This is a genomic window from Bacillus sp. NP157 (genome assembly GCA_018889975.1).
In the GTDB taxonomy this organism is placed as follows: Bacteria; Pseudomonadota; Gammaproteobacteria; order Xanthomonadales; family Rhodanobacteraceae; genus Luteibacter.
In genome coordinates, this window is the sequence record CP076546.1 from 2,637,379 (window position 1) to 2,695,049 (window position 57,671).

Annotated in this window: 47 protein-coding genes (2 of these 47 only partly in view); 14 read left to right on the top strand and 33 right to left on the bottom strand. The window is 66.9% G+C overall.

The features are described from left to right. The 3 genes in view from KPL74_12150 to KPL74_12160 are tightly spaced (at most 56 nt apart) and all read right to left on the bottom strand, a layout consistent with a single transcriptional unit that may run on beyond the window. Positions 1 to 228: the 5' end (the start) of a sensor histidine kinase N-terminal domain-containing protein gene (locus KPL74_12150; protein QWT18495.1), read on the bottom strand. The gene continues 1,161 nt to the left of window position 1, outside the view; 228 of the gene's 1,389 nt are visible here — the first part of the coding sequence; its start codon is at positions 226 to 228; its stop codon lies beyond the left edge, outside the window. A gap of 56 nt (positions 229 to 284) precedes the next feature. After that, the gene (locus KPL74_12155) at positions 285 to 902 is read right to left on the bottom strand and encodes a hypothetical protein (GenBank protein ID QWT18496.1); all 618 of its coding nucleotides are present in this window, start codon (positions 900 to 902) and stop codon (positions 285 to 287) included. 14 nt (positions 903 to 916) lie between these two features. Next, the gene (locus KPL74_12160; GenBank protein ID QWT18497.1) at positions 917 to 1,420 is read right to left on the bottom strand and encodes a sigma-70 family RNA polymerase sigma factor; all 504 of its coding nucleotides are present in this window, start codon (positions 1,418 to 1,420) and stop codon (positions 917 to 919) included. An 81-nt stretch (positions 1,421 to 1,501) separates the two neighbouring features. On the opposite strand from KPL74_12160, the gene KPL74_12165 reads away from it, so the two are divergent. After that, positions 1,502 to 3,295, top strand: a complete 1,794-nt coding sequence (locus KPL74_12165; GenBank protein QWT18498.1) for a hypothetical protein — start codon at positions 1,502 to 1,504, stop codon at positions 3,293 to 3,295. A 52-nt stretch (positions 3,296 to 3,347) separates the two neighbouring features. Here KPL74_12165 and KPL74_12170 read toward each other — a convergent pair whose 3' ends face one another. Then, positions 3,348 to 4,970: a multicopper oxidase domain-containing protein gene (locus KPL74_12170; GenBank protein QWT18499.1), complete on the bottom strand. Its 1,623-nt coding sequence runs from the start codon at positions 4,968 to 4,970 to the stop codon at positions 3,348 to 3,350. Further along, on the bottom strand, positions 4,963 to 6,630 hold the full coding sequence (locus KPL74_12175; GenBank protein QWT18500.1) for an alkaline phosphatase family protein: 1,668 nt from the start codon (positions 6,628 to 6,630) through the stop codon (positions 4,963 to 4,965). The genes KPL74_12170 and KPL74_12175 overlap by 8 nt, the downstream gene beginning before the upstream one ends. 292 nt (positions 6,631 to 6,922) lie before the next feature. Between KPL74_12175 and KPL74_12180 the strand changes: the two genes are divergently transcribed. The 4 genes from KPL74_12180 to rapA all read left to right on the top strand — a co-directional run bounded on the left by KPL74_12180 (position 6,923) and on the right by rapA (position 15,283). Beyond that, positions 6,923 to 9,067: a M13 family metallopeptidase gene (locus tag KPL74_12180; GenBank protein ID QWT18501.1), complete on the top strand. Its 2,145-nt coding sequence runs from the start codon at positions 6,923 to 6,925 to the stop codon at positions 9,065 to 9,067. 297 nt (positions 9,068 to 9,364) lie between these two features. Next, a complete protein-coding gene (locus tag KPL74_12185; protein ID QWT18502.1) occupies positions 9,365 to 11,665 on the top strand; it encodes a catecholate siderophore receptor Fiu in 2,301 nt (766 codons plus the stop codon). A 21-nt stretch (positions 11,666 to 11,686) separates the two neighbouring features. Then, positions 11,687 to 12,364, top strand: coding sequence for a Fe2+-dependent dioxygenase (locus KPL74_12190; protein QWT18503.1), 678 nt, complete (start codon positions 11,687 to 11,689; stop codon positions 12,362 to 12,364). An 87-nt stretch (positions 12,365 to 12,451) separates the two neighbouring features. Further along, positions 12,452 to 15,283 (top strand): RNA polymerase-associated protein RapA, encoded by a 2,832-nt coding sequence (gene rapA / locus KPL74_12195; protein ID QWT18504.1) that lies wholly within the window; start codon positions 12,452 to 12,454, stop codon positions 15,281 to 15,283. A gap of 6 nt (positions 15,284 to 15,289) precedes the next feature. Here rapA and KPL74_12200 read toward each other — a convergent pair whose 3' ends face one another. The 5 genes from KPL74_12200 to KPL74_12220 all read right to left on the bottom strand — a co-directional run bounded on the left by KPL74_12200 (position 15,290) and on the right by KPL74_12220 (position 21,463). Then, positions 15,290 to 15,943: a rhomboid family intramembrane serine protease gene (locus tag KPL74_12200; GenBank protein ID QWT18505.1), complete on the bottom strand. Its 654-nt coding sequence runs from the start codon at positions 15,941 to 15,943 to the stop codon at positions 15,290 to 15,292. A gap of 26 nt (positions 15,944 to 15,969) precedes the next feature. Further along, positions 15,970 to 16,497 carry a lactoylglutathione lyase gene (gloA, locus tag KPL74_12205; protein ID QWT18506.1) on the bottom strand — a complete coding sequence of 176 codons (528 nt, stop codon included), beginning with the start codon at positions 16,495 to 16,497 and terminating at the stop codon, positions 15,970 to 15,972. A gap of 95 nt (positions 16,498 to 16,592) precedes the next feature. After that, positions 16,593 to 18,191, bottom strand: a complete 1,599-nt coding sequence (locus KPL74_12210; GenBank protein ID QWT18507.1) for a hypothetical protein — start codon at positions 18,189 to 18,191, stop codon at positions 16,593 to 16,595. Between the two features lie 517 nt (positions 18,192 to 18,708). Further along, positions 18,709 to 19,803, bottom strand: a complete 1,095-nt coding sequence (locus tag KPL74_12215) for an OmpA family protein (GenBank protein ID QWT18508.1) — start codon at positions 19,801 to 19,803, stop codon at positions 18,709 to 18,711. 208 nt (positions 19,804 to 20,011) lie between these two features. Further along, the gene (locus tag KPL74_12220; protein ID QWT18509.1) at positions 20,012 to 21,463 is read right to left on the bottom strand and encodes a bifunctional 2-methylcitrate dehydratase/aconitate hydratase; all 1,452 of its coding nucleotides are present in this window, start codon (positions 21,461 to 21,463) and stop codon (positions 20,012 to 20,014) included. A gap of 287 nt (positions 21,464 to 21,750) precedes the next feature. Between KPL74_12220 and KPL74_12225 the strand changes: the two genes are divergently transcribed. Then, on the top strand, positions 21,751 to 22,518 hold the full coding sequence (locus KPL74_12225; GenBank protein QWT18510.1) for a TerC family protein: 768 nt from the start codon (positions 21,751 to 21,753) through the stop codon (positions 22,516 to 22,518). Positions 22,519 to 22,589: 71 nt separating this feature from the next. On the opposite strand, the gene KPL74_12230 is transcribed toward KPL74_12225, so the two are convergent. The 6 genes from KPL74_12230 to KPL74_12255 all read right to left on the bottom strand — a co-directional run bounded on the left by KPL74_12230 (position 22,590) and on the right by KPL74_12255 (position 27,811). Further along, positions 22,590 to 23,444: a porin family protein gene (locus KPL74_12230; GenBank protein ID QWT18511.1), complete on the bottom strand. Its 855-nt coding sequence runs from the start codon at positions 23,442 to 23,444 to the stop codon at positions 22,590 to 22,592. A gap of 251 nt (positions 23,445 to 23,695) precedes the next feature. Then, complete coding sequence (locus tag KPL74_12235; protein QWT18512.1) at positions 23,696 to 25,072, bottom strand: hypothetical protein; 1,377 nt, start codon at positions 25,070 to 25,072, stop codon at positions 23,696 to 23,698. A gap of 24 nt (positions 25,073 to 25,096) precedes the next feature. Continuing rightward, positions 25,097 to 25,705 carry a hypothetical protein gene (locus tag KPL74_12240; GenBank protein ID QWT18513.1) on the bottom strand — a complete coding sequence of 203 codons (609 nt, stop codon included), beginning with the start codon at positions 25,703 to 25,705 and terminating at the stop codon, positions 25,097 to 25,099. Further along, positions 25,702 to 26,385, bottom strand: a complete 684-nt coding sequence (locus KPL74_12245) for a C39 family peptidase (protein ID QWT18514.1) — start codon at positions 26,383 to 26,385, stop codon at positions 25,702 to 25,704. The genes KPL74_12240 and KPL74_12245 overlap by 4 nt, the downstream gene beginning before the upstream one ends. Then, the gene (locus tag KPL74_12250; GenBank protein ID QWT18515.1) at positions 26,385 to 26,741 is read right to left on the bottom strand and encodes a hypothetical protein; all 357 of its coding nucleotides are present in this window, start codon (positions 26,739 to 26,741) and stop codon (positions 26,385 to 26,387) included. Before KPL74_12250 ends, KPL74_12245 begins: the two co-directional genes overlap by 1 nt. Before the next feature lie 98 nt (positions 26,742 to 26,839). Next, a complete protein-coding gene (locus KPL74_12255) occupies positions 26,840 to 27,811 on the bottom strand; it encodes a hypothetical protein (GenBank protein QWT18516.1) in 972 nt (323 codons plus the stop codon). Positions 27,812 to 28,136: 325 nt separating this feature from the next. Here KPL74_12255 and KPL74_12260 point away from each other — a divergent pair, with 325 nt between their 5' ends. Beyond that, complete coding sequence (locus KPL74_12260) at positions 28,137 to 30,155, top strand: NADPH-dependent 2,4-dienoyl-CoA reductase (GenBank protein ID QWT18517.1); 2,019 nt, start codon at positions 28,137 to 28,139, stop codon at positions 30,153 to 30,155. An 860-nt stretch (positions 30,156 to 31,015) separates the two neighbouring features. Here KPL74_12260 and prpC read toward each other — a convergent pair. The 4 genes from prpC to KPL74_12280 all read right to left on the bottom strand — a co-directional run bounded on the left by prpC (position 31,016) and on the right by KPL74_12280 (position 36,669). Continuing rightward, positions 31,016 to 32,176 carry a 2-methylcitrate synthase gene (prpC, locus tag KPL74_12265; GenBank protein QWT18518.1) on the bottom strand — a complete coding sequence of 387 codons (1,161 nt, stop codon included), beginning with the start codon at positions 32,174 to 32,176 and terminating at the stop codon, positions 31,016 to 31,018. A gap of 12 nt (positions 32,177 to 32,188) precedes the next feature. Further along, positions 32,189 to 33,076: a methylisocitrate lyase gene (gene prpB, locus KPL74_12270; GenBank protein QWT18519.1), complete on the bottom strand. Its 888-nt coding sequence runs from the start codon at positions 33,074 to 33,076 to the stop codon at positions 32,189 to 32,191. Between the two features lie 74 nt (positions 33,077 to 33,150). Continuing rightward, positions 33,151 to 35,052, bottom strand: coding sequence for a propionate--CoA ligase (gene prpE / locus KPL74_12275; GenBank protein QWT18520.1), 1,902 nt, complete (start codon positions 35,050 to 35,052; stop codon positions 33,151 to 33,153). Positions 35,053 to 35,061: 9 nt separating this feature from the next. Next, a complete protein-coding gene (locus KPL74_12280; GenBank protein ID QWT18521.1) occupies positions 35,062 to 36,669 on the bottom strand; it encodes an esterase family protein in 1,608 nt (535 codons plus the stop codon). Positions 36,670 to 36,834: 165 nt separating this feature from the next. Here KPL74_12280 and KPL74_12285 point away from each other — a divergent pair, with 165 nt between their 5' ends. The 3 genes from KPL74_12285 to KPL74_12295 all read left to right on the top strand — a co-directional run bounded on the left by KPL74_12285 (position 36,835) and on the right by KPL74_12295 (position 39,447). Continuing rightward, positions 36,835 to 37,614 carry a phosphatase PAP2 family protein gene (locus KPL74_12285; protein QWT18522.1) on the top strand — a complete coding sequence of 260 codons (780 nt, stop codon included), beginning with the start codon at positions 36,835 to 36,837 and terminating at the stop codon, positions 37,612 to 37,614. A 67-nt stretch (positions 37,615 to 37,681) separates the two neighbouring features. Next, positions 37,682 to 38,629: a hypothetical protein gene (locus tag KPL74_12290; GenBank protein ID QWT18523.1), complete on the top strand. Its 948-nt coding sequence runs from the start codon at positions 37,682 to 37,684 to the stop codon at positions 38,627 to 38,629. Then, entirely contained in the window at positions 38,626 to 39,447 is an 822-nt protein-coding gene (locus tag KPL74_12295) for a metallophosphoesterase (protein ID QWT18524.1), read from the top strand. Before KPL74_12290 ends, KPL74_12295 begins: the two co-directional genes overlap by 4 nt. Before the next feature lie 18 nt (positions 39,448 to 39,465). Here KPL74_12295 and KPL74_12300 read toward each other — a convergent pair whose 3' ends face one another. After that, positions 39,466 to 40,272 (bottom strand): SDR family oxidoreductase, encoded by an 807-nt coding sequence (locus tag KPL74_12300; GenBank protein QWT18525.1) that lies wholly within the window; start codon positions 40,270 to 40,272, stop codon positions 39,466 to 39,468. A gap of 52 nt (positions 40,273 to 40,324) precedes the next feature. Beyond that, on the bottom strand, positions 40,325 to 41,884 hold the full coding sequence (locus KPL74_12305; protein ID QWT18526.1) for an oligopeptide:H+ symporter: 1,560 nt from the start codon (positions 41,882 to 41,884) through the stop codon (positions 40,325 to 40,327). Between the two features lie 97 nt (positions 41,885 to 41,981). Between KPL74_12305 and KPL74_12310 the strand changes: the two genes are divergently transcribed. Then, complete coding sequence (locus KPL74_12310) at positions 41,982 to 43,013, top strand: oxidoreductase (protein ID QWT18527.1); 1,032 nt, start codon at positions 41,982 to 41,984, stop codon at positions 43,011 to 43,013. A gap of 15 nt (positions 43,014 to 43,028) precedes the next feature. On the opposite strand, the gene KPL74_12315 is transcribed toward KPL74_12310, so the two are convergent. From KPL74_12315 to KPL74_12330, 4 genes are read right to left on the bottom strand one after another with little or no spacing between them, the layout of a single operon-like run. Then, positions 43,029 to 43,889 (bottom strand): sulfurtransferase, encoded by an 861-nt coding sequence (locus KPL74_12315; protein QWT18528.1) that lies wholly within the window; start codon positions 43,887 to 43,889, stop codon positions 43,029 to 43,031. After that, the gene (locus KPL74_12320) at positions 43,883 to 44,488 is read right to left on the bottom strand and encodes a CoA pyrophosphatase (protein QWT18529.1); all 606 of its coding nucleotides are present in this window, start codon (positions 44,486 to 44,488) and stop codon (positions 43,883 to 43,885) included. The genes KPL74_12315 and KPL74_12320 overlap by 7 nt, the downstream gene beginning before the upstream one ends. Beyond that, positions 44,488 to 44,673 carry a DUF1289 domain-containing protein gene (locus tag KPL74_12325; protein ID QWT18530.1) on the bottom strand — a complete coding sequence of 62 codons (186 nt, stop codon included), beginning with the start codon at positions 44,671 to 44,673 and terminating at the stop codon, positions 44,488 to 44,490. Before KPL74_12325 ends, KPL74_12320 begins: the two co-directional genes overlap by 1 nt. Positions 44,674 to 44,700: 27 nt before the next feature. Further along, on the bottom strand, positions 44,701 to 45,417 hold the full coding sequence (locus KPL74_12330) for an FKBP-type peptidyl-prolyl cis-trans isomerase (GenBank protein ID QWT18531.1): 717 nt from the start codon (positions 45,415 to 45,417) through the stop codon (positions 44,701 to 44,703). Positions 45,418 to 45,563: 146 nt separating this feature from the next. On the opposite strand from KPL74_12330, the gene KPL74_12335 reads away from it, so the two are divergent. Beyond that, positions 45,564 to 46,346: an enoyl-CoA hydratase/isomerase family protein gene (locus KPL74_12335; GenBank protein ID QWT18532.1), complete on the top strand. Its 783-nt coding sequence runs from the start codon at positions 45,564 to 45,566 to the stop codon at positions 46,344 to 46,346. A gap of 125 nt (positions 46,347 to 46,471) precedes the next feature. On the opposite strand, the gene KPL74_12340 is transcribed toward KPL74_12335, so the two are convergent. The 5 genes from KPL74_12340 to KPL74_12360 all read right to left on the bottom strand — a co-directional run bounded on the left by KPL74_12340 (position 46,472) and on the right by KPL74_12360 (position 53,046). Continuing rightward, a complete protein-coding gene (locus tag KPL74_12340; protein ID QWT18533.1) occupies positions 46,472 to 47,356 on the bottom strand; it encodes a DUF1684 domain-containing protein in 885 nt (294 codons plus the stop codon). A 25-nt stretch (positions 47,357 to 47,381) separates the two neighbouring features. Beyond that, entirely contained in the window at positions 47,382 to 49,226 is a 1,845-nt protein-coding gene (gene mutL, locus KPL74_12345; GenBank protein QWT18534.1) for a DNA mismatch repair endonuclease MutL, read from the bottom strand. Between the two features lie 149 nt (positions 49,227 to 49,375). Then, complete coding sequence (locus tag KPL74_12350) at positions 49,376 to 50,968, bottom strand: N-acetylmuramoyl-L-alanine amidase (GenBank protein ID QWT18535.1); 1,593 nt, start codon at positions 50,966 to 50,968, stop codon at positions 49,376 to 49,378. 153 nt (positions 50,969 to 51,121) lie between these two features. Then, positions 51,122 to 51,574, bottom strand: coding sequence for a tRNA (adenosine(37)-N6)-threonylcarbamoyltransferase complex ATPase subunit type 1 TsaE (gene tsaE / locus KPL74_12355; protein QWT18536.1), 453 nt, complete (start codon positions 51,572 to 51,574; stop codon positions 51,122 to 51,124). After that, positions 51,571 to 53,046 carry an NAD(P)H-hydrate dehydratase gene (locus KPL74_12360; GenBank protein ID QWT18537.1) on the bottom strand — a complete coding sequence of 492 codons (1,476 nt, stop codon included), beginning with the start codon at positions 53,044 to 53,046 and terminating at the stop codon, positions 51,571 to 51,573. Before KPL74_12360 ends, tsaE begins: the two co-directional genes overlap by 4 nt. Before the next feature lie 36 nt (positions 53,047 to 53,082). On the opposite strand from KPL74_12360, the gene queG reads away from it, so the two are divergent. Next, complete coding sequence (gene queG / locus KPL74_12365; protein ID QWT18538.1) at positions 53,083 to 54,147, top strand: tRNA epoxyqueuosine(34) reductase QueG; 1,065 nt, start codon at positions 53,083 to 53,085, stop codon at positions 54,145 to 54,147. 10 nt (positions 54,148 to 54,157) lie between these two features. Here the strand turns inward: queG and KPL74_12370 are convergent, their stop codons facing one another. Both KPL74_12370 and KPL74_12375 read right to left on the bottom strand, forming a co-directional pair. Beyond that, on the bottom strand, positions 54,158 to 55,588 hold the full coding sequence (locus KPL74_12370) for a hypothetical protein (GenBank protein QWT18539.1): 1,431 nt from the start codon (positions 55,586 to 55,588) through the stop codon (positions 54,158 to 54,160). 10 nt (positions 55,589 to 55,598) lie between these two features. Then, entirely contained in the window at positions 55,599 to 56,210 is a 612-nt protein-coding gene (locus KPL74_12375; protein QWT18540.1) for a hypothetical protein, read from the bottom strand. A gap of 205 nt (positions 56,211 to 56,415) precedes the next feature. On the opposite strand from KPL74_12375, the gene KPL74_12380 reads away from it, so the two are divergent. Further along, positions 56,416 to 57,671, top strand: the 5' portion of a protein-coding gene (locus KPL74_12380; protein QWT18541.1) for an acetyl-CoA hydrolase/transferase family protein. 259 nt of this gene lie beyond the right edge of the window; 1,256 of the gene's 1,515 nt are visible here — the first part of the coding sequence; it begins with the start codon at positions 56,416 to 56,418; the stop codon falls past the right edge of the window.

Here is a 57,671-nt window from a genome sequence, read left to right on the forward strand (position 1 = left end):
GCTCGGCACGAGCAGGCGGGCGGTACGCTGTTGCCGCAGCTGGTCGACGCCGATCCGCCCCACCAGCACCTCCAGGGTTCGCGCGGCCTGGGCGAGGCGGCCGTCGGACAGTTCATCCACCTCTTCCAGCGTCCGTTTTGCGCTGAGCACGCCCAGCGGCAGCAGCACGGCAGCAAGGACGCCGATGATCAGCAGCAACAGGCGGAAACGAAGGCTAAGCGGCCTCAAGGGCATGGTCCGGGCGGGTATCGATGGATTATCGGCCCACCCAGCTTAGCCGGTCCTTAGACCGCGCCGCCGCCCCTGAAGCGGGCCACCTCGTCGAGCCGTTCGCGGGCTCGCCGCACCGCCGCGCCCTCCGGCGTCTTCACCAGCCGCGACACCAGCAGGAATGTGCCGAGGCAAACCACCGCCGTGAGCAGGTTCAGGCCGACAAACAGCGGATTCACCGCCACGATATCCACCCCGGCCATGCCGAACGCCCACACGATCATCGGCACCCACATGAAGCAACCGACGATGCCGAACCAGCGCCCTTCGCGGATGCGCCAGGCACGCAGCGCCGCCAGGCGTTCCTGCAGTGCCAGCACGGGGGCGTCCTCCGACGCACGCGCCGCGAGCACCAGGTTGCGCGCCGCGGCGACGGCCATCGCGATGCCGTAGGCATGCAGCAGCAGGCCGGCCACGAGCGGCCCGGGAGCGTCGCGATGGTCGAACCAGAACGAGCCCGCCGCCAGCGCGAAGGCGATGCCAGACAACACCTGCACCGCCTGGCCGATGACAAGCGGTCGCAGTTCCCTGCGCACGCCACCCGAGGCGACCTGTGCCGCCATGGCCAGCTCCAGCCCATCCAGGCGCCGGTCGAGGGTCACCCAACCTGCCTTCAGATCATCCAGTTCCATCGTGTCCTCCGTTGTCATGGCGTGGCCGGCGCAAGTTGCCGGCGCAGTCGTTGCTTGAGCCGCGCGATGCGCGTGCCCACGTTGGTTTCGCTGATCCCGAGCACCGTGGCGATCTCGGCATACGGAAGCTCGTCGAGGTAAAGCAGGGCCAGCGCCCGCTCCAGCGGCTCGAGCCGTTCGATCGCGCTGGCCAGCAGCGCCAGCCGCTCGTCGGGCTCGGCGATCGGCGTGCCGCCCTCCATCGCATCCAGCAGGTCCGCGCCAAGGCTGGCCGGCCGCTCACGTTCGCGCCGGGCGTGCGAGAGCCCGACGTTGAGCGCGACCCGGTACATCCATGTCGGAAACGGCCGGCTGGGATCGTAGCTACCGAACGAACGCCAGACCTGCAGCGCGATCTCCTGGGCCAGGTCCTGGCGATCTTCACGGTGGCGGGCGTACACCGCCGCCACCTTGAACACGATGCCGCGATGCGCCTGCAGCAGCGCTTCGCAACGTCGTCGTCGTTCTTCACTCGCCATGTGCCCTCCTCTTTCCCCCATGATTCGCCCGCGGCGCGGAAAAATCACACAATGGGTGGATCGACCTTGCCGGAGGGTTCCATGCCCGCCTCGTTCCGCACCCCGCTATTCCTCGCCATCCTCGCCGCCAGCCCGCTGGCCGTCCACGCGAAAGAAAGCTGGACCACGCCCGCGGAGGCGTCGGGTTTCCGCACGACGCCTTCCTACGCTGACACCCTCGCCTACCTCGAACGCGTGGCGGCGGCGTCGCATGGCATGGTCCAGGTCAGCCAGTTCGGCACCTCGCCGGAGGGGCGCCCGATGACCGTGGTCATCGCGGCGAAGGACGGTGACCTCACTCCGGAAAAGGCACGCGCCGCGGGCAAGCCGATCGTCCTGCTGCAAGCCGGCATCCACCCGGGCGAGATCGAAGGCAAGGACGCCGGGCTGATGTTGCTGCGCGACGCCGCGGTCACCGGCACGCTGGCGAACCTGCTTGACCACGTCGTGCTGGTCTATATCCCGGTGTACAGCGTCGATGGCCACGAGAACTCCGGCCCCTACTTCCGGATCAACCAGAATGGCCCGGAGCGCATGGGCTTCCGCGGGCAGTCGCAGTACCTCAACCTCAACCGCGACTACGTCAAGGCCGATGCACCGGAAACCCGTGCGTGGCTCGGCCTGTGGAACACCTGGCGGCCGGACCTGCTCATGGACATCCACACCACCGACGGTGCGGACTACCAGTACGACCTGACCTGGTACGCCGAGGACACCCACAAGCTGCCGCCGTCGATCGCGGCATGGCAGGCCGCGGCGTTCGCGGGTGATGCGATCCCCCGTTACGAAAAGATGGGACACCTCGCGTCGCCGTACCTCGAGTTCAAGGACGGCCGCGATCCGACCAGGGGCATCGAGAACTTCGGCTCCGGCCCGCGTTTCTCGACGGGCTACGCCGCGATACGCAATCGCGCGGGCCTGCTGATCGAGACGCACATGCTGAAGTCGTACGAGGTGCGCGTGCGCGCGACGTATGACGTCGTCCGTGCCGTGCTCGACCACGTCAACAAGGATCCGGCTGCGCTATTGAAGGCGTCGCATGACGCGGATGCGTGGGCCGCCTCGCTGGCCGCAGCGCCTGGCAACGCCGTGCCCGTCACCTTCAAGGCGGATCCGACGAGCACGCCGTTCACCCTGAAAGGCTTCGTTTTCACCCAGGTGAAGAGCGACATTTCCGGGGACACCTGGATCCAGTACGACCCGTCGAAGAAGAAAACCTACGCGATCCAGAGCTGGAACGGCCTGCTGCCGGACGTGAGCGCCCCACTGCCCGCCGCATGGGCGATCCCCGCGCAATGGACCGAGGTGATCAGCCGGCTCGACGCGCAGCACATCGCGTACACCCGGACGACCGCGCCAGCCAGCGTGAACGTCACCCACGACGTGCTCAGCGAGCCCAAATGGGCCGACAAGCCGTTCGAAGGCCATCACATGCTGCGCGACGTGACGATCGTGCCCGCGCAGGAGACGGTGACGCTTCCCGCCGGCACGGTGATCGTGCGAAGCGACAACGCCGATGCCGTGCTTACCGCCAACCTGCTCGACGCCCGGGCGCCCGACTCGGTACTTCGCTGGGGCTACCTCGACGCCATCTTCGAGCCGAAGGAATACGGCGAGCCACGCGTGCTTGAGGCACTGGCGCGGAAGATGATCGCATCGAACCCAGCGCTCAAGGCCGAGTTCGATGCGAAGGTGGCGAGCGATGCGGCGTTTGCCGCGAGCCCACGCGCACGGCTGTCGTTCTTCTTCGAACGCAGCCCGTGGTACGCCGCGCAGAAAGTCGGCGACTACCCCGTCCTGCGCCTCGACGCCCATTCCCTCGACAAACTCCTGTAGGAGCGCGCCTGCGCGCGATGGATCGTTTGCATCGTTTGCAGGGGGCGATTGGTCAAGCCACGACTTCAAACGGCCGCATCATCTCGTTGGCCTCGTGCTCGGCGAGATGGCAGTGCCACGCATAGCGGCCGGCGTAACCATCGAACGTAGCAACGATGCGCGTCACCATTCCCGGATACGCCTGCACCACGTCCTTCCATCCACGCTCATGCGCCGGCGGCTTCTGCGCCGGCCCGACGTAACGAATGGTTTTCTTCTCCATGTATTCGTCGACGTCGTAAGGCCGCCGGTCGAGGACCTGGAAGCGGACCAGGTGCAGGTGTACCGGATGGGTATCCTCGGTGAGGTTCACCAGGCTCCACATCTCCGTGCTGCCGAGCTTCACCGTCTCCGTCACCGGATCATGCCAGCGCTTGCCGTTGAGCAGCATCAGCATGGGCGTCGCGACGCAATCGCTGTATTCGTCCAGCGTCATCTCGCGGGCCTTCGCGGCGCTGGTTTCGCTGAAACGCGAAATCTCGCGCAAGGCATCCGGCACCCGGCTGTCGTCCTTCACCTCGCCCTGCCCCACGGCGAAGCGCATCAGCGGCAGCGCGTCGTTCATCAGCTCGGCCGCGCCACCGCGCAACGAAGCAAAGTCCACGACGATGTCTGCGCGCTCGCCCGGGGCCATGAAGATGGAACGCATCGTCGCCGGCGCCGCCAGCAGGCCCTGGTCGGAACCGATGACCTGGAACGGCCGCCCATCGCGAAAACGCAGGTGGAAGAAGCGCCCGTTCGCGGCATTCAGCACGCGCAGGCGATAACGCCGCGGCTGCACATCCGCACGCGGAAGGATCGCGCCGTTGACCAGGGTCAGGTTGCCGAACACTTCCGGCACCCAGGGCGCCTTCGCGTCACCGGAGTCGGGGTAATACAGGCGCCCGTCCTGGCGCAGCCAGCGATCGGCCAGCACCAGCGGCAGCTCGAATTCGCCAGCCGGCAGGCCGAGCGACAGCTCGTGCTCGTCGCGCAACAGGTAGAGGCCCATCAGCCCGGCGTACATGTTCAGCCGGTTAATGCCCATCGCATGGTCGTGGTACCACAGCGTGGCCGCGTCCTGCGCGTTCGGATAATGGTGTCGGCGTGACTGGCCCGGCACGTACCAGTCTTCCGGGTAGCCGTCGTCCTTGCGCGGCACCTTCGCGCCATGCAGGTGCGTGATCGCACGCACCAGCGGCTTGTCGGCCTCGGCGCCACAGATGTTGTGGTCGACCGGAAGCATGTGCTTCGCCGGCAGCGCATTCACCCACGAAACATCGATGGCCTGGCCGGTATGCGCTTCGATGGTCGGCCCCGGATAGCTGCCGTTGTAGGTCCACAACTCCGTCGGCGGAAGATCGCGATGCAGCTTCTGCGAGCTGGACGCCATGCGCACGCTGAGCAGCTTGCCCGGCTGCGGACGCAACACCAGCGGGATCGGCAACGGATCGACGAACGCCGCCAGCTTCGCCGGATCGACCAGCCCCGGCATGCGCGTGTTGTCGCCCATCGCGTGCATGCAAAGGTTGTTGCCGACCTTGTCGGCCGGCGCCGCCTGCATGTGCTGCATGTCATGCGCGAACAGCCGCGACGGGATCCATCCCGCCGCGGCCGCGCAACCCACCGTCTTCAGGAAACGACGGCGATCAACCATGGGCACGTTTCGGCTGGCCGGTCTGCTCGTCGAGGATCAGCGTGCGATCGAGCAGGCGCGGGAAGAAGAAGTCGAACATCCCGTCGAGGCGTCCGGCCGTGGCATCCGACGAACCGCCGCCGATGCGCTTGCCACCCAGCCAGTTGTCTTCGATGAAGCGAGTGACCGAGCTCTGGTCCGTCGTCGAATGATCGACGAAGTTATCGCGCGCCCACGGCGACACCACCAGGAGCGGCAGGCGCGGACCGAAGCCGCAACGGCCCATCGCCGGCGTCTTGCCGTCGATGCCCGGCAGCGTGGTGCGGCCCTTGCAGACACCGTCGCCATCCAGCGCATCCGTGGTGCCGGTGGACGCGTGCACGTGCGGCGGATCCTGGTGGTCGTACCAGCCATCGGAATCGTCATAGGCGATGATCACCGCCGTGTCGTTCCATTCACCGCTCTGCTGCAGGGCGTTGACCACCTTCACCACGAAGGCCTGCTCATCCAGCGGATCGGAATAGCCCGCGTGGCCGTCCTGGTAGGCCGGTGCCTTCAGGAAGCTCACCGCCGGCAGGTTGCCCGCATCCAGCGCATCGTAGAAATCCTCGATGTCGTACTGGTGGTTGGCCTGGTCGGTCTTGCCGATCGAGGCCACCGACGACGGGCGCGCGTGCGTTGGATTGGCGGTCGACGGGTAATACTGGAACGGCTGGTGATGCGGGCTGTAGTCGTTCGAGGTGGCGTTGGTCACCGCCGAGAGCGTCCGACGCGCGCAACCGGTGCTGCCATCGGGGTTGGTGCGGCTGATGTCGAAACCACCCTGGAACCAGCCCCAGGTCACGCCCTGGTCGTTGAGCAGGTCGCCGACGTTGCGGCCGCCCATGGTGGCCTGGCTCGCGGTCGGTGACGAACACACGTCGCCGATCGGATCCGGGTCACCGATCATCGTCAGGCCGCCATGGCCATCGTCGGTCTCGGCACCCGTGCCATTAAGCGTATCGATCACGCCCGCGGTCTGGCCGGAAACAAGGTTGATGGCGCCGGGGCTGGACGGGCCGAACACCGTGCCGTAGCTGTTGTCGCTCATCGCGAAGTGCTGCGCGTAGTTCCAGTAGGCGGTGACGGTGTTGCCGTCGTAATAGCCCATGACCTGGCCCTGTCCCTCTTCCGAGGCACTGCCGCCCGGCAGCGCTTCGCCGTGGCCGGTGTAGAGCGGGAACAGGTCCATCTTGCCGCCATGGAATGCGCGCTGCTCCGAGGTGTAGCCGTGGTCCTGGTCGGCCGTGGCCGCCTGCGCGCGGGTCAGCCGGAACGGATTGACCGCGGCCGCGCCGTTCGCGCTGTTCTTCGCGTTGGGATTGTTGGTGAGCAGCCTGTGGTCCAGGCCATTCACCTGCGGGGTGAACGGCCGACCGTAGAAGGTGGGCTCGCCGCGGCCGTTTGTCGCGAACGGATACGTACCGAAGTAGTGATCGAAGGAGACGTTCTCCTGGAAGATCACCACCAGGTGCTTGATCGGGGTGGCGGTGCGCGGCTCGTTGCCGTGGCCGCCGTGGCCCCAGCCGAAACCCAGTGCGCTGGTCGCCGCGTCCGCCGGGGCGGTCTGCTGGGCAACCACCAGGCTGGCGGCCGAAAGGGAAAGCACGCAGGCAATGCCCGCGGCCAGTAACTTGCGCATGACAGTAGCTCCTCGGTGGTGTGGATGCGCCGAATTGCGGGCCGCATCCCCTGTCATGCGGTCCTCGAAGCGTAGGAACCTGTTGTGACAGCGAAGGGACAAACGGGCGCAGGAAATTGCGAGATTGCGCTGTTCGTGCAGTGCATCACGCCGTTACGAGGTCCATGGATGGCACGGCCGCCCGACCCATGACTTTCGTCACAGTGCGCCCCGGCACGCCTCCGCAGGGACTATCCTCGGGCGGGGGCGGCGCCGGGGAGGGCCGTTTATGACCATCCACAGAGGGATACCAATGACCAAGCAGTACCTGAAGCCGCTCGCACTTGCGCTTAGCGTCGCGCTCGTCGGCACGGCGTGCAGCCAGCACGACGACGCGACCACCGCCGCGCCCGCCGGCAACCAGCCGGCCGCCACCAGCACCGCCGCACCCGCCGCTGCCAGCACCGCTGCCGCCGCCAAGCCGGCCGGCCCGTCGTTCGACGTCTCCGAGATCGACACCGGCATCAACGCGTGCGACGACTTCAACGGCTTCGTCAACAGCAAGTGGGTCGCCGCCAACCCGATTCCGGACGACCGCACCCGTTGGGGCGCGTTCGACCAGCTGGCCGAGAACAGCCTGAACACGCAGCACGACATCGTCGATGCCGCGAACAAGGGCGCCGACAGCGCGAAGGCCGGCTCGATCGAGCAGAAGATCGGCCTGATCTACCGTTCGGGCATGGCCGAAGACGCCATCGAGAAGGCGGGCTTTGATCCGCTCAAGCCGGAACTGGCCAAGATCGACGCTCTGAAGTCGCCGCAGGACATCGCCGACTTCCTCGACACCAGCTTCAACGACGGCAATGGCTACGTGTTCGGCTTCGGCTCGGGCGCGGATTTCCAGAACGCCAAGATGCAGATCGGTTACGCGCAGCAGGACGGCCTCGGCCTGCCGACCAAGGATTACTACACCGATCCGAAGCAGGCGGATAACCGCAAGGCGTACGTCGACTACATCGCCAAGACCCTGTCCCTCGCCGGCGTTTCCGACGCCGACGCGAAGAAGCAGGCCGACGACATCATGAAGTTCGAAACCCAGCTGGCCGCGGCTTCGCTGGCACCGGTCGAACTGCGTGCGCCGGAAAACCAGTACCACTTCGTCTCGGTGAAGGAAGCGGACAAGATCACCCCGCACTTCAACTGGGAGAAGTTCTTCACCGCCCAGGGCGTGACGATCGACAAGGGCTTCTCGCTCTCGCAGCCGAAGTTCTTCGCCCAGTTCGACAAGATGCTGGCCAGCACGCCGGTCGCCACGTGGCAGGCCTACCTGCGCTTCCACGCCATCGACAGCGCTTCGCCGTACCTGTCCAAGGCGTTCCAGGACAACAAGTTCGACTTCTACGGCAAGACCCTCGCCGGCCAGCCGCAGCAGAAGCCGCGCTGGAAGCGCGTGCTCGGCACGGTCAACTCGTCGATGGGCGAAGGCCTGGGCCAGCTGTACGTGGCCAAGGTGTTCAAGCCGGAAGCGAAGCAGCGCGCCAACGAGCTGGTCGACAACGTGCGCAACGCACTGAAGGCCCGCATCGAGAAGCTCGACTGGATGAGTGACGAGACCAAGCAGAAGGCCATCGCCAAGTGGAACACCTTCCTGCCGAAGATCGGCTACCCGGACAAGTGGCGCGACTGGTCGGGCCTGGAAGTGTCGGGCGACAACTACTTCGGTAACGTCGAGTCGGCCAGCAAGTTCAACTACCACTACGACCTGGCCAAGATCGGCAAGCCGACCGACCGCCTCGACTGGGGCATGACCCCGCAGACGGTCAACGCGTACTACAACCCGACCGACAACACGATCAACTTCCCGGCCGCGATCCTGCAGCCGCCGTTCTTCGATGCGAACGGCGACGACGCGATCAACTACGGCGGTATCGGTGCCGTGATCGGCCACGAAGCCAGCCACGGCTTCGATGACGAAGGCAGCCAGTTCGACGGCGAAGGCAACAACAAGAACTGGTGGACGGACGCTGACAAGAAGAAGTTCGAAGAGCGCACCGGCCGCCTGGTCAACCAGTTCAACGAATACGCGCCGATCAAGGACAAGCCGGACCTCCACGTCAACGGCAAGCTGACCCTGGGCGAGAACATCGCCGACCTGGGCGGCCTGAACGTGGCGTACGACGCCCTGCAGGAAGCACTGAAGAAGAACCCGCAGGAAGCGGCGGCGAAGATCGACGGCTACACCGAAGACCAGCGCTTCTTCCTCAACTGGGCCCGCGTGTGGCGCGGCAGCGTCCGCGAGAAGCAGGCGATGCTGTACCTCAACGTCGATCCGCACGCTCCGGCGTCGCTGCGCGCCATCGGTGCACCGTCGAACATGGAAGCGTTCGCCACGGCGTTCCAGTGCAAGCCGGGCGCGAAGATGATCCGCGAGGGCGATAAGCAGGTGAAGATCTGGTAACACCCGTTACCGATCGTTAGCTGCAAGCCGAAGGCGCCGCACGCAAGTGCGGCGCCTTTTTCATGCCTGGGCTCGCGGCAGTGCCAACCGCGCAACCCATCCATGGCATTCATTGCCGCAACAAGGTAATTGCAACTCGTTCTCATTCTCCTTACGATAGGCGTTCTGTAGGTGTCGCACCCTGCTTTTCAGGGGACAACCCAAGCTCTTGCATCCCGCGGGCCACCCGGCCTGTGCGAGCACGCTTGTGTCCGGCGGCAGCCCAACCCCACTACAAGCCCCCTGCAAGGAACGTCCATGGCCTACATCAAGAGCCGCAAGCACGCCGCGCCTGCCGCGCGCACCGTCGGTGCCGCCGTCCTCCTCACCCTCGCCCACTCCGCTGCCGCCGTCGATGCGCCGCCGCAGCAGGCCAAGGTGAACGACGCCCAGGCGCTGCCCGGCATGCAGGTCGAGGCCGACCGTTCCAGCGATTACCGCGTCGACAAGGTGTCCTCGCCCAAGTTCACCCAGAGCCTGCTCGACACCACGCAGAGCATCCAGGTCATCGGCAAGGAGCTGATCCAGCAGCAGGGCGCCACCACCCTCACCGAGGCACTGCGCAACAGCCCGGGCGTTGGCACCTTCTACGTCGGTGAAAACGGTGCCAGCAGCACCGGCGACGCCATCTACATGCGCGGTTTCGACACCTCCGGCAGCATTTTCGTCGACGGCGTCCGCGACCTCGGCACCGTCTCGCGCGACGTGTTCAACATCGAGCAGGTCGAAGTCACCAAGGGGCCGGACGGTACCGAGTACGGCCGCACCGCGCCGACGGGCGCAATCAACCTCGTCACCAAGCAGCCCGTGCTCGGCAACGGCATCAGCGGCAGCGTCCAGGGCGGCAGCGCCGGCCGCGAGCGCGCCACTGCCGACCTCAACCGCCAGATGGGCGATACCGGCGCGTTCCGCCTCAACGTGATGAAGCAGAACAGCGGCGTCGCCGGCCGCGACCAGGTCGAACAGAATCGCTGGGGCGTCGCCCCGTCGCTGGCCTTCGGCCTGGGTACGCCCACGCGCGTCTACCTCGACTACCTGCACGTGAAGCAGCGCAACACGCCCGACGGCGGCGTCCCCACCATCGGCCTGCCGGGCTACATGGCGCCGGATAGCCGCGCGTTCCTCGCCAACGCACCGAAGGTCGATTCCGACAACTTCTACGGCACGCGCCAGGACCACGACAACAACACGCAGGATCTCTTCACGGTCCTCGTCGAGCACGACTTCAACGACCAGGTCGCGCTGCACAACACCACCCGGTTGGGCCGTACGCAGCAGGACTACCTGCTCACCTCGTTCATGGGTGCCACCGCGAACCTGCTGACGCCCAACCCGACCGATCCGTCGACCTGGACCATCACGCGCAACCTGCCCACGTTCAAGCACCAGTCCAACCGCATCGCTACCAACCAGACCAACGTCACGGTGTCGATCGACTCGGGCGACGTGAAGCAGGACATCAGCGCAGGTATCGAACTGACCCAGGAGAAGGCGCGTGCCATCGGCATGGCCGCACTGGCCGGCAGCACGTGGCCGTCCGCGAACCTGTACAAGCCCTACTCCGACGTCGGCGGCCTTCTCTACGGTGAAAACGGCACGCGCAGCGACGGCAAGACGAACACCGCCGCGGCCTACATCTTCGACACGGTGAAGATCGGCGAAGCCTGGCAGATCAATGCCGGCGTCCGCTTCGACCACTACAAAACCGACTTCAACAGCCTCGTCGTCTGCGGCGCGCGTAACGGCCCGGTCTGCGGCGCGCTGCCGGCCGGCAGCGTCGTGCCGGGCGTGGACGCGACCAAGAGCGACAACCTGAAGAACTACAAGCTCGGCATCCTGTACAAGCCGGCCGCGAACGGCAGCATCTACGCCAACTTCGCCCAGTCGCAGGAGCCGCCGGGTGGCAACACGCTTACCTTCTCCACCGCGACCAACAGCGCCGACAACCCCAGCTTCGATCCGCAGAAGGCGAAGACGGTGGAAGTGGGCACGAAGTGGGACCTGCTCGGCGAGAAGCTGCTGCTGACCGGCGCGCTCTATCGCACCACGGTGACCAACGAACTGGTGCAGGATCCGACCGACCTGCTCTACTACCAGATCGGCAAGAAGCGCGTGCAGGGCGTCGAGATCAACGCCGTGGGCAAGATCACCGACGACTGGGCGATCAGCGCGGGCTTCACCACCATGAACGCCACCGTCGAGACCGGCACCAACGTGTCGCAGGATGGCAGCTCCGACCTGGCCTACAACCCGAAGAAGGCCTTCACCTCCTGGATGACCTACCACCTGCCCTTCGACCTCACCATCGGTGGCGGTGCGCGCTACAACGGCGAGATGAAGCGTGGCACGGACGGCGCCATCGGCACGCCGGATCATACGCAGGGCTACTGGGTGTTCGACGCCATGGCCAGCTATCCGGTCAATCGTCACTTCGACCTGCAGCTCAACGTCTACAACCTTGCCGACAAGAAATACGTGGCGGCGATCAACAAGAGCGGATATCGCTACACTCCGGGCATCACGCGCTCGGCGATGCTGAGCGCCAACGTCCGCTTCTGATCGCGCCCGAGGTTTTCCATCATGCTCCTGCACATTCCCGACGTGCTCACCTCAGGCGAGGTCGCAGGGATGCGAAGGCAGATGGAGGGTGCCGCGTGGACCGACGGCAAGGAAACCGTCGGTCCCCAAGGCGCCAGGGTCAAGCGGAACCTCCAGCTTCCGCAGGCGTCGCCCGTGCGCAAGGCACTCGGCGACGAAGTGGTGGCGGCGCTTGGTCGCCACCCGCTTTACCATGCCGCCGTGTTGCCGCTGCGTACGCTGTCGCCCCGCTTCAACCGTTACGAAGGCGGCGGCGAATACGGTTTCCACATCGACGGTGCGGTGATGTCCAGCGGTGGCGACGGGCACGTCCGCAGCGATATCTCCTGCACCCTGTTCCTCAGCGATCCCGACGAGTACGACGGCGGTGAGCTGATCGTCAGCGATCTGTACGGCGAACACGAAGTGAAGTTGCCTGCCGGCGATGCGATCGTCTACCCATCGTCGAGCCTGCACCGGGTGACGCCGGTGACGCGCGGCGCACGCATCGCGTCGTTCTTCTGGGTGCAAAGCCTCGTGCGTGACGATGGCGCGCGCCGGCTCCTGTTGGAAATGGATACGGCGATCCGCAAGCTCACCGGCGACGGCGCCGACCAGGGCGCGATCCTGCAACTCACGGGCGTTTACCACAACCTGCTGCGCCGCTGGGCGGAAACCTGATATCCGCGGGCCTTTAACGAAAAGGTAGGCACGGGGGCCTTGGGGCGGGATAATCGTCCGCCCTGATGTCGCGGTACCCCCCACAGCATGTTTGAACCCGGTCAACGCTGGATTTCCACCGCCGAACCTGAACTCGGTCTCGGCACCATCCTGCGCGTCGAAGGGCGTGGCGTGCAGGTCCTGTTCGCCAAGGCAGGGGTATTGCGTCCCTACGCCGTCGACAGCGCGCCACTGGTGCGCGCCGAATTCCGCGCGGGCCAACGCGTGGCGGGCAAGGGCATCGCCTTCCTGGTCGAGCGCGTCGAGTTGCGTGAAGGGCTGCTGGTCTATCGCGGCGAAGGCCGTGAACTGGAAGAAGGCCAGCTCGACGACGAGCAGGCGATGTCACAGGCGGATGACCGCCTGATCGGCGGGCGCACCGACACCAACGACAAGTTCGACCTGCGCGTGGAAGGCCTGCGCCGCCGTGCGGAAGCGCGCCGCGCCGCCAGCTGGGGCCTCGAATCGGCCCGGATCGGCCTGGTCCCGCACCAGCTTCGCGTCGCCGGCATCGCCGCCGCGCGCCGCCCGCCCCGCGTGTTGCTCGCTGACGAAGTCGGCCTGGGCAAGACCATCGAGGCTGGCATGATCCTGTCGCGCCAGCTGGCCGCCGGCCGCGCCACACGCGTGCTGGTGCTGCTGCCCGAAACCCTGGTGTACCAGTGGTTCGTGGAACTGCTGCGCCGCTTCAACCTGTCCTTCTCGATCTTCGATGAAGAGCGCTGCGAGGCCATCGAGCAGGCCAACGACGGGCGCAACCCGTTCGAAGACGAGCAGCTGGTGATCGCGGACTTCGCCTTCCTCGAAAGCGCGCCCAAGCGCGCCCAGCAGCTGGTCGAGGCCGGCTGGGACCTGATCGTCGTCGACGAGGCGCACCACCTGGAATGGACGCCGGACGGCGCCAGCCCGCGTTATCGCCTGGTCGAAGAGCTCGCCGTCGCCACGCCTGGCGTGATCCTGCTCACGGCGACGCCGGAACAGCTTGGCCGCGCGGGCCACTTCGCCCGCCTGCGCCTGCTCGACCCCCAGCGCTACAGCGACCTGGACGCGTATCTCGCTGAATCGGCAAATTTTGCGCCGTTGACCGAGCTGGCGAACACGCTGGCCGAGGGCAACGCACTGGAGGCCGGCCAGCGTGCGCTGATCGCGGAACGCTTCAAGGGCGACCGTGAAATGGCCGCCCTGCTCGATCGGCCGAACGGTTCGGCCGCGGTGCTCGCCGCCCTGATCGATCGCCACGGCACCGGCCGTGCGATGTTCCGCAACCGCCGCGCCGGCATCGGCGGCTTCCCGCGCCGCCTTCCCGACCTGATCCAGATCGACGCCGAAGCGCTCGGCCCCGGCCGTCGCGAGGCCCTGCTCGCCGAATTCCGTTCCGATATCCAGCAGCCGCCCGCCCCGCTCGAATTCGACTACGCCGACGACCCGCGGATCACCGCCCTGATCGGCCTGCTCGAGGCCCATCCGGCCGACAAGTTCCTGTTGCTGTGTCGCAGCCAGGCCAAGGTCATGGCGATCGAAGACGCGCTGCGCACGCGGAGCGGCGTCGGCGTCGCACGCTTCCACGAAGGCCTCGGCATCGTGCAGCGCGACCGCAACGCGGCGTTCTTCGCCCAGCCGGACGGTGCCCGCCTGCTGATCTGCTCCGAGATCGGTTCGGAGGGCCGAAACTTCCAGTTTGCGCATCGCCTGGTGATGTGGGACCTCCCGCTCGACCCGGACCTGCTCGAGCAGCGCATCGGTCGACTGGACCGCATCGGCCAGAAGCACGACATCGTCATCCACGTGCCGCTGGTCGCGCAGAGCGCACAGCACGTGCTGGCACGCTGGTACGACGACGGCCTCGACGCCTTTCGCAGCAGTCCCGCCGATGGCCGTGAACTGCTTCGCCGCTTCGGCCCGCTGCTGTCGACGCTGGCCGACGAGCATGCCCGCGAAGACGACGACCGCGACCAGGAACTGGACTCGCTCATCGCCGAGACCCGCGGTGCCCACGAAGAGCTTTCCGCGCTGATCCACGCCGGCCGCGACCAGCTGCTCGAACTCGCCGCGAGCCGTGACCCGCACGCCGACGACCTCGCAAGCAGCTTCGCGCGCGACGACGATGATCCCAGCCGCGACGGTTTCATCCAGCGCCTGTTCGAGATGTACGGCGTGCACGCCGAGGAACTGGCGAAGGACATCGTCCTGCTCGACCCGCAGTACCTGTCCACCGACGGCCTCAGCGGCTTCGCGGACGGCCCGTTGTCGGTCACGTTCTCGCGCGAGACCGCGCTGGCACGCGAAGACCTGCCCCTGCTTCGCCTCGACCATCCGATGGTGCTTGCGGCCGTCGACCTGCTGGTCTCCGGCGAGACCGGCAACGCCGCGTTCCTCGTCGACGATGGCCTGCCGGTGCGCACCGCGCTGCTGCAGGCGGTGTACGTGCTCGAAGTGGTGGCCGACCGCAACCTCGACGCCGGCCGTTTCCTGCCGACGACGCCGCTGCCGATCACCGTGGACACCAAGCTCAACGAACGTCCGGGCTTCCGTCCCAGCGACGTTGCGCTTCGTCGCGCGGCCGACCGCAACATCGACGTGGCCCGCTATCGCAAGTTCCTTTCGAAGCTGGTCCCGCCGATGCTCGACCACGCGAAGGACCTGGCCGAAGGCCGCGCCGAGGTGCTGAAAATCGAAGCGTCCGAGGCTGCGAAGACCGAGCTGGACGGCGAATTCAGCCGCCTGCTGGCATTGCGCGGCGTGAATCCGTCGATCACCGAAGCCGAGATCCAGGCCGTCGCTGCCGAACGCTCCGCCTTGCTGGCTGCCCTGCCGGATGCGCGGCTTCGCCTCGATGCGGTGCGCTTCGTGGTCAGCCCGGACTTCCTCGCCCTGCGATAAGACGGGCTACGGTGGCTGGCGTGCGGGCTTCATGCCCCACGCCAGCAGCAGCGCGATGCCTGCGACAAGGCCGCCCAGGTGGGCGAAGTGCGCAACCTGCGCCAGCCGGCCGGTCACGCCGAAGAAGAGTTCCCCCACGCCATAGAGCGTGACGAACAGCCACGCCGGCATGGCGATCGGCACCGGGAACACCGTCAGCCTTGCACGCGGGAAGAGCATCGCAATCGCGGCCAGCAGGCCAAATATCCCACCGGATGCACCGACGGTCGGATACATCTTCGTCGGCTCGAAGAAATACAGCACGGCCAGCTGGGCCAGCGCCGCCGCGACCACGCACGTGGCGTAGTAGGCGAGGAAGCGCCGCGCGCCCATCTGCCGCTCGATCACGCCGCCGAACATGTACAGGCCGTACATGTTCGTGGTGATGTGCAATACGTTGGCATGCAGGAACGCATAGGTCACCAGCTGCCACGGCTGGAAACCCAGCCCGACAACGTCACCGTTACCGAGCTGGACCGCGATGTCGTGGCCATAAGGCCACAACGCCAGCCACCGCGTGATCGCCAGCGTGCTGTCGTCGCCGAGCAGGGACTGCAGCCCGAACATCACGATGTTCGCGATGAGCAGGTTACGCGTGACGGGTGGCAGGCTGGGCGTCATGGCGACATCCGGAGATGCGTGCTCGATCAGGCCAGCGGGGTCGGCTGGAGGATTTCGATCCAGTATTCGTCCGGGTCGCGAATGAACGCAATATGGCGCATGCGACCATCGGTCAGCCGCTTCTGGAACGTGACGCCGAGCGTCTCGAAACGCGCGCAGGCCGCGTTCACGTCGGGCACGCTGACACAGAGGTGGCCGAAGCCGCGCGGCTCCGTGTTGCCATTGTGGTACGGCGTCTTTTCTTCATTTTCGGTGCCGTGGTTGTGGGTCAACTCGAGTACGCCCGGCTGGGCGAGCACCCACTGCTTGCGCGCCTGGTCATCGTCGGGGATCACCGAACGGTCGCCGACGAGCACGAGGTAAACAATGGTGAACGCAGCCTCTTCGTAGACGTGCTGGTACACCGGGGTAAAGCCGAGCACGCGCGTGTAGAAATCCAGCGACACGGCAAGGTCGCGCACGCGGATCATCGTGTGGTTGAAGACGTAGCGACGCGTGGCGACGTCCGGGGACGCCGTGACACCCGGCAGCGAGGTCAGGTCGGAAAGGGACATGGGGGGAGGCTCCTTGGTGCAAAAAGAAAGGGTGGCTGCGGCCTTCGCTCAATTCAAGCGCCGGCAAACGCCACTACATGAATTGCTGCATTCCCCTACACGCGTGCGCGGGCGGCGCCTTCACGGGACATGGCACCAAGCAGGAAGAGCGCCAGCGCAAGCGCGGCATAGGCACCGCCGAATTGCCAGACCAGCGCACGCGACGCGGCGTCGAGCAACCACGGCAGGTAGACCGCCCCGATCGGCTGCACCGAATGGATCACGCCGAATGCCGTGAGCACGCCGCCCAGCGCAACGATCCCGGCGGCCTTGCGCACCTGGCCATCGATCATCGCGACCACGAAACTGGCCCAGACCATCGAGGTGATGATGAAGCCATTGCCGAGGATCACGATGCCCGCCATCGCCGACACACCGTGCGACCCATCCGCATACAGCGTCGTGAAATGGGCCGGATCGACGATCGACGGATCGCCCAGCTTGATCGCAACCATGCGCGCGATCGCGGGGAAGAAACTGAAAACCACGGCCGCCGCGTAACGCAGCGGCACGGCCTCGAAGGCCTGCACCGTGATCCCGATCGAGACGAACACCAGGATCGGCGCCAGCACCGCCACCGGCAATAGCTCGACGAGGTTCGACAGGTACCCGAACACGCCACCCAGCCCGATCACCAGGCCGGTGACGAGGGTGTAGCCCGTCCGCGCACCCATCGCCTTGTAGGCCGGCTGGCCGATGTAAGGCGTGGTCTGGGCAACGCCACCGCAAACGCCCGCGACCAGCGTCGCCAGGGCCTCGACCAGCAGGATATCGCGGGTCCGATAGTCGTCCCCCGCCGCCCGTGCGCTCTCGGTCACGTTGATCCCGCCCACCACCATCAGCAGGCCGAACGGCAGGATCAGCGGAAGGTAGGGCACCGTGTCCGGCAAACCCTTCAGGAAGCCCAGCGACGGCCACGGAAAGCCGAGGCGCCACTGCCATGCCGCCGGCGCATGGTAGCCCGTGCCGAGCCAGCCAAGCGGCCCGAGGATGTAATACAGCGCAGCCGCCAGCACACCCGCCCCGAGCACCCCCGGCAGCCCGAACGGCAACCGCTGCTTCGCGACCAGCGTGTACAACACGATGCCCAGCCCGGCAAAGCCGACGACCGGGACCCTCAGGATCTCCACCAGCGGCAGGAACCCCATCAACACCAGCGCAATCCCCGCGATCGAGCCCAACAAGCCCGCGCGTGGTACCGAACGCTGCACCCAGCCACCAAAAAACGAAAGCACGAACTTCAACACGCCCATGACCACCAGCGAGGCCATGCCCAGCCGCCACGTAGCCTCACCCGCCGCCACCGGATCCATGCCCGACGCCTTGTAGCCAACGAACGCCGGACCCAGCACCAGCAAGGCCATCGAAATACTGGTCGGCGCATCCAGCCCCAACGGCATCGCCGTCACGTCCGCCCTGCCCGTCCTGGACGCCAGCCGCCGCGCCATCCAGGTGTAAGCCAGGTTCCCCAGCAACACCCCCAGCGCCGTCCCCGGAAACATCTGCCTGAAGACGATATCCGCCGGCACCCCAAAGATCCCCACCAACGCCGTGGCAAGGAAAGCCAGGATCGACAGATTGTCGACCACCAACCCAAGGACACCATTGAGATCACCGCCGCCAAAGCGGCGCACGGGTGGCGTGGCGTGTTTCATCGTTACCCCTTTTGGACGTCCGAACGTCCATAAGGCCGAGGGTACCGGGCGATGCGCGGATTTGCCATGTTTATGCCGGTTGCGGCTGCGCCGCCGTGTCTTGGGTCGCGCTCAGGCGCGCTCCTACACGAGTTGCCGATGCGTCGGGGATGCCGGTGCCACGGCTTTCCCACCCAACTCGCGACAAGAATGAAGAGAGCCCTCGGTGCCTACCCTCGAGGCGAGTTCCGCACAAGCGAGCGGCCGCAGGCCAAATAAGTACACGGGCCGCGGCTGCGGCCAACCTTGTCGAGCGCGGAGGACCTGTCTGAGCAGCGAGGGTAGGCACCGAGGGCTGTCCTGCGGCCACGTACGAGCGCCGCGCGGAGCCAATCGCGCGCAGGCGCGCTCCTACAGGGCGGCGGTTCGGCCGGAGGCCGCCAGGCATGCGCCCCGACGGGGCGAACCGGTTCCAATGCACAAAAAAAGAGCCCGGCTTTCGCCGGGCTCCTTCATCTTGCTACCGATCGTGCTCGGATTACTGCTGGACCTGCAGTTCCGTGCGACGGTTACGCGAACGACCTTCGGCCGTATCGTTGGTGTCGATCGGGTTGTTCTCGCCGTGGCCGATCGGGCCTTCCAGGCGATCGGCACCGATGCCGTGCGAGGTCAGGTAATCGAACACGATCTTGGCGCGACGCTCCGACAGACCCTGGTTGTAAGCGTCCTTACCGACGCTATCCGTGTAACCGGCAACCGTGACCTTGACCTGCGGGTAACGCTGCAGGGTGTCGACAGCCTGGTCGAGGACGCCCAGCGACTCGCTGGTCGGCTCCTGCAGGGTCGGGCCAATGTTCGTCTCACCCTTCTTCGGGCGATCGAACTTGAAGTTGACGCCGCGCAGGTCGATGACGACCTTCTGCGGGCAACCGTCCGGGCCGACGATGGTGCCAGCCGGGGTGGCCGGGCACTTGTCGTCGCAATCGTTCACGCCGTCGCCATCGCTGTCGAGGGTCGAGCAATCCGGAGCAGCCGGGGGCGGAGCAGCAGCCGGGGCCGGAGCCTGCGGCGGCTCGCCGAAGCGCGAAACGATCGAGAAGCCGAGGAACCAGTCGCCGTAGCCGTTCTCGCCGTCGTTGGTCTTGTCGTCCCAATCGTAGCGGTAGCCGGCTTCGAGGCGGACGTCCGAGCTGTCGGTGATGGTCTTGGAGACGCCGACGCCGAGTTCGGCAGCCGGTGCCCAGCCGTTGTCAGCCGGGTTGTGGTGGTACGAGCCCATCACGCCAGCCAGCAGGTACGGGCGCCAGCTGTCCCACGCACCAGCGTAGAAGCGAGCGGCAACGCCGTAGCTGTTGCTCGACCAGTGACCGTTGGCATCGTTGTCGCGCTTGGTGCGATCAGCGAAGATGTCGATCGAGGCGTTGTTCGAAATGAACTTACCCACTGCCAGGCCGTAGTAGACCTGACGGCTGTTGGTGTTGCGGTCGGTGTCGTTGTAGTAACCGCCAACCGTCGGGGCGATGTACCAGCGGCCGTCATAGCCGTTACCCGCGTCAGCGGATTCCTGAGCATGAACGGCACCCACGCCGCCCAGGGCCAAGCCGATCAGCAAAAACAAGCCCTTACGTTTCATCGGTGTCTCCTCATTATTGGTATTCGCGTCCGCGCTCCACCCCAAACGGAAATCGCGCGTATTACTTCTAAAACTGGTTGTCGAATCCGGGGACTTAAGGCCGTCCCTCGCTTTTGTTACCCCTTCAACGGGCGGCGGCAGTTTAGCAAAAATCCAACATTTGAGCCAAGGCTGCCGCCAGCCGTTCATACTTGAGTCACGGCCATTATCAAGCCGTGAAGAGCGTCATGAACTCGTGAATGGGCATGGCGTCGAGCTTTTCCGGGGTTCCGGTGATCGCCAGGACCTTCTCGACGCGGTCTGCAGGGAGCTCGGCACGCAGGGCGGATTCGAACTTTTTGAGGAGAACCGGAATGCCTTCGGCACGGCGTTTCCGGTGACCGATCGGGTAATCGATCGAGATTTTTTGCGTGCTGCTGCCGTCCTTGAAGAAAACCTGCACCGAATTACCGATGTAACGCTTTTCGGAATCGAAATAATCGGTGGTGAACTGAGGATTTTCGACTACGGTCATTTTGTCGCGCAGCGCGTCGATACGCGGATCGGCGGCCACGTCGTCGTTGTAATCGTCCGCGGTGAGACGGCCGAAAATCATCGGCACGGCGACCATGTACTGGATGCAGTGGTCACGGTCGGCGTAGTTCGCCAACGGGCCGGTCTTGTCGATGATGCGGACGCCGGCTTCCTGGGTCTGGATCTCGACGCGCTCGACCTCGTCGAGGCGATTGGCAACCTCGGCGTGCAGTTGCATGGCGCATTCCACCGCGGTCTGGGCGTGGAATTCGGCCGGGAAGCTGATCTTGAACAGCACGTTTTCCATGACGTAGCTGCCGAACGGACGCTCGAACTGGAACGCGTTGCCCTTGAACGCCACGTCGTAGAAGCCCCAGGTCTTCGCGCTGAGCGCCGACGGGTAGCCGACCACGTTGCGGTAGACGGCGTTGATCGCGTGGGTGACCGCACGACGGCAGGCGTCGCCGGCAGCCCAGCTCTTGCGCGGACCGGTGTTCGGCGCATGGCGGTAGGTGCGCAACGCACCGTTGTCAATCCAGCTGTGCGAAACCGCGGTCGTGACCTGGTCCTTGTTGCCGCCGAGCATGGCCGTGGTCACTGCCGTGGAGGCGAGGCGGACAAGGATGACGTGGTCCTGGCCGACCCGGTTGAAGCTGTTCTTCAGCGCGTAGCAACCCTGGATTTCATGAGCCTTGATAGCGTAGCCGAGCACGTCGCGCACGGTCAGCACCTTGCCGCCTTCCTTCTCGGCCTTGCGCGACAGGTAGTCCGCCACGGCCAGGATCGAACCGAGGTTGTCCGACGGGTGGCCCCATTCGGCCGCCAGCCAGGTGTCGTTGAAATCGAGGTAGCGGATCTGCGTGCCGATGGCGAACGCGGCCTGCACCGGGTCCAGCTCGTGCGAGGTAAACGGCACGCGCACGCCGCCCTGCATCGAGGCGCCCGGGACGATCGGGCCGAGGTGCTTGACGCAGTCCGGGAACTTCATGGCCAGCGCGGAGCACGCCAGCGAGTCCAGCAGCATGTAGCGCGCCGTGTCGTAGGCCTCCTGCGAATCGATCTGGTAGTCGGCCACGTAGTTGGCGATGTCCACCAGCGGCTGGTCCGGATCGGGACGCGTGGCGGAACGGATGTCGTGTGCGCTCATGGGCTTCGGCTCGTGCGGGGTTGGGATAGCCGGTGATTTTAACCGTTCGCCCCGGGGGGATGTCTTGCCGCGCCGCAGCTGAACCGCGACAATGGGACCACTACAACCCAAAGGGGAGTAGTTCCGCGGGGCACCTACGCCCCGTGCGCGACGATCGTCAGTACGGACGCCACAGCGTCCCGGGCGTCGCGGCGGCTTCGCGCCGGGAACGAGACTTTTGCGGTGGCCACGGGCGCGCGTACCCGTAGCTGCTGCAATGGTCCACCCAGCGCGCGAAGGTACCCCGCATGGATTTCCTCACCCCCGAATTCTTCTCCGGCCTCGCCGCGATCATCCTCCTGGACCTGATCCTGGCCGGCGACAACGCGATCGTGATCGCCCTCGCCGCACGCAACCTCCCCCGCGAACTGCAGAAGAAGGCCGTGTTCTGGGGCACCTTCGGCGCCATCGCCCTACGCATCGTGCTGACCTTCGCCGTCATCTGGCTGCTGAAGATCCCCGGCCTGATGCTCGCCGGCGGCCTGCTCCTGCTCCCGATCGCCTGGAAACTACTCAAGCACGACGACCACGACCCCGACATCTCCCCCGCGAAGGGCTTTTGGGCCGCCATCCGCACCATCATCGTCGCCGACGCCCTGATGGGCCTGGACAACGTCCTGGCGATCGCGGGGGCCGCCAAGGGGCACATGGGCCTGGTCGTGCTCGGCCTGGCGATCAGCGTGCCGCTGGTGGTCTGGGGTTCCACCCTGATCCTCAAGCTGATCGAGCGCTTCCCCGTCATCATCTACATCGGCGCCGCCGCCATCGCCTGGACCGCCGCCCGGATGATCGCCCACGACCACCTGGTCGCCGGGTGGTTCGAGATGCACCCGTGGGCGCCCTGGACGCTCGACATCGTCCTCGTCGCCGGCATCACAGGCCTCGGCTACCTCGCCCAGCGAAAAAAGTGTAGGAGCGCGCCTGCGCGCGATCAGCGCAACAGGCCGCCGAGACAGCACCCGCCTGTGCGCGCCACCCGCGACAGCCGCCCGAGGTCGCCCCGCCCCCGCAGATAAAAAAGGCCGCCCGAAGGCGGCCTTGGATTCCCCCCGGCAAGGGCGACGGCAAGCCGTCGCCAACCGGCTGGTCAGAACCGGAAGCGCACGTAGGCGGCCGGTCCGTTGAGCTTCATGTCCAGGTCGAGATCGTAACGGCTCTTGTCCTGGTTCAGCTTGATGCGGGTGTAAGCATACTCCGCACCGAAGCCGACGTTCTGCCACGGGAACCACTCCAGGCCAATCGCCGTGTCGTAGATGTGCCCGTTGAGCGGACCGCCATTCTTCTTCACGCCCGACGCGTTGATGTACATGCGCCACTGGTCGTTGAACGCATGGCGCCAGCCCAGCTGCAGGTTGGGCGCCCAGGCATCGAGGTTGGTCGACGCACCCTGCTGCTCGGTGTCGCCATTGATCGTCGCCGAGCCGTAGATGCTCGCGTGCACCTTGTAGTACGCCGCACCCAGGCCGACGCCGAACACATCGTCGCCGGTACCGAACCACCACTTGTAGGCCGCGCTGCCGAAGCTGAACTTCAGGTCACCCTTGACCCGCGCGGTGGCGTCGATCGGCTGGCCGAGGAAGTTGATCTGGTCGGAAAGCGTTTTCGACTGCGAGCGATTCACTTCGTACCAGTCGAACGCAAAGCCCTGGTGTTCGCCGATGAGGAAGTCGAGGCGGACGCGCGGCACCGTCTTGTGCTTCTTGAAGTTGAGATCGTCTTCGAGGTTCACGTCGCCGCTGGAGTTCAGCGTCGGCGTCTTCGCACCGATGGTGGTGTCGTTGTTGGTGTAGTAGCCACCGACCCAGAGGCTGATGTTATCGAGGGCGGGGGACTGGGACTTCTTCGTGCTGTCCTGCGCATGCGCAGCGGCACCGAAGAGTGCGAGCGATGCAAGTGCCAGCCCGGAAGCGGCCTTGCTGAAACGAGTTGGGCGGATGCGCATCAAGAAACTCCCTGCTACTTTTTTGTTTTGATCGGGTGAACCCCCAGCAAAATATTAACGATTGATTGTGTGTGCATTACGTGCACGGGAACTTCCGCGCGTTTGAACATCGTTCATGCACGGTCCGGTGAATGTGTCGTGAAGAGCACCGCCGACAGGATCGGCTCCGCCAGGCAAAAAAGCCAGGACGTCGCGTCCTGGCTTTTTTACGCTCTCCCCTGGAGAAGTCGATCCTGTCGGCGATGCTCTGCCTACAAGGTGATCGGCAGGCGCACCGTCACCGTGGTGTCTGGCGTGTCGCGCGTGACGCCTACGCCCAGCGTCACGTTCAGTGTTTCCTTGTCGTTGTACCGATACGAACCACCGATCAGCAACGAACCCAGCGTGGCGCGCGCAGAACCCGGCAGCGGGTGACTGTCCTGCTGCGTACGTCCGACAAACGCCTGGTCGTAGCCGATGCTGATCGACGCCTTCTCGTTCAGCGACAAGCCCATGCCGATGCTGATGTCCGCGATGTCGCCGGCCTTGATGTCACCGAGGAACTGCTTGCCCGAGCCCAGTACGTTACGACTGACGTTCTTTCGCTCGAAGTTGTGCAGGTAGCTGAAGTTGCCGAAAAACACCACCGGATCGGAGGGGTATAGCCAGGTCATGCCCAACTGCGCAGAGTAGAAACCCGAGCCGGTGGGATTCTTCAGCGGCAGGCCGGTACCAGTGTAGTTCGCCACGCAACGCGTGACGCAATCGCTGGTGACCTCGAACGGATCCTCACCGGTACGCGACTTCGCGCGGAACCAGCCGATGTAATACGGCTTGTCCGCACCACCGTCGTTGATCTGGTAGCGCAGCGTGGCTTCGACGTCACCGATGCCCTTGCCGCTCGTGGTGAACAGGTTGTCCTGCGCGGTGCCGGTAAAGATCTCGCGGCTGATCGTGTCCGTGTGCGAGTCCACGTAGGGCACGCGCACTTCCAGTTCCATGCGATTGGTCAGGCCGTAACGGAAGGCAAGCGCGCCGGTCTGCGTCGTCTGCTTGACCTGCCGGACATCGACCAGGCCGATGAGGATCGCGGGAATCACGGTGTAGCCGACAAGGGCCACACGATCGCTCGAGGAATACCCGTACTGGTACGACGGCTCGATGATCAGCTTGCCGCGTGGCGTGAGCACGCCGGGCTGGTCGAAGATCGGCGCGACCTCAGGCGGATGTTCGTCGGTATCCGGCCGTTTCCCCACCGGTTGCGTGGCGGCCACCGGCTGCGAGACGGGAGCCGACGGTGCACCAGGTGCCGGTGTTCCCGGCGTTCCGGGATCCTGCGGCGGCGCACTCTGGGCACCCGCCACGCCCGGCGCACCCGTCGCGCGCGCCTCCTCCAGCGCCGTCATGCCAACGGCTTTCCTCAGCTCGCTGTACTGGACCTCCTGGGAGGCCAGCTCGCGCTTCATCTGTTCGAGCTCAGCCAGCTGTTCCGCCATGCGGCTGCGCATCGCATCGATCTTTCGACCCTGCGCTTCGATCTTTTCCCGCAACGCCGGGTCCGTCGTGGCGGACTCCTGCGCGAGACACGCGCCGATCCACATCGGCAACACCGCGAGCGACAGCGCGCCCACGCACGTTTTTGCCTGCATCACCCTGCCATTGCGATACATGCGTTAGTTCCCCCGGAACTGGATCACCGCATCCTTTATCGATTCGTCGATGCGCATGTTCTGCAACATCTGCGAGGTATTGACGGAGGCGTCGATCTTGGTGGTGGCCGTGATGGCCTGGTTATCCAGGGAGTTCTGCACCACCAGTCCCGCCGCCGATCCCGAAGGAATGGTGACCGTACCGAGGCTGGATGGCAGTGTGATCGCCTGGCTGCTTTGTGCTGCGCTGGTGCTCGCATTGGTCGTCGTCGCGGCCGTCGTCGCGGTGGTGCTCGCGGCATTGCTTGCCGCCGGCTGGGTGACCGTCACGCCGCTGACGCCATTGGTGACGACCGTGGTACCGAGCACGTTACGCAGGGCATTCGCCTGGTCCGCCGTCATCTGGGCAATGTCAGGGATGTTTACCGATTGCCTGACGGCCTCGATTCCGTTGACCAGCACCGTCCGCTCAAGGCCGATCGACGCATGGAGCGAGCCGATATCGAAGCCACCGCGGATGGCGTCAAGGTGTGCGTCGGGCACGGCGTGGTTTATGGGAAAGTCCGCGGCATGCAGCGCACCGCAGGCACCAAGGGCGATCGCCGTGGCGATCAGTAGTCGTCGGGTGCTCATATGTCCCCCGGTCCGCGCTTTGGCATGACGATCGGTCCGAGGCCATTGCGCTCGATGCCTTCGGAAATCGGTGCCGCAGGCGCGACAGCCCAGTCGCGCGGACTATTGAAGATGGCGCGGTCGCGTTCGTTGTGGATGACGAAAACGATGTGGTTCTTCCACATGTCGTCGAAGCGCCGCCGTGACATGGACCGGGTGCCACGGGCGGGATCCCCGATCAGCACACGGTCGTTCTTGTAACCCTTGACCACCACGAAATGGTGATAGCCACGTTCGTCGATCAGGACGATGGCCGGAATGCCCTCTTCGTCCAGTTTTTCCAGTGGCACGTCGAAGCCATCGGCTTCGAAACCACGCGACGCAAGGAAGCGCTTGATGTCGAGCAACGAAAACCCTTCGCGATTGATCTTGCCCCGATCGCCGTGCGAATACATGACGTCGAACGCGGATTGCTCGTCGATGGGATACGCGTACTGGAAGGTGAGCAGGGTCGCGACCGCCGCCGAACCGCAGCTGAAATCGTATTTCTGCCGGATGGTGTTGCGGAACCGCGCTTCCTTGAGGCTGGTCATCTTGACCGGATACGAGATCTGCGGGCTGGTCTGCACCTGGGCCTTGTTGGCCATGGCGAAAGGAGACGCCAGGACCAGGAGGGCAACCATGGTGCAGGCTGCCCTCATCAGTTCATCCTCACGATAACGCTGGTGCTGTTCTGGATCAGGACGTTGTTGCCCGAGTTCTGGATGGTCGTGTTCAGGCCCGCGGCATTACCGAACGCGCCGCCACCAACGTTATTGGCGCCATTGCCAATACTGAAGTTGGAGTTGCCGTCGACGGTGCCGTTCGTGTCCTGGTTCACGACGTTGTTCGTGTACGTATCCGTACCGCCGCTCATGTCTTGCAGCTTGTCGACAGGTGTTGCGACGCCGAACGACGGTGGCGGCTGCTCGCCCGGTGGCGTGGCGTGGGCCGCGCTCGCGACGCATGTGATGGCCGCCATGGCGAGCGCGAGGTACGCCGCGTGGGGTCGGGACATCGGCATGGGTGTTCTCCTGAGGCTGGGGATCCCCTTTTGCGTTCCACGAGGCGCCGCGTGGGCGCCTCGTGGTTCCGTCACTACACTTCGTGCGCGTGTTACGGCGTTGCGGCAGGCATGTTGATGCTTGCCTGGACGCTCACACCCTGCTGGATCAGGCCGTTCGCGCCGGAGTTCTGCGCGAAGTTGCCCACGCCCGCGAGCGTGGCGCCCGCACCGGACATGTCGTTGGCCATGCTGTACGAACCGGCGTTGACGCTGTTGGAGCCGCCGTTGCCGCCCGAACCACCCGCGCCAGCGGTGTTGCTGCCACCCATGCCCATGCCACCGGCACCTGCCGCACCGCCGTCACCGGAGGTCGCCGTTGCCGTACCGCCGGCGCCCGCCGTAGCGGTTCCGCCGGTGCTGGTCGGCGAAGCGTCGCCCGAGGTCGGCACGGCGCCGGTGCTGGCCGATGCGCCGCCCGTGCTGGCCGATGCGCCGCCCGTGCTGGCCGTCGAGCCGCCCGTCGGAGCGCCACCGCCCGCGCCGCGCGAACGTGCCGCGCCGCCGTCACCGGATGCGTCACCACCGTTTCCGTGCGCGCTGCCACCGTCGCCGCTGGTGTCGCCGCCGTAGGCAAGGCTGGCGCCGAGCGCGCCGCCGCTGCCTTCGGACGCGTCACCACCGACCGCACCGCGAGCAGTCGAGCGTCCGCTGTTGCCACCGTCACCGCCGCTACCGCCGCGGCCGCCGGCACCCCAGGCATCGCCACCCGATCCACCGCGCGCGCCATTGGCGTTGCCGGTGTTCGCCGCGATGTTTCCGAAGTTGTACGTGGAGTTGTCAGTCACCGCACCGTTGAGCGTCGTGTTGGCGACGGCGTTCGTGGTGTTGAACGAGTTGGTGTTCGTGGTCGTGTTGGTATGGGTCGAGCTATCGGTCCACGTCGAGTTGTCGGTGTACTGCACCGCGATCGATTTACGCTGTGCGGTCGGACCGGCGGCACCGGTCTGGGTATCGTCGGCCATGGCCGGCAGCGCGAATCCGATAGCAAGGCAGATCGCCGAAGCGATGAGGGTCTTACGCATGGGAGAGTCTCCTGTGAGCGAGCGACGTCGTTAACCCCTGTTTTTCTGGTTAGCCGAAACGTCCTGCCAACGCGTCGGGTCATAGGAGGGAGCAAGTTGCGTGCCTTCGGTCGCGACGGCCGCGAGACCGCGCCGTGGCGCGGGTTGCACGGTTTTCGAAAGGTGAATGGATCGATGCAGATGTAAAGGCGCTGATACACGCCGTAACGCGGGTGCGGCGACCCGGGAATGTCATGTCCACGGCAGCCTTTGCTGCGCCCGCTCTTGCCCTGCGGGCCGGTTCCCCGGATGATTCGAACGATCGTTTGAACCGGAGCCGCCGCCCGTGTCCTACCCGCACCTGCTCGCCCCCCTCGACCTGGGTTTCACCACCCTGCGTAACCGTGTCCTGATGGGCTCGATGCACACCGGACTGGAAGACAAGGCCGCCGACTACGACAAGCTGGCGGCTTACTTCGCGGAGCGCGCGGCCGGCGGCGTAGGCCTGATCGTCACCGGCGGCATCGCGCCCAGCCTGCGCGGCTGGCTGAAGCCCATGTCCGGCACGATGTCGATGCCCTGGCACGTGGCCCGGCACCGCAAGGTCACCCGCGCCGTGCACGCGGAAGGCGGCAAGGTCTGCATGCAGATCCTGCATGCCGGCCGCTACGGCTACCACCCGCTGTCGGTGGCGCCCTCGGCGATCAAGTCGCCGATCACCCCGTTCAGCCCGCGTGCTCTCGGGGCCGCCGGGGTGGAACGCACCATCAACGATTTCGTCCGCAGCGCGAAGCTCGCCCGCGACGCGGGGTACGACGGTGTGGAGGTGATGGGATCCGAGGGCTACCTGATCAACCAGTTCCTCACCACGCGGACCAACCAGCGCAGCGACCGCTGGGGCGGCAGCGCGGAGAACCGCATGCGCTTCCCGGTCGAGATCGTGCGACGCATGCGCGAGGCGGTCGGCAAGGACTTCATCATCATCTACCGGCTGTCGATGCTCGACCTCGTCGACAATGCGCAGCCGTGGGACGACATCGTCACCCTTGGCAGGAAGGTCGAAGCCGCCGGCGCGACGATCATCAACACGGGCATCGGCTGGCACGAAGCACGCGTGCCCACCATCGTCACCAGCGTGCCGCGCGGTGCGTTCACCTGGGTCACGCGGCGGATGAAGGGCGAAGTCGGCATCCCGCTGGTCACCACCAACCGGATCAACATGCCCGACGTCGCCGAGCGCATCCTCGCCGAAGGCGATGCAGACATGGTGTCGATGGCGCGCCCGCTGCTGGCCGATCCGCAGTGGGTGAACAAGGCGAAGGCCGCGCGTGCCGAGACCATCAACACCTGCATCGCCTGCAACCAGGCCTGCCTGGACCACGTGTTCGGCAACAAGCGCGCCTCATGCCTGGTGAATCCGCGCGCATGCCACGAAACCGAGCTGCGCATCCTGCCGACCAATGCGAAGAAACGCGTCGCCGTCGTCGGCGCCGGCCCCGCGGGCCTGGCCGCCGCGACCACGCTCGCCGAACGTGGCCACGCCGTCACGCTGATCGATCGCGCAAGCGAGATCGGCGGCCAGTTCAACATGGCCAAGCGCATCCCCGGCAAGGAAGAATTCCACGAGACGCTGCGCTACTTCGGCCACCGCCTCGACGCCACCGGTGTACAGCAACGCCTGGGCACGGACGCTACCGTCGACTCGCTCGCCAACGGCAGCTTCGACACCGTCATCCTCGCGACCGGCGTGCTGCCCCGCGGCCTCACCATCGAGGGCGCCGATCATCCGAAGGTGCTTTCGTACCTGGATGTACTGCATGGCAACCGCCCTGTCGGCGCTAAGGTCGCCGTCATCGGCGCCGGCGGCATCGGCTTCGACGTCGCCGAGTTCCTCACCGAAGCGGCACCCTCGCCCACCACGGACGTCGCACGCTGGTCGAAGGAATGGGGCGTGGACATGACGATGGCGACCCCGGGCGGCCTGATGAAAGCCACGCCCGAAGCGCCGGAGCGCCAGGTGTGGCTGTTGCAGCGCTCGGAAGGCCGCCCCGGTGGGCGCCTGAACAAGACATCAGGCTGGGTCCATCGCGCGACGCTGAAGAACAAGAAGGTGCAGATGTTTGGCGGGGTGTCGTATGACCGCATCGATGACGAGGGCTTGCATGTGACAATGGAAGGCAAGCAGCACGTACTTCCCGTCGATCATGTCGTGGTCTGCGCCGGCCAGGAACCGAACCGTGCCCTGCACGATGGCCTGGTCGCTCGTGGTGTCGATGTCCGCCTGATCGGCGGCGCGGACGTGGCCGCGGAACTCGACGCAAAGCGCGCCATCGACCAGGCCACCCGCCTCGCCGCGACGTTGTAACGCCTCCGGCCGAACCGCCGCCCTGTAGGAGCGCGCCTGCGCGCGATTGGCTCTGCGCGGCGCTCGAACCTGGCCGCAGGACAGCCCTCGCTGCCTACCCTCGCTGCTCAAACAGGTCCTCCGCGCTCGACAAGGTTGGCCGCAGCCGCGGCCCATGTACTTATTGGCCTACGGCCGCTCACTTGTGCGGAACTCGCCTCGAGGGTAGGCAGCGAGGGCCGTCTTCATCCTTGCCGCGAGATTTGTGCGTAGGAGCGCGCCCGCGCGCGAACCCTCAGCCCCGCTTCGAGCGGATGAGGCCATGCGTTCATGCAGGCCAGCGATTCATCCGAGGACGTCGTGGTTCGTGGGTAATGGAAGCGTGGAAACCGGCGCACGTCGTCGACGCGATGTGAGGGCATTTGATGAGGACGATGACTCACGGTCCTGCATCACCGCGCTGTTGGTTGTTCGCGCGCAGGCGCGCTCCTACACGAGTTGCCGATGCGTCGGGGATGCCCGTGCCACGGCTTTCCCACCCAGCTCGCGACACGGATGAGGAGAGCCCTCGGTGCCTACCCTCGAGGCGAGTTCCGCACAAGCGAGCGGCCGCAGGCTAATCAAATACATGGGCCGCGGCTGCGGCCAACCTTATCGAGCGCGGAGGACCTGTCTGAGCAGCGAGGGTAGGCACCGAGGGCTGTCCTGCGGCCACGTGCGAGCGCCGCGCGGACGGCATTCGCGCGCAGGCGCGCTCCTACAACAGCCATGCCAGCGCCGAGGTTCGGCCGAAGGCCGTGGGGGTTCGGCCGGAGGCCGTCAGGCATGGCCGCGAAGCGGCAACCGCATGGAAAGGCCCGGCGCGGGGCCGGGCCTCGGGGTCAGCGCTTTTCGATGGGGACGTAGGTCTGGTCTTCCGGGCCCGTGTAGTTCGCGCTGGGACGGATGATCTTGCCATCCTGGCGCTGCTCGATCACATGCGCACTCCAGCCCGACGTACGCGCAATCACGAACAGCGGCGTAAACATCGCCGTCGGCACGCCCATCATGTGATACGCCGAAGCCGAATACCAATCCAGGTTCGGGAACATCTTCTTCAGGTCCCACATCAGCTTCTCGATCTTCTCCGACACCTCGAACAGGCGCGGATTACCGCCGTCCGTGCAGAGCTTGCGCGCGATCTCCTTGATGATCTCGTTGCGCGGATCGGACACCGTGTAAACCGGATGGCCAAAGCCGATGATGATCTCCTTGCGCTCCACGCGGGCACGGATATCCGCTTCCGCCTCGGCCGCATCGCGGTAACGCGCGATGATCTCCATCGCCACTTCGTTCGCGCCGCCATGCTTCGGGCCACGCAGCGCGCCGATCGCGCCGGTGATGCACGAATACATGTCCGAACCGGTGCCGGCGATGACGCGCGCGGTGAACGTGCTCGCATTGAACTCGTGCTCGGCATACAGCACCAGCGAACGATCCAGCGCATGCGCGTGCAGGTCGCTCGGCTTCTTGCCGTGCAGCAGGTGCAGGAAGTGCGCCGCGATCGAATCGTCGTCGGTCTCCGTCTCGATGCGCTTGCCGTTGTGGCTGAAGTGATACCAGTAGAGCAGCATCGAGCCGAAGCTCGCCATCAGCCGGTCGGCGATCTCACGCGCGCCAGTGACGTTGTGGTCGTCCTTCTCCGGCAACACCGTGCCGAGCACGGACGCGCCCGTGCGCATCACGTCCATCGGATGGGTCGCGGCGGGCAGCAGTTCCAGCGCGCTCTTCACCGGGGCCGGCAAGCCGCGCAGGCGCTTCAGGTGCGCACGATAGGCATTCAGCTCCATCCAGTTCGGCAGCACGCCGTGCACGAGCAGGTAGGCGACTTCCTCGAACGAGCCCTTCGCGGCCAGGTCGTGGATGTCGTAACCGCGGTAATGCAGGTCGTTGCCGCTGCGGCCGACCGTGCACAGCGCGGTGTTGCCGGCGGTCACGCCCGACAGGGCGACCGACTTCTTGGGCTTCGGACCGGTGGTGGTCGTGGTTGCGGTGTCGCTCATGCGTGACTCTCCTTAACCCTTCTGCGAGAACAATGCGTCGAGGCGACGCTCGTATTCGTGGTAGCCGATGCGGTCGTAAAGCTCTTCGCGCGTCTGCATCGTGTCGATGACGTTGCGCTGGTGGCCATCGCGACGGACGGCGGTGTAGACGTTCTCCGCGGCCTTGTTCATGGCGCGGAACGCGGAAAGCGGATACAGCACGATGCCCACGCCGACGCTGCCGAGTTCCTCGACGCTGAACAGCGGGGTCTGGCCGAACTCGGTGATGTTGGCCAGCACCGGCACGTCCAGCGCATCGGTGAAGCGCTTGTAGGTGGGCAGGTCGTAGGCGGCCTCGGCGAAGATCGCATCGGCACCGGCTTCCGCGCAGGCGATGGCGCGTTCGATCGCGGCGTCCACGCCATCCACGGCGATGGCATCGGTGCGCGCGATCAGGAAGAAGTCCGGATCGGTCTTCGCATCGGCGGCAGCCTTCACGCGGTCGGCCATCTCACCCGCGGTGACGATTTCCTTGCCCGGGCGGTGGCCGCAGCGCTTCGCGCCGACCTGGTCTTCGATATGGCAGGCCGCGGCGCCAAACTTGATCAGGCTCTTCACGGTACGTGCGATGTTGAACGCGCTGGGACCGAAGCCGGTGTCGATATCGACCATCAGCGGCACGTCGCAGACGTCGGTGATGCGGCGAACGTCGGTCAGCACGTCGTCCAGGGTGTTGATGCCCAGGTCCGGGAGGCCAAGCGAGCCGGCGGCGACGCCACCGCCCGAGAGGTAGATGGCGCGGAAGCCGGCGCGCTTCGCCAGCAGGGCGTGGTTGGCATTGATGGCGCCGATGACCTGCAGGGGCTGTTCGGCTGCGAGGGCGGCGCGGAAGCGGCTACCGGCCGAGGGGGGCAATGCCATGGAAACTCTCCGCGTAAAGACCGCCATTTTAGCGCGAAGGGTTTTTAAAGGATTGTTGCGGTGCAGTGGCGCGCCTACGGCCGCTGGCCGCACTGGGGCCCCCGGGCAATGGCCTCGCGGATCGCCTCCAGCGAGCCGGGGTCGTCCAGGGTCGACAGATCGCCCGGGTCGGTGCCCTGCATCAGCGCCTGGATCGAACGCCGGAGCAGCTTGCCCGAGCGGGTCTTCGGCAAGGCCGCCACCACGTAGACGCAGGCCGGTCGTGCGACGGCGCCCAACAGTTCCACCACCCGCCGCTGCATGGCCTGGGCCACGTCGTCGGGGTGATCGGTGACGCCCTGCTTTAGCGTTGCGAACACCGCGGGCACCTGCCCCTTCAGCTCCTCGGCGACGCCGACCACCGCCACCTCGGCGATGGCGCCCAGGGTCGCGACCGATTCTTCGATCTCCCGCGTGCCCAGCCGGTGGCCGGCCACGTTGATCACGTCGTCGGTGCGGCCGAGGATGAAGGTGTAGCCGTCGGCGTCGCGCACGGCCCAGTCCAGCGAGCTGTAAAGCAGCTCCCTGAAGTGACCGAAGTAGCTGCGCCGGTACCGTTCGTCGTCGCCCCAGATGGTGGTCAGGCAACCCGGCGGCAGTGGCGGCTCGATCACCAGCACGCCCTTCTCGCCTGGCGGCTTGTCCTCGCCGGTCGCCTCGTCGATCACGCGCATGCGATAACCGAAGGTCGGGAAGCCAGGTGAGCCGGGCTTGACCGGCTTAAGGTCCAGGCCCGGCATCAGCGAGATCGCCGGCCAACCCGTCTCCGTCTGCCAGTAGTTGTCGATCACCGTCTTGCCGGTGCCTTGCGACAACCACTCGTAGGTCGGCTGGTCCAGCGGCTCGCCGGCGAGGAAGATCCATTGCAACGCCGACAGGTCGTACTTGCGCAGCCACGTCGCGTCCTGCTTCTTCAGCACGCGGATGCCGGTGGGCGAGGAAAACATCGTGCGCACGCCGTACTGCTCGCACAGCTTCCACCAGATGCCGGGATCGGGTTGCGTCGGCAGGCCTTCGTAGAGGATCGCGGTGCAGCCGCCGATCAAGGGCCCGTAGACGTTATACGAGTGGCCGACGGCCCAGCCGACGTCGGACGTGCACAGGATGGCCTGCCCGGGTTGCAGGTCGAAGATGCTGGTCATCGATAGCGCGAGCGCGACGGCATAGCCACCGACATCGCGCTGGATGCCTTTCGGCTTGCCCGTCGTGCCCGACGTGTAAAGCAGGTAACTCGGCTCGTTGGATTCCAGCCAGGTGATGGGCACGTCGGCGTCGAGGTGTTGCTCGCGCAACGTCGCGTAGTCCACGTCGCGGCTCGCCACGCGCTGCATGGCCTTGTCCAGGCCGCGGTCCACCACCAGCACGTGCGCGGGCGGCGCCTTCGCCTCGCGCAGCGCGGCATCGACGAGCGGCTTGTACGGGATCACCTTGCCTCCGCGCATGCCGGCGTCGGCGCAGACCAGCAACTTCGGTTGTGCGTCGTCGATGCGCAGGGCCAGGTTGTGCGCTGCGAACCCGCCGAAGACCACCGAATGGATCGCACCGATGCGAGCGCAGGCGAGCATCGCGAACACGGCCTCGGCGATGTTTGGCAGGTAGATCACGACGCGGTCGCCCTTGCCGACGCCGAGCGACACCAACACGGCGGCGAAGGCGTTCACTTCGCGATGCAACTCGCGATAGGTGATCTCGCGGGTCTCGCCGGTTTCCGTGGAGACGGCGACGATCGCCAGCTGCCCGGGACGCGTGGCGAGGTGGCGGTCGACGGCGTTGTGGCAGAGGTTGGTCGTGCCGCCGACGAACCAACGGCGGAACGGCGGGTTCGACGCATCGAGGACGCGCTGCGGCGGCACCTGCCAGTCGATCAGCCGTGCCTGGTCGGCCCAGAAAGCCTCGGGGTCGTCGACGGAGCGCCGCCAGCTGTCTTCGTAGGGCATGCGGGGCCCCTATTTCTTGCCCTGGCCGGGGCGGGCGATGTCGTACATCTGCCAGGCGATCTTCTTCAGCAGGGCCATGCGGTCCTCGCCTTCGGTGTAGAGGTCGAAGTGGGTGCGGCCGGGGAGGAACTCGATGTCGCTTTTTGCCTGCAAGCCATCGAGGGTTTCTTTGAGCAATTTCGCAGAACCGTCGAGGTAGAAAGTGTCCGCGGTGCCGACGATCAGGTGGATCTTGCCGTCGAGGTCGGGCTTCAGTTCGGGCCAGTGCGTGCGCAGGCGTTGGGCGATGTCGTAGTGGTCGCGCCAGTAGGCGACGACGTTGGCATCGACGGCGCCGGTGTCGCGGTTGAACATCGGCTGCGGCCTGCCGTCTTCGCCACGCGGCGAGAACACCCATTCGAACGAGGCGAGCTGGCCACCGTAAGCGCCCAGCACGCGCTCGAGGCGGGCGAAGGTCTCGAAGGTGGCGATCACTTCGCCCTTGTCGCGGACCAGCGGGATGGCGCTGCCGTCGGCGTGTTTGAACGCATTGGCGTTCGGCGCGTAGAGGTCGATGCCGGTGAAGTCATGGAAGTCACTCGGGTCGGGCGAGGTCGACCAGGTGCCGCCGAACACCGCGGGATAGCGTGTCTGCAGCCACAGCGTGGCCCAGCCGCCGGACGAATGGCCATTGAGGAACCGGCCCGAGGTCTTGCCGTCCATCCGGTAGCGCGTCTCCAGCCACGGGATGAACTCGGACGTGAGCGCCTGGCCCCAAGGACCGTTGTTCACCGAGTCGGCGAACTCGTGCGTGCCGGTCGGGCCGGACTCGTCGAGCAGCACCCAGATCATCGGCGGCATGTCTTTCTTCGCCATCGCATCCCACACCGTGGCGATGGTGCCGGCGAACCGGTCGAGCCCGCCGCCGAAACCGTGGGTCAGGTAAACCACCGGATAGCGCGCCTTGCCGGCTTCATATCCCGGCGGCGTCAGCACCCAGGCGCGGACGGACAGCGGCCGCCCGGCGAAGGCCGTGAGCGCGTTGCTCTGCAGGGTTTCCAGGTGGGCATGCTTGCGCGCCTCGGGGATCGCGTCGCGCACGGCCTGCGGGGTGGATGGCGAGGTTTGCCACATATCCCGTTCGGGCACGCCCTTGCTGAGCTTGAGGGTGGGAATGCCGCCGCCGGCGGTGAGCTTGACCGGGGTGACCTCGCTGATGAGGTCGCCGGCGCGACGGCCGCCGTAGTTGTAGTCGTGGCCGACGTCGAGCACGGCCTGGAACAGGTAATCGCCGGGCGGCAGGCTGGAAAACCCGGCCGGAAACGCCTCGCCGTCGGCATCGATGTCCACGGTCTGCCCGGGTGCGATCCACGACACCTCGCGGCCGGCGACCGAGACCGCCTTGGGCTGGAACGGATTGGTGTCGACCTCGGTGACCTTGCCGTCCTTCGCCGCCGCCTTCGCCTTGTCCGCCGGTGCGGCGAAGATCAGCAGGCGACCGGAGGCGGGCTTGTCCGATGCGCCATCCAGGCTCACCCGCACGATCCGATGTGCCACCGGCGCGCCGTCGGCCAGGGCGGCGCCAGCGGCGACGAGAAGGGCAAGCGCGAGGGTCGCGCGGACGGGCGTGTGCTTCATCGGGACTTCCCCAGGTCGGCCGCGGCGCGGCATGCACGGTCGATCCTGCCATGCACCCATGGCGCAAGGAAATGCCGGAAGGCACGCGGCTTTGGTCTACCCGGCCCGGCCCGGCCGGCGTGGCAACATAGGCAGCCATGCCCATCGATGAGGAGTCGCCGCGCCTTGGACGCCGACTGGATCAGCCGCCACGCCATCTCCCTCTGGGGCCTGCTGCTCGTCGCGGCCCTGCTCGGCGCCGACGTCGCGTGGCGCAGAGCGGTACGTCGCCGCGAGGGCCTGGACCCTGGCGCACGCACCTTCCTGCGACCCACCACGGCCGCGGCCGTCATCGTCGCCATGTTGGTCATCGCCACCACGCTGGCAGTGGAGGTGCGCGAACAGGCCGGGCTGACCGTGTTCGACGCCAGCCTCGCCACCGACCTGCGGGCGAACATGCCGCGACCGGTGTTGCATGTCGTGGCCTGGCTCACCCAGCTCGGCAATTCGACCGTGCTGGCCGTCGTCGCCGTGCTGGTCGCCATCGGCCTGCTCGTGCGCCGCCACCTGCGCCTCGCCGCCACGTGGCTGGGCACCCTGCTCGGCACGGTGCTGATCAATGGTGCGCTCAAGGCTTTCTTCCAGCGCGAACGCCCGCTGCACGACCACGGTTACATCGTCGAGCACAGCTACAGTTTCCCCAGCGGGCATGCGTCGGGATCGATGGTGTTCTACGGCATGCTCGCCTACGTGCTGCTCGTGCTTTCGCCGCCGCGGTGGCACCGGCCGATCGTGATGGCCGCCGCTGCCGTGGTCACCGTGGTCGGCATCAGCCGGATCCTGCTCCAGGTGCACTATTTCAGCGACGTGATGGCGGGCTACGCGACGGGCCTGGCCTGGCTCACCCTGTGCGTCGGCAGTGCCGAGTACTTCCGCTTGCGGGCGGGGCGCAAGGCGCTTTCCTGAGCGGGGCCGGTGCGGCGCGCTCGCGAATTCATGCGGCCAACACGCGCGCAATGGTGACGTTGGCCGCATGCCCAACCACCTGCCCCTCGCCATCGTCATGAATGCCGGTTCCGGCCGCAGCGACACGGAAGCCTCGCGCGAGGTGATCCGGACCACGCTGGAGGCCGCGGGACGGTCGCACCGGTTCTTCCTCATTGACGACGGGCACCCGATCGACGACGTCGTCGCCGAAGCCACGGCGCACGCGAAGCGCGAAGGCGGCGCGCTGGTGGCGGCCGGCGGCGACGGCACGATCAACTGCGTCGCCGGCGCGGCATGGCGCGAACAGTTGCCGCTGGGTGTCCTTCCGCTGGGTACGTTCAACTTCTTCGGCCGCACCCACAACATCCCAGCCGACCCGCGCGAAGCCACCGAAGGCCTCCTGCGCGGTTCGCCGCGCAACGTGCAGGTAGGCATGGTCAACGAGCGCATCTTCCTGGTGAACGGCAGCCTCGGCCTGTATCCGCAGGTGCTCGAGGATCGCGAGGCGTGGAAGCAACGGTTTGGCCGGCATCGGCTCGTCGCACTGTGGTCGGGCCTGGCGACGATGCTGCGTGGCTATCGGCCACTGCGCATCGAAGTGAGCGACGGCCAGCGCACCCGCCACCTGCGCACGCCTACGCTGTTCGTCGGCAACAACGCGCTGCAGCTGGAAAAGATCGGGCTCGCCGAAGCCAGCGATGTGTTCCGCAACGACGGCACCCTGGCTGGCCTCATGCTCAAACCGATGGGACGGCTCGCGATGCTGGGCCTGATCCTGCGCGGTGCGCTGGGTCGCCTGGGCGACGCGGACAACGTGGTGAGCTTTCCCTTCCGCGAGATCACCGTGACGCCGCGGCGGCACCGGCAGCGCTTCAAGGTAGCCGTCGACGGCGAGATCGAATGGCTGGATCCACCCATCGTTTTCCGTGCGGCGCCGCGCCCGCTGGTGCTGGTGACCGACGGCATGCGTGAACCGGGGGAGGATCCGGGTTGAGCCTGTTCGTGCAAATTTCCGACCCGCATTTCGGCACGGAGCGCCCCGATGTCGTCGATGCCCTGCATCGGTTGATCACCGCGATGGCGCCCGACCTGGTGATCCTCTCCGGCGACGTTACCCAGCGCGCGCGCCGCGAGCAGTTCGATGCGGCGCGTCGCTTCATCGATGGCTATGCGCGGCCGACCCTTGCCATCCCGGGCAACCACGATATCCCCCTGCTCAACATCGTCGCGCGCGCGCTCCACCCCTTCGCCGGCTACCGTCGCGTGTTCGGCCGCGACCTGGAACCCGTGCACGCCAGCGCCGACGCCCTGGTGATCGGGGTGAACACCGTGCGACCACGACGGCACAAGGACGGCGAAGTGTCCGACGCGCAGATCGAACGTGTCTGCGCGCGCCTGCGCCAGGCCGACGAAGACCAGCTACGCATCGTCGTCACCCACCAGCCGGTGCACGTCATCCGCGAGAAAGACATCGGCAACCTGCTGCACAACCACGAAGCGGCGATCCGTGCGTGGGCGGCGGCCGGTGCCGACCTGGTCCTTGGCGGGCATATCCACCTGCCTTACGTGCGGCCCCTCAACACGCCTGCCCGCCAGCTCGCCAGTGAACTGTGGTCGGTGCAGGCCGGCACCGCGACCTCGACACGCATCCGCGAAGGGATCAGCAATTCGGTGCACGTGATCCGCCACGATGCCGGGTCGGACCGTGCCACTTGCCTGGTCGAACAATGGAATTACGACGAAGGCGCGCAGGCGTTCACGGCCGGCCCGATGACGACGATACCGCTCGACCGCTATCGCCGCGGCGCGTGACGCCGTGGCGCCAGCAGATCAGACGTACTGCATCTTCCGCGACACGCCACCGTCCACCGTGAAGTTTTCGCCGGTGATGAAACCTGCCTGCGAGGAAAGCAGGAACACCGCAAGCGCACCGATGTCCGGCGGTATGCCCACGCGGCCGACCGGATGCTGCGCATGATCGGCGGCCGATAGCTTCGGCTTCTTGCGTGCGGACGGCTTTTTCCAGTCGTCGACGACGATCCAGCCGGGGTTGATCGCATTGACGCGAACCGGCCCCGCGCTGATCGCCAGCGCATGGGTAAAGGCAACGATGCCGCCCTTGCTCGCCGCGTAGGCTTCGCTGTGCGGCTCGGACTGGTGGGCACGCGTCGATGAGATATTGACGATCGCGCCGTTGCTTTTCTTCAGGGCCGGCAGGGCGTGCTTGCTGCACAGGAACACGCCACCGAGGTTGGTTTCAAGGCGGTGCTTCCACACGGCCCAGTCCATCCGTTCGATCGGATCGTTGTGCGGGTCGGCGATGCCTGCGTTGTTCACCAGGCCGTCGATGCGGCCATGGCGGCGCAGCGCACCCTCGACGAAACGCCTGACACTGGCCTCCTTCGACACATCGAGCATCAGGAAGGACGCACGGTCGCCCACGTTCCACTCGTCCATGCAGGCCTTGCCAGCCTCGGCGTCGAGGTCACCGATGACGACGCTGCCACCGGCATCCAGCACGGCCTGGGCGATGCCCTTGCCCACGCCCTGGGCACCACCGGTGACGAGGATCACCTTGCCGGGCCATTCGGACGTGGCGGCGACGGGCAACGGCGATGCGTGCTTCGGATCAACCATGGGCTCGGCCTCTTATGGAAGGGCACAAGGGTGCGCCCGCACACGGTGTAGGTTACGTGGAGCGGTAGTAGTCGACCACCCGGTAACGCCGGGCGTAGAGGCCGAAGGCCAGCGCGGCCAGCGCGGCGAACGCCGCGAAGAAGAACATCTGGAACGCGGTCGCACCGATGCCGGTATGCGCGATCCCCGCCAGCACGGCGTCATTCCGGACGCCGGCATTGGCCAGCAGCACCCACAGGTTGCCGACCGTGACGCTCAGCGTCCAGAAGCTCATCAGGGTGCCCTTCATCGACGGCGGGGCCTGGCTATAGGCGAACTCCAGCCCCGTCGCCGAGACCAGCACTTCGCCCATGGTGAGGAACACGTAAGGCAGCACCTGCCATGCGATATGCACCGGGCTGCCGCCGTCCAGTGCGAGCTGGAGCACGCCGACGATCACCCAGGCGATCGCCGAGAACGCGATACCCGCGGTCATCCGGCGCAGGGCGGTGGGCTCCAGGCCACGGCGGCGCAGCAAGGGATAGAGCACGAGGTTGTTGAACGGGATCAGCAGCAACACCAGCGCCGGGTTCACCGCCTGCATCTGCGCCGGGTGCAACCATCCGGGCGCGGCCATCGTATTCGCCTGCAACACCCACGTGGACGCTTTCTGGTCGAACAGCGACCAGAACGGCGTGACCAGCGCGAACACGATCAGCACCCGCAGCACGACGGCGACGCCATCGATGGCTTCGCGCGGATGCAGCCCTTCCACGCGATCCAGTTGCAGGCGCGTGCCGGCGACGATGCCGCCCAGCACCAGCACCAGTGCGATGCACAGCGAGGCAACGATGCCCAGCGACGGCGCGAGGCCGAGCGCCGCGCAGGCAAGCACCAGCGCGGCCAGCGCGATCGCCAGGCCGGGCCGGCCTTGTCCGGGCGCGCGGGCCAGCAGCGCACTGCGCACCACCTGGGCAAAACCATGCGGATCGCGGCGCACCGGCGGCAGCATGACGTAGTGCTTGCGCCCCATCCAGAACACCACGGTGGCGACGAACATCAGCGCCCCGGGCAGTCCGAACGCAACGGCGGCACCGTATTCGCGCAGGAAGAACGGCATCAACAGCGAGGCGAGGAACGAGCCGACGTTGATGATCCAGTAGAACGCGTCGAAGACGACGCGGGCGAGCCGCCGGTTGGTCTCGTCGAACTGGTCACCGACAAAGGCGGCGACACACGGCTTGATCCCGCCCGCGCCCAGCGCGATCAACGCCAGCCCCGTGTAGAAGCCCGCGACGCTGTGCTCGAACAGGGCCAGGCACAGGTGGCCCACGCAGTAGACCAGGCTCAGCCACAACACCGTGCGGTACTTGCCGAGGAAGCGGTCGGCCAGCCAGCCGCCCAGCAAGGGGAAGAAATACACACCGATGACGAAGGTATGGAAGACATCCTTGGCGGCACCCGGCCGGGCCGCCTCGGGCAGGTAGAGCAGCAGCGAGCTGACCAGGAACGGGGTCAGGATGTTGCGCATGCCGTAAAAGCTGAAACGCTCACAGCCTTCGTTGCCGATGATGAATGGGATCTGGCGGGGCAGCCGCGCGCGCGGCGTGGCATCGATTTCCAAAGCGGTCATGGACTTACCGGGTGGCATGCAACAAAGGGCAGGATCCTAAACGAAACGCTGAAGCGACCCGCGCTACCCTTGGGGCCTGTCCTTGCCCGGAGCGACCATGCAACCGATCCCCACCGGCCTCATCGGCTACGGCACCGCAGGCGCTTTCTTCCATGCGCCGTTGATCGCGGCCGCCGAAGGGCTGCGCCTGGCGGCCATCGGCAGCCGTCGCGTCGAGGAGATTTCGCGCGACTTCCCCGAGGCGCGTGCGTACGAAAATCCTCAAGATTTGCTCAACGATCCCGACCTCGCGCTGATCGTGATCGCCTCGCCGAACGATACCCACGCCCCACTGGCGCGCGCGGCGCTCGAAGCCGGCAAGCACGTGGTGGTCGACAAGCCATTCACGCTGAATGCCGCCGAGGCCGAAGCGCTGATCGCGCTGGCGGCGGCTAAGCAGCGACATCTGTCCGTGTTCCAGAACCGCCGCTGGGACAATGATTTCCTGACCGTGCGCCGCCTGGTCGAAGACGGCCGACTGGGCGAGGTGGTGTACTTCGAAGCGCACTTCGATCGCTTCCGTCCCGAGATCAAGCCGGGCTGGCGCGAGACCGAGGTACCGGGATCCGGTCTGCTATATGACCTTGGCGCGCATCTGTTCGACCAGGCGCTGGTGCTGTTCGGCTTGCCGCGCGCCGTGACCGCCGACGTGACGCGCCAGCGCGCGGCAGCGAAGGTCGACGATTATTTCCACGTGGTGCTCGACTACGGCCATCGCCGCGCAGTGCTGCATGCCTCCGTGCTGGTCCGCGATCCCGGCCCGCGCTTCCTCGTCCACGGCGATGGCGGCAGCTACGTGAAGTACGGCATCGATGGCCAGGAAGCCGCGCTGCGCGCCGGCAAGCGGCCGGGCGGCGCGGGCTGGGGCGAAGATGAACCGGCGTTCTTCGGCCGCTTTACCGACGTGGACGGCACGGGCACCACGATCGATACCCTGCCCGGTCGCTACACCGCGTTTTACGATGGCGTGGCCGCGGCGATCCGTGGCGAGGGCGCCCTGCCCGTGTCGGCACGGGAGGCGCGCGACGTGATCCGGGTGATCGAGGCGGCACAGCTTTCGGCGCGTGAGCGCAGGACGGTGGTGCTTTAACCCCCGGCGGGCCGCTCAGTGCTCGCCGAGCGCCACCGCGCGCGAGCGGTCCGACACCCATCCGCTCCACGAGGGCGCATACAACCGCGACCCGCAAAGCCCGGCGTACTCCATCGCCAGCAGGTTATGGCAGGCGGTGACGCCGGAGCCGCACATGTGCACGACGTCTTCGGCCGGATGCGGGCCAATCACCGCTTCGAAAGCACGGCGCAGCACTTCGGGACCGTGGAAGAAACCGTCCGCATCCAGGTTGTCGCCGAAGGGGCGGTTGCGCGCGCCCGGTACATGGCCCGCCACGGGATCCAGTGGTTCCACCTCACCGCGATATCGCGGCGCGGCGCGCGCGTCGAGCAAGACCACCCGGCCGCTCGCCAGGCCGGCCGTGAGTTCCTCGACGGAGACGGTGCCGGCGGGATCGAAGCACGCCTCGACACTGGTCGGCGCGCGGACGGGCACCTCGCCGTCGATCGGAAGCTTCGCGGCGAGCCACGCCGGCCAGCCACCGTCCAGCACCGCGACATTGTCCAGGCCGGCCAGGCGCGCCAGCCACCAGAAACGCGCTGCGGCGAGCGCACCGCCAGCACTGTCGTAGGCCACGACCTGGATGTCGGGGCGCCAGCCGATGCGCGACAGGAACGCCTCGAACGCGGCGCGTTCGGGCAACGGGTGGCGACCGCGACCATTGGCCGGGGTGGCCATGTCCGCGAGCTCGCGATCGAGGTCGGCGCGCACCGCGCCGACGACATGTGCGTCAGCGTAATCACGGTCGCCCCTGCCCGGATCGGCGAGGTCGAAGCGGGCATCGACGAACAACACTTCGTCGGGCGGGAGATGGGCGGCCGTGGCCGCGTCGATGATCGTGCGCGAAATCAACATGGCTGGCCCATCCGCTTCAGCAGGTTGAACAACATCGCGGCGGTGGCGCCCCAGATGCGATACCCCGCATGCAGGAACTCGACCATCTCGCGATCGTGGCCGCGGAACTCCATCCGGTAGCGGCGATGGTTCGCCGGGTCCATGAAAAACGCGAACGGCACTTCGAAGATTTCCGCCACCTCGCCCGGGTCGGGTTTGGTCGGCGCGTCGGCGGCGATGCGTGCGACCACCGGCGTGACGCTGAAGCCACTGATCGTTTCCATCGATTCGAGATAACCGAGCGGCGTGACGTAGTGGGCGTCGAGGCCGATTTCTTCGTGGCTTTCGCGCAGGGCCGTGGCGACCACGTCCGCGTCGCTCGCTTCCACGCGGCCGCCCGGGAAGGCCACCTGCCCCGCGTGCTGCTGCAAGGTGTCGGTGCGCACGGTGAAGAGCACGTTCTGCTCGCGGTCGTCGCGGATGCCGATCAGCACGGCGGCACGCCGGCGTGGCACGTCGCCGATCAGCCTGACCATGTCGTCGTGGTTCCAGCCCTTCGGACCGGGCGGGGCTTCCAGCGGGAGCAGGGCCCCGTGCAGTCGCGCCAGCAGGTCGTCCATCAGCCAGCCTGCCGATGCGGAAGCACTTCGTCCATGATCCACAGCTTCTGCTCGTCGCTGAGGGTGCGCCACGCGGCGATCTCGCCACCGGTGCGCAGGCAGCCTTCGCACAGGCCGCGCGCGTCGAGTCGACACACACCGGTGCACGGCGTCAGGGGCAAGGACGTGGAGGGGACGATGGCCATGGCAACGGCCATTCTAGCGCGGGCTGCTTACGGGCGGACGTCGACCAGTTCGATCTCGAAGACCAGCGCCTCGTTCGGGCCGATGCGCGGCAGTTCGCCGCGCTCGCCGTACGCCAGCTGCGGCGGGATCACCACCTTCCACTTGTCGCCGACATGCATCCGCGGGATCACGTCCTGCCAGCCGGGGATCACCCGGTTGACGGTGAAAGTGACGGGCTTGCCGTGCGCGTAGGAGCTGTCGAACTCGGTGCCGTCGATCAGGGCGCCGCGGTAATTCACCGTGGCGGTGCTGGTGAGCTGGGCCTGCTTGCCGCCGCCACGCGCCAGCACTTCGTACTGGATGCCGGACGGAAGGGTCACCACGCCGCCGCGGGTTTTGTTCTTCGCGAGGAAATCCGCGCTGCGCTTCGCGTTCGCGGTGGCCACCCGGCGGAATTCCACGACCGAATCGCGCTGCACCTTGGCGTCGAAGTTGACCAGCTGTTGCTGCATGACGTCGACCGGCACGCCAGGTGCACGCTTGGCGTAACCATCCTGCAATGCCTTGACCAGGATCGCGATGTCGACATCGGGCTGGGCGCTGTTCGCGAACTGGGTGCCGATCTGGTAACCGATGGCATAGGAGAGTTTGGTCTTGTCGATCGCCGTCGCCCCTGCCTGGCCTTGCGCCGGTGGCGCGGCCTGGGCGAACGCCGTGCCGCAGCAGAAGGCCGTGGCAATGGCAAGCAGACGCGTGGGTGACATCCCGTTCTCCATGGACCCGGATTCCGGGCACGCGTGGAGGATAGTCCATCATCCACGATCCCGCCCGATACCCCCCATGAGACGCCATCCGGCGGGAAGAGTTCCCCTGTTACCATCCGCCGTCTTCCCCACCTGCCGGAGCGACCATGGCCTACCGCACCCTGACCACCACCGACCGCGGTGCCGTCCGCACCGTTACCGTGAATCGGCCCGACAAGCTCAACGCATTGAATCGCGAGACGATCGGGGAACTGACCCTCGCCTTCCGCCAGGCACAGCAGGACGATGCCGTGCGTGTGGTGGTACTGGCCGGCGCCGGTGAAAAGGCGTTCGTGGCCGGCGCGGATATCTCCGAGATGACGGCGTGGTCGCCGGTGAAAGCGCAGGCCGCCTCGCGCGCCGGGCAAGAGCTGATGCTGACGATCGAACGGCTGGGCAAGCCGGTGATCGCGAAGATCCAGGGCTACGCGCTGGGCGGCGGGATGGAGCTGGCGATGGCGTGCCACCTGCGCGTGGCCAGCGAAAAGGCGAAGTTCGGTCAGCCGGAAATCGGCCTGGGCCTGATCCCGGGCTTCGGCGGCACGCAACGGCTCACCCGCCTCGCCGGTCGCGGCGCGGCACTGGAACTGTGCCTGCTCGGCCAGCAGATCGATGCGGCGCGCGCCGAGCGGCTGGGTGTCGTGACCCGCGTGGTTGCGGCGGACGAACTCGACACGGCCGTCGACGCCATGGCCGACCAGCTGGCCGGCGCGGCGCCGCTGGCGCTGAAGGGCATCCTCGAGGCCGTGATCGAAGGCGGCGAGTGCGCGATCGACCAGGGCCTGGCGTTTGAAACGCAGGGCTTTGCGATCGCGTTCTCGACCGAGGACATGCGCGAGGGGACGTCGGCGTTCCTGGAGCGGCGAAAGGCGTCGTTCAAGGGCGCGTGACGTTCGGTCGCGCGCGCGGCGCATCCCCTGTAGGAGCGCGCCTGCGCGCGATCACATCGGCGTAATCGTCAATGGTGCCCGCAATCGTCAATGGTGCCCGCAATCGTAAATGGTGCCCGCAATCCTCAATGATGCCCGCGGTAATTCTTCTCACCGGCGGTCACCCGCACATCCAGCCGGTTCTCCGGCGGCGCCAGCGGGCACGTGGCGTAAGGCGTGAATGCACACGGCGGGTTGCGTGCCTGGTTGAAATCCAGCACCAGCTTGCCGTCCTTCGCCAGCGGCGTGTCGAGGAAACGCGCGGCGCCGTACGTTTCCTTGCCACTGGTGCGATCGGCGAACACGAAGAACAGTGAGTTCGGTTCTTCCTGGATCGGGTACAGCTCGAAGGTCTGCCCATCGCGGGTGAACACCGCCTTGCCCGGCACCTTCTCCTTGTCGATCGTGCCGAGCACCGAGCCGATCTCCAGCTCGTGCGGCGGGTCGAACGGCACCCAGTCGGCGACGACGCGCCACGAGGCATCGACCGGGAAGTAATCCAGGCCGAGGAAGTGCGTGCGCGTTTCCGCGTTTTCGTCCTTCACGCGGATCGCCTTGCGACCATCGCGTGCGATGACGAAGAACTGTGCCGAACCGAAGCGCACCTCGGTGGGCTTGCGCCCGGCGCTATCGTCGACCAGCGTGGCGCGTTCCACCTCGCGGCCGTCGACGGTCGCCCCGCTGCCTTTGGCAAGCTCGATCGTGGCCGCGCCGCTCGTGTCCAGCGTGATCGTGCCCAGGTGGGCCGGGCCCGCCTTCAGCACGATGTCGTTATCCGACGCGCTACCCACGCGGTTGGCACCGGGCTGAAGCCATTCCAGGCCGATCAGGCTCAGCCAGCCGTCGGGCGCCGTCAACGTCGCCAGCCGTTCGGCGCGGGCCTTCTCCACCGTCGCGGTGAGATCGTCGGTAGCGAGTGCACTGCCGGAGGCCATGGCGACGGCGGATGCGAGAGCGAACATGCGGATCATCGGGAACCTCGTTGGTCGGCCCGGCTCAGCGGCCGCGCATGAAGAGTTTGTCCAGCTCGAACAGCGAAAGCTGCACCCACGTCGGACGGCCATGGTTGCACTGGCCGCTGCGTTCGGTGGCTTCCATCTCGCGTAGCAGTGCATTCATTTCAGGCAGGCCAAGGCGCCGGCCGGCACGCACGGAGCCGTGGCAGGCCATGGTCGAGAGCAGCTCGTTCTCGAGTTCTTCCAGGCGGCGGGAGCTGCCGTGCTGGGCCAGTTCGCCGAGCACGTCGCGGGTGAGCTGGGCCACGTCCGCGCCTTCGAGCAGGGAGGGGATCCGGCGCACGACGACACCCGAGGGGCCACTACGCGAGAGCTCCAGGCCCCACTCCGCGAGCGCATCGGCGTGCTCTTCCGCGGCGGCGGCTTCTTTCGCGCTGACCGCGATCGACAACGGCACCAGCATCATCTGCGAGCGCAGGTTGGCGGTGACCCGGCCGTTCTTCAACTTCTCGTAGGTAATGCGTTCGTGCGCCGCGTGCATGTCGACGAGCACGAGGCCGTGTTCGTTTTCCGCCAGCACGTAGATGTTCTTCAGCTGGGCGATGGCGTAGCCCAGTGGCGGCACGTCCGTGCCCTGCTCCGGATCCTGCGCCAGCGTCGGCGTCCACGCCGACGAGGGCCGCGCGGCGAAAGGCGTCGGCGTCGCGGACGGCGCACCGAACAAGGTGGCGTAGTCCGACAACGGCGCCTCGCGCACGCCCAGGTCGAGGCGCGACTGGCTGGCCTGCTGCGGCCACGCGGGCATGCCCGCCATCGGTTGCGCGGGGCGGCCGTCGTACGCGGCCGCGGTGCCGACCGGCAGCGCCGTCTCCTGTGCGTTTGCACCGGCGCGGGTCTGCGACAGCGCTTCGTGCAGGGTACGAAAAAGGAAATCGTGGATCAGGCGTTGTTCGCGGAAGCGCACTTCGCTCTTCGCCGGATGGACATTGACGTCCACGCCGACCGGGTCGAGCTCGAGGAACAACACGAAGACCGGATGGCGACCGTGGAACAGCACGTCGGCGTAGGCCTGTCGCACGGCATGCGCGACGATCCGGTCGCGGACGAGGCGCCCGTTGACGTAGAAATACTGTTGGTCGGCCTGGGCACGCGAGGCCGTCGGCAGGCCGACCCAGCCGGACAGGCGCAGGCCCGCGGCGGCATGCTCCACGCGCAAGGCTTGGCCGGGGAATTCCGGGCCCAGCACCTCGGCGACGCGCGCCAGCGCGGCGTGTTCGTCGCGCGCGGGCTTGAGCAGGCGCACCGGCTTGCCGTTATGGGTCAGCCGGATATCCACGCCTTCGCGCGCCAGCGCCAGCGACTTCAGCAGGTCGTCGATATGGGCGAATTCGGTCCGTTCGGCACGGAGGAACTTGCGTCGCGCCGGCACGTTGTAGAACAGGTCGCGCACTTCGATGGTGGTGCCGGGCGGGTGCTGCGCGGGACGCGCATCCTGGTACTTGCCGCCATCCACTTCGATCCGCCACGCGGCATCCTGCCCGGCGTGCCGCGAAGTGAGCGAGAAGCGCGCCACCGACGACACGGAGGCCAGCGCTTCGCCACGGAAGCCCATGCTGGCGACCCGCTCCAGGTCGTCGAAACTGGCGATCTTGCTGGTGGCGTGCGAGGCCACCGCGAGCGGCAGCTCGTCGCGCGGGATGCCGCCACCGTCGTCGCGCACGCGGATCAGCCGCACGCCGCCCTGCTCGATGTCGACCTCGATGCGGCGCGCACCGGCATCGATGCTGTTTTCAACGAGTTCCTTGACCACCGACGCGGGGCGTTCGATGACCTCGCCGGCCGCGATCTGGTTGATCAGCGCCGGCGGAAGGGGGCGGATGGGCATGGCTTGGGCCTGACTTGCACGTTCAGGCTGGAAGGATAGAGCATCGAGCGCGCACTCGCCTGCCCGCGAGCGGGAGGTGGGAGATGGGAAGTGGGGGCGGCACGTCGGTCAGGCGCCCCCACTTCCCTCCTCCCACCTCCGCTCTTGTCTCAGCCGGACGGGATCACCATGACGCTACCCACGCGCACGGTGTTGTCGTTCATCTTGTTGGCCATCTTCAGCGCGCCGACCGAGACGCCGTACTGCTGGGCAATGCCGGTCAGCGTCTCACCGCGATTGACCCGGTGCAGGTCGCGGACGTTGTCATCGGCACGGCCGGTGGATTTCCGGGCCGGCGCATCGGCCTTCGCCAGGCTCTTCGCGGGCTTTGCAGACACCACCGGCGGCGGCGCCTTCGACGAGGCAACGACGGCCTTGCCCACAGGGGCATCGGCCGCGCCGTCGTCGGCGTCGTCGGTCTGCACCGGCGCGGGCGTCGAGGCCACGTAGGTGCCGTTCCGGCGCGAGGCCTGGGCGGCGAACCACGTGCCCGGCGGCGGCATCGATTCGAAATAGTTGCGCACGCCACCCAGCACGGCCGTGGCCAGCTCGCGGCGATGATCTTCGCTGCGCAGCCGGGTCTCTTCGCTGGGATTGGTGATGAACGCGGTCTCGACCAGGATCGACGGCACGTCGGGCGAACGCAGCACGACGAAGTTCGCGCGCTCCACGTAGCCACGGTGGGTCGGGCCGAGGTGGCCCAGCGCCTTCAGCACGTTGCCGGCGATCTGCTCGGACGCCTGCATGGCATAGCCCTGCTGCAGGTCGAGCAGCACGGCGGCCAGCGAATCGTCCTTGTCGTCCAGCGAGACGCCGCCGACCAGGTCGGCGCGGTTTTCGCGGTCTGCCAGCCAGCGCGCCGCTTCCGAGGTCTTGCCGCGGGGCGACAGCACCCACACCGACGAGCCCTTGGCATCGCTGTTCTTGAACGCATCCGCGTGGATCGACACGAACATGTCGGCGTTGTGCTCGCGGGCGATCTGGTAGCGCCGCTTCAGCGGGATGAAATAGTCGCCATTGCGGGTCAGCACGGCCTGCATGCCGGGCTGGCGATTGATCTGGTCGGCAAGCTCGCGCGCCACCATCAGGGTGACGTCTTTCTCGCGCATGCCGGTGGCGCCCTTGGCGCCCGGATCTTCACCACCATGGCCAGCATCGATCGCGACCACCACCTTGCGGCCACCGCCAGCCATCGGCGGGACGCCAGCAGGGATGGTCTTGCCGCGACGGCCCTTGCCCGCCGTCGCCACGGGGGCGTCGGCTGGGGCATCGGCAAGGGCCTTGGCGACCGACGGGGTGTCGTCGTCGCGCGGCACGGGGTTGTCGCCCGGATCGCTCTGGCCACCCGGATAGAGGTCGAGCACCAGCCGGTAGCCGTAATCGCCGGCCGGCTTGAGCAGGAAGCTCTTCGGCTTGGCTTTCGGGTCGACCGTCGCGATCATCCGCGCGGAGGAACCCTGCTTGCCGGTGGTCATGGACTTGAACAGCCCCTGCCCGCCCGGCGCCGAAAAATCGGCCGTGACGGTGCTTCCGGCGATGTCCAGCACCACGCTGCCCGGGGTATCGCCCTGGGACATCTTGTAGGTGGCGGGGCCGGAGAGATCGAAGACCACGCGGGTGTATTCCGGGCCAGCCCAGGCACGCGCAGCCTTCACGTCAGCCGCGTGCGCCGCGGCAGGCGCCAGCGTCGCGACGGCGGTCACGCACGCAAGCAGGCCAAGTTTGTTAGTGATTCCCCTCATATGGCCCGGATTGGACTCCATGCGCCCGCGGATTGCAAGATCTTTTCCCTTGTTAATCCATGACCTGCGAACACTTCGTCAACGGGCGTACAGGAATGTTGCGTAGACGGCCGCTCAGGCCAGCGCGGCGACGATGCGGCGGCCGGTGTCCGTATGTGCTTCGAAGCGCACGACACGGCCATCACCCTCGTGGCGGAAGCTCAGTTCGAGGTCCACGGGCGGCAGTGCGCCGGTGCCACGTTCGGGCCATTCAACGAGTACGATGGCGCCCGGCTCGGCGAGGCTGTCCAGCCCCAGCCACTCCAGCTCGCCCGGGTCGGCGATGCGGTAAAGATCAAGATGGAACGCGCGCCGGTCACCGAATTCGTAGCCTTCGACGAGGCTGTACGTAGGGCTCTTCACCCGCTCACCGACGCCCAGCGCCTGCAGGAAGGCGCGCGCGAACGTGGTCTTCCCCGCGCCGAGGTCACCGTGCAGGAAGGCCACCAGGCCGTCGGGCAGCACATCGGCCATGCGCCGCCCGAGGGCGATCGTGGCCGCTTCGTCGCCAAGCATCAGCTCCATCATGCCTCCAGGCCATTGACGAGCCGCCGCAGCGGCTCCAGCAGATCCCCGGCCAACAGGCCGCGTTCGCCGTTCCTTGCCGCGGCATCCGCCGCCCGCGCATGCAGGGCCACGCCGAGGCACGCTGCCTCGAACGGAGCGCAGCCCTGGCCGAGCAAGCCGGCGATGATCCCCGTGAGGGTATCGCCCATCCCGCCGCTGGCCATGCCGGGGTTGCCCCACGGGCAAACCGCGACGTCGCCCTCGGGCGACGCGACCAGGCTACCGTTGCCCTTGAGCACGACTACGGCTTCGAAGCGGCGTGCCAGCGTGCGCACGGCATGGAAGCGGTCGGCCTGGACCTCGGCCGTGGACATGCCGAGCAGGCGGCCGGCCTCGCCCGGATGCGGCGTGAGGACGATCCGGGCCGGTAGCACGCGATGCTCGGCGTGCAGCAGGTTGAGCCCGTCCGCGTCGAGGACGGTCGGCAGGTCGGCGTCGAGCGCCGTGGTCCACAATGCATGGCCCCAGGCGGACTGGCCCAGGCCGGGGCCGAGGGCCAGCACGGAGGCCTTCTCCAGCATCGGCTGCAGGGCCTGCGGACCATTCACGCCGTGCGCCATGAGCTCGGGCCGCGCCGCATTGATCGCCAGCACGTTCTCCTCGCGGGTGGCCACGCTGACCAGGCCGGCCCCCGTGCGCAGCGCCGCTTCGGCCGCCATGCGCACCGCGCCGCCCGTGCCGTGGTCACCGCCGATGGCGAGGATGTGCCCATTGCTGCCCTTGTGCGAATCGCGCGGCCGGCGCGGCAGGCCGTGCGGCGTCATCAGGGTGGCGTCGGGCTTGTCCAGGATCGACGCGGGCAGGCCCAGCGCATGCAGCACGACTTCGCCGGCCAGTTCCGCGCGATGCGTGTGCAGGCCACGCTTGTGCACGATGAAGGTGGCCGTGGCTGTCGCCCGCACCGCCACGCCGGCACATCCGCCGGTGTCGGCGGACAGGCCCGAGGGGATATCCAGTGCGAGCACCGGCACGCCGGCCGCGTTGATCGCCTCGATGGCCTCCTTCGCCGCGCCTTCGGGGGCGCGATTCAGTCCGGTGCCATAGAGCGCATCCACGATGACGTCGGGGCACGCCAGGGCGTCCACGTCGGACGGATCGGTGAGCGCACCGCCCTCGTCGAGGTAAACCTGCCGCGCGTGGGCGGCATCGCTTCCCTCGCGCGGTTCGCCCAGGGCGACCAGGTCCACGTGCCACCCGGCCGCCAGCGCGTCGCGGCCGACCAGGTAACCGTCGCCGCCATTGTTCCCGCTGCCACAGACGATCTGCAGGCGACGGGCTTCGGGCCATCGTCGGCGCAGTTGCGCGAAGGCGGCTGCCGCGGCGCGGCCCATCAGTTCGAACCCGGGGATGCCGAGTTCGTCGATGGCCCGCTGGTCGATCGCGCGCGACTGCGCGGACGTGAAGAGGGCCGTATCCAGGCGTGGGGCGTTCATCCTGAGGATTATAGGCGGGGCAAGTAGAATGGACGCATGCCCGTCTCCACCGACATCGACTACGCCTCGCTCACCCAGGACATCAAGCGCTGGGCGCGTGAGCTTGGCTTCGCGGACGCAGGCATCGCCGGCACCGACCTGGGCAACGACGAGGCCTACCTGGAGCGCTGGCTGGCCGATGGCCACCACGGCGAGATGGACTACATGGCGCGCCACGGCACCCGGCGCAGCCGCCCGGCCGAGCTGGAGCCCGGCACGCTGCGAGTCATCTCGGTGCGCATGGACTACATTCCGCCCGGCACGCCCAACGCGTGGGACGTCATCCACGACCCCGACAAGGCGTACATCGCCCGCTACGCGCTCGGTCGCGATTACCACAAGGTGATGCGCAACCGGCTGCAGAAGCTGGCGGCGCGGATCACCGAACGGGTGGGCGATTTCGCCTACCGCGCCTACGTGGATTCGGCGCCGGTGCTGGAGAAAGCGCTGGCGCGGAACGCGGGCCTTGGCTGGATCGGCAAGCACACCGTGCTGATCAACAAGCGCGCCGGCTCGTACTTCTTCCTCGGCGAGCTGTACACCGACCTGCCGCTACCACTCGACGAGCCGGCCTCGGCGCATTGCGGCAGCTGCCGTCGTTGCATCGACATCTGCCCGACCCAGGCCATCGTCGCGCCGTATCGCCTCGACGCGCGGAAGTGCATCTCCTACCTCACCATCGAACTGAAGGGCAGCATCCCGGAGGAGCTGCGCGCACCGATGGGCAACCGCGTGTTCGGCTGCGACGACTGCCAGCTGATCTGCCCGTGGAACAAGTTCGCGCAGGATGCGACCGAACCCGACTTCGCGCCGCGGCATAGCCTCGACGGGCCGAAGCTGGTCGAGCTGTTCGCGTGGAGCGAAGCGGAATTCCTCTCGCGCACCGAGGGAATGGCGATCCGGCGCACGGGCTACGAGGGGTGGCTACGCAACCTTGCCGTCGGCCTCGGCAACGCGCCGACCAGCGACGAGGTCGTTGCCGCCCTGCAGGCGCGTGTCGCCGATGCATCCGCCGTCGTCCGCGAACACGTGGGCTGGGCACTGGCGCGCCACGGGCACTGACCGGCGCGGGTCAGGGTCCGTGCATCGGCGGGTGCTGCGACTGGGCCTGTTGCGCCTGTGCCGCCTGCTGCGCCTGGCTTGCCTGCTGCGCCTGTGCCGCCTGCTGCACGTGCGCGCCCAGCCCAGCCACGGCCTGCCATGCATCGCTGCTCTGGCCGACCGGCGTGTTCACCGCATCCTGGGTAGATACGGCGGCCATTGCCTTGTGCGGCGAGTCGAGGCTGCCCTGTACCGCGTAGGCGCGCGACGCGTCGGCACTCAACACCACGTGGTCGATGCCGCGCATGTCCTGTTCGCGCGCCGCCACCGTGAGCGCACCCGCCAGGTTTTCGCTGCGCTGGTCCGGGATCCGTCCGTGCTGGGCATCCAGCCGATGCACGGCGCCGCGGGCCTGCTGGAACAGCGCGTGGTCCGGATGGGTTTCATCGTCGAGGCGCACGGATCCGTTGCCGGGCACCACCGGCTGGTAAACGTGCGACGTCGCCGTGTGGCGGAAATTGCGCGCCGTCGGTGGCTGCGTGCTGGTGTCCTGGTACGGCATCGGGCGGTGGTCGGCGCCGAGGTCGATGCCGTTCTGGGCCATGATGTCCGGGCGGACGTGCAAGGCCTGCAGGTTCACCGCCATGTTGGCGTGGCCATGCCCGTAATGCCGCTCGAACTGCACCGCGGTACCTGTCGCCCACGCACCGTAGTAGTTGGCGTAGGACGAATTGCCGTTGTGGCCGAGCGTGGAGGACCGGTCGAAATAATTGCGCCCCATGCCTTCGATGTTGCCTGCCGTCGCCGGCATCGACATGTCCGCATTCACCGTGAGGTTCGAGCGCATCGCGTAGTGCACCGGCGACTGCGTGCGGTCGACGTGGATGAAGTCGCGCATGCGACCGGGGTTCGTCTTGTAGATGTCTTCGAGGGTTGGCGCCGGCGCGTGCTGGCGTTGCGCCTCGCTGCGCGCGGCGCTGACCACGGCATTCCAGCCTGAGATCTCGGCGCCTGCTTCGTCGCGACGACTGGCCGCGATGACCTCGCCGATCGGCCGGGTGTAGTCGTGCTTCGGGGCATTGGACTGGGCGACCGCTTGCAGGTCGCGGGCGAACGTCGCGTGCGCCTGGGCCATGCCCGCGGCGTTGAAGCCATGCTGGAGCTCATGGCCGAGCACGAAGGTGGCCTCGGAGGCGTCGTAACGGCCACCGGCGGGCGTCGACAGGCTCGTCAGCGGCAGGCGCATTTCGTGCGCCGACGCATTGTATTCGCCGCCGGCGTGGGGATTCTGCAGTGGCACGATGCGCTGGAGATGCCCGGCCGCGACGGCCCGGTTCACCTCGTCGACGAGCGCGGGCGAGGCATTGATGGTGTCGGTGAGGTTGCGAAGCTGGTCGGGCGTGACGCCGGGCTGTTGCCCAAACGCCTGCACCACCGCATTGGCACGCGCGTCGAGTGGCATGTCGGCACCCTCAGCGGACGAGGACCATGCTCACGCAGGTGCGCGTGGCATCGCCTTCACGGGAACCTGCATCCACCAGCGGATACACCTCGACGTGCTGGCCAGCCCGGTCGAACGCGTCGTAGGTCCAGCGCCCGTGTTCACCATGGGTGCGCTGGCGCTTGAAGCCCATCCGCTCCAGTTCCTGGGTGAAGTGGCTGAAGTCGGGCGTGCAGATCGGCTCGGGCGACGGCGTGTCGTCCTCGGCGACGGGTTCGAAGATGAGGTCGACGCGCGGCCCCACGGAAGCCACCGCCTGGCGCTGCACGCTGAAGGCCCAGCCCCCGGCGAGCGCCTGCGCGTAACCGAAGTCGTCCGGTCCGTGGCGTTTCACCGGGAAGCCGAGCCGTTCGGCCATCGCTTCGGGCGTGAGCGCGCCCACCGCCGGCGTTTTCCGGATCAGTTCGAGCATGCCTTGCAGGGCCTGGGTCGCGGTGACATGCGCGGCGTGTTCGCTCATGCGCGGCTTCTCCTTCGCTTCGGTGGCGGAAACCACGCCCACCGATGCGGCGAGCAACGTGGCGAGGGCCACCCGGGCGGGGTGGCGGTACAGCACGTGGTGGCGCGGGCTTGGCGCTGGCATCGCGACTCCTTGCGTAGCCGCTCGAACGCGGCCGGCCTGAGATTAGCAAATGCCCGTCGGCATTTCCGGCACGGGTTCACGCGGGCGACGGGAACGGGGACGCGGTCCGATGGTGCGGCGCGATGCCATACCACCATGGTCGCATGGGCCGCTGTTCGCAGCGGGCGGGATAATGGGCATTCCCCTCCCCTGCTTCCCCCGCCGCATGTCTTCCGATCGCATCCGTTCCACCCTCCTGCGTGACCGCGTGGTCAGCGCAGAGGCCGCTGCCGCCCTGATCCAGCCGGGCGAAACCGTCGCCATGAGCGGCTTCACCGGCTCCGGCTATCCCAAGGCCGTCCCGCTCGCCCTCGCCCGGCGCATCGAAGATGCCCATGTGGCCGGCGAGGCCTTCCGCATCCGCCTGATGACCGGTGCCTCCACGGCGCCGGAACTCGATGGCGCGCTGGCCAAGGCCGACGGCATCGCGCTGCGCATGCCCTTCCAGACCGACCCCGACGCCCGCCAGCGGATCAATGCCGGCACGCTGGATTACATCGACATCCACCTCAGCCACGTCGCCCAGCATGTGTGGTTCGGCTTCTACGGCGAGATCGACACCGCCGTGGTCGAAGTGGCCGGCATCCGCGAAGACGGTTCGCTGGTTCCGTCGACGTCGATCGGCAACAACAAGACCTGGCTCGACCTCGCGAAGAAGGTGATCATCGAGGTCAACGACTGGCAGCCGGACGGCATCGACGGCATGCACGATGTTTACTACGGCACCGCGCTGCCGCCGCAGCGCAAGCCGATCCCGCTGGTGCATGCCGACGACCGCATCGGCGAAACGTCGCTGCGTTGCGACCCGGACAAGGTGGTGGCCGTCGTCCGCACGCACGGCCCGGATCGCAACAGCCCGTTCTCCCCCGCCGACGACACCAGCAAGCGGATCGCCGCGCATCTCATCGAGTTCCTGCAGCACGAGGTCAGGAAGGGACGCCTGCCGGCGAACCTGCTACCGCTGCAGTCCGGCGTCGGCAACATCCCGAACGCCGTCCTCGCCGGCCTTTCCGAGAGCGGTTTCCGCGACCTTTCCGCATTCACCGAAGTGATCCAGGATGGCATGCTCGACATGCTCCGCGATGGCGTGCTCAAGGTCGCATCGTGCACGGGGTTCGCGCTCAGCCCGGCCGCCAACGAAGAGTTCAAGCGCAACATCGCCTTCTACCGCGAACGGATCATCATGCGCACGCAGGAGATCTCGAACCATCCCGAACTCGTGCGCCGGCTCGGCTGCATCGCGATGAACGGCATGATCGAGGCCGACCTCTACGGCAACGTCAATTCGACCCACGTGATGGGCAGCCGGATCATGAACGGCATCGGCGGTTCGGGCGACTTCGCGCGCAACAGCTTCCTGTCGATCTTCCTGAGCCCGAGCACGGCGAAGAACGGCAGCATCTCGGCGCTGGTCCCCATGGT

What these genes read in the sequence shown, in the direction of transcription:
- KPL74_12155 (QWT18496.1), bottom strand. Translation starts at nt 902, where the DNA reads ATGGAACTGGATGATCTGAAGGCAGGTTGGGTGACCCTCGACCGGCGC.
- KPL74_12160 (QWT18497.1), bottom strand. Translation starts at nt 1,420, where the DNA reads ATGGCGAGTGAAGAACGACGACGACGTTGCGAAGCGCTGCTGCAGGCG.
- KPL74_12165 (QWT18498.1), top strand. Translation starts at nt 1,502, where the DNA reads ATGCCCGCCTCGTTCCGCACCCCGCTATTCCTCGCCATCCTCGCCGCC.
- KPL74_12170 (QWT18499.1), bottom strand. Translation starts at nt 4,970, where the DNA reads ATGGTTGATCGCCGTCGTTTCCTGAAGACGGTGGGTTGCGCGGCCGCG.
- KPL74_12175 (QWT18500.1), bottom strand. Translation starts at nt 6,630, where the DNA reads ATGCGCAAGTTACTGGCCGCGGGCATTGCCTGCGTGCTTTCCCTTTCG.
- KPL74_12180 (QWT18501.1), top strand. Translation starts at nt 6,923, where the DNA reads ATGACCAAGCAGTACCTGAAGCCGCTCGCACTTGCGCTTAGCGTCGCG.
- KPL74_12185 (QWT18502.1), top strand. Translation starts at nt 9,365, where the DNA reads ATGGCCTACATCAAGAGCCGCAAGCACGCCGCGCCTGCCGCGCGCACC.
- KPL74_12190 (QWT18503.1), top strand. Translation starts at nt 11,687, where the DNA reads ATGCTCCTGCACATTCCCGACGTGCTCACCTCAGGCGAGGTCGCAGGG.
- rapA (QWT18504.1), top strand. Translation starts at nt 12,452, where the DNA reads ATGTTTGAACCCGGTCAACGCTGGATTTCCACCGCCGAACCTGAACTC.
- KPL74_12200 (QWT18505.1), bottom strand. Translation starts at nt 15,943, where the DNA reads ATGACGCCCAGCCTGCCACCCGTCACGCGTAACCTGCTCATCGCGAAC.
- gloA (QWT18506.1), bottom strand. Translation starts at nt 16,497, where the DNA reads ATGTCCCTTTCCGACCTGACCTCGCTGCCGGGTGTCACGGCGTCCCCG.
- KPL74_12210 (QWT18507.1), bottom strand. Translation starts at nt 18,191, where the DNA reads ATGAAACACGCCACGCCACCCGTGCGCCGCTTTGGCGGCGGTGATCTC.
- KPL74_12215 (QWT18508.1), bottom strand. Translation starts at nt 19,803, where the DNA reads ATGAAACGTAAGGGCTTGTTTTTGCTGATCGGCTTGGCCCTGGGCGGC.
- KPL74_12220 (QWT18509.1), bottom strand. Translation starts at nt 21,463, where the DNA reads ATGAGCGCACACGACATCCGTTCCGCCACGCGTCCCGATCCGGACCAG.
- KPL74_12225 (QWT18510.1), top strand. Translation starts at nt 21,751, where the DNA reads ATGGATTTCCTCACCCCCGAATTCTTCTCCGGCCTCGCCGCGATCATC.
- KPL74_12230 (QWT18511.1), bottom strand. Translation starts at nt 23,444, where the DNA reads ATGCGCATCCGCCCAACTCGTTTCAGCAAGGCCGCTTCCGGGCTGGCA.
- KPL74_12235 (QWT18512.1), bottom strand. Translation starts at nt 25,072, where the DNA reads ATGCAGGCAAAAACGTGCGTGGGCGCGCTGTCGCTCGCGGTGTTGCCG.
- KPL74_12240 (QWT18513.1), bottom strand. Translation starts at nt 25,705, where the DNA reads ATGAGCACCCGACGACTACTGATCGCCACGGCGATCGCCCTTGGTGCC.
- KPL74_12245 (QWT18514.1), bottom strand. Translation starts at nt 26,385, where the DNA reads ATGAGGGCAGCCTGCACCATGGTTGCCCTCCTGGTCCTGGCGTCTCCT.
- KPL74_12250 (QWT18515.1), bottom strand. Translation starts at nt 26,741, where the DNA reads ATGTCCCGACCCCACGCGGCGTACCTCGCGCTCGCCATGGCGGCCATC.
- KPL74_12255 (QWT18516.1), bottom strand. Translation starts at nt 27,811, where the DNA reads ATGCGTAAGACCCTCATCGCTTCGGCGATCTGCCTTGCTATCGGATTC.
- prpC (QWT18518.1), bottom strand. Translation starts at nt 32,176, where the DNA reads ATGAGCGACACCGCAACCACGACCACCACCGGTCCGAAGCCCAAGAAG.
- prpB (QWT18519.1), bottom strand. Translation starts at nt 33,076, where the DNA reads ATGGCATTGCCCCCCTCGGCCGGTAGCCGCTTCCGCGCCGCCCTCGCA.
- prpE (QWT18520.1), bottom strand. Translation starts at nt 35,052, where the DNA reads ATGCCCTACGAAGACAGCTGGCGGCGCTCCGTCGACGACCCCGAGGCT.
- KPL74_12280 (QWT18521.1), bottom strand. Translation starts at nt 36,669, where the DNA reads ATGAAGCACACGCCCGTCCGCGCGACCCTCGCGCTTGCCCTTCTCGTC.
- KPL74_12290 (QWT18523.1), top strand. Translation starts at nt 37,682, where the DNA reads ATGCCCAACCACCTGCCCCTCGCCATCGTCATGAATGCCGGTTCCGGC.
- KPL74_12300 (QWT18525.1), bottom strand. Translation starts at nt 40,272, where the DNA reads ATGGTTGATCCGAAGCACGCATCGCCGTTGCCCGTCGCCGCCACGTCC.
- KPL74_12305 (QWT18526.1), bottom strand. Translation starts at nt 41,884, where the DNA reads ATGACCGCTTTGGAAATCGATGCCACGCCGCGCGCGCGGCTGCCCCGC.
- KPL74_12310 (QWT18527.1), top strand. Translation starts at nt 41,982, where the DNA reads ATGCAACCGATCCCCACCGGCCTCATCGGCTACGGCACCGCAGGCGCT.
- KPL74_12315 (QWT18528.1), bottom strand. Translation starts at nt 43,889, where the DNA reads ATGTTGATTTCGCGCACGATCATCGACGCGGCCACGGCCGCCCATCTC.
- KPL74_12320 (QWT18529.1), bottom strand. Translation starts at nt 44,488, where the DNA reads ATGGACGACCTGCTGGCGCGACTGCACGGGGCCCTGCTCCCGCTGGAA.
- KPL74_12325 (QWT18530.1), bottom strand. Translation starts at nt 44,673, where the DNA reads ATGGCCATCGTCCCCTCCACGTCCTTGCCCCTGACGCCGTGCACCGGT.
- KPL74_12330 (QWT18531.1), bottom strand. Translation starts at nt 45,417, where the DNA reads ATGTCACCCACGCGTCTGCTTGCCATTGCCACGGCCTTCTGCTGCGGC.
- KPL74_12335 (QWT18532.1), top strand. Translation starts at nt 45,564, where the DNA reads ATGGCCTACCGCACCCTGACCACCACCGACCGCGGTGCCGTCCGCACC.
- KPL74_12340 (QWT18533.1), bottom strand. Translation starts at nt 47,356, where the DNA reads ATGATCCGCATGTTCGCTCTCGCATCCGCCGTCGCCATGGCCTCCGGC.
- mutL (QWT18534.1), bottom strand. Translation starts at nt 49,226, where the DNA reads ATGCCCATCCGCCCCCTTCCGCCGGCGCTGATCAACCAGATCGCGGCC.
- tsaE (QWT18536.1), bottom strand. Translation starts at nt 51,574, where the DNA reads ATGATGGAGCTGATGCTTGGCGACGAAGCGGCCACGATCGCCCTCGGG.
- KPL74_12360 (QWT18537.1), bottom strand. Translation starts at nt 53,046, where the DNA reads ATGAACGCCCCACGCCTGGATACGGCCCTCTTCACGTCCGCGCAGTCG.
- queG (QWT18538.1), top strand. Translation starts at nt 53,083, where the DNA reads ATGCCCGTCTCCACCGACATCGACTACGCCTCGCTCACCCAGGACATC.
- KPL74_12370 (QWT18539.1), bottom strand. Translation starts at nt 55,588, where the DNA reads ATGCCACTCGACGCGCGTGCCAATGCGGTGGTGCAGGCGTTTGGGCAA.
- KPL74_12375 (QWT18540.1), bottom strand. Translation starts at nt 56,210, where the DNA reads ATGCCAGCGCCAAGCCCGCGCCACCACGTGCTGTACCGCCACCCCGCC.